A 45,164-nucleotide genomic window follows, 5' to 3' on the forward strand; every position below is an offset into this window, starting at 1 on the left:
ACGACGGCGAGGATGGCCGCAAACAGGAACAGGATCGGCATGCCGATCCGCGCCAGCCGCTCGATGCCACCGGAAATCCCCCTGGATATGACCCAGATGTTGATGCCGAGCGTGACCAGGAAGAAACCGTACGGCGTGTACCAGGCATGCTCACGCGTGGCCGCATCCCCGACACCCTGGAACGACTGCAGGTAGCCGGTCATCTGCTCCTGCGAGGTGTGGCCGAAGTAGTCACCCGAGAGGGAGAACCACGTGAATGCGAGCGTCCAGCTCTCGATGTACGTGTAGTAGATCATCACGACGAGCGGGATGACCATGCCGACCACACCGATGTACTTCGCGGCGGGATGGTGCCAGACCGCCGCGAACATCCCGGGGATGTGACCCTTGCGGTAGCGCCCTCCGTTCCGCCCGATGCCCCACTCGATCCACATCAGCGGGATGCCGAGCAGCAGCAGCGCGATGAAGTACGTGACCATGAACGAGCCGCCGCCGTTGCTCGCCGCCTGCACCGGGAAGCGCAGGAAGTTGCCGAGCCCGACGGCGTTGCCCGCCATGGCGAGAATGAGCCCGATGCGGGTGCCCCAGGCTTCGTTGGAGGTGCTGCCGGTTGTCACGATCGAGCCTCCCGTGGCAGAACGGCGCCGAGTACCTCGACGCCGGCCCCGCGCGCGGCGTCGAGTGCTCCGATGACTGTCTGGTAGGGAACATCAGGGTCGGCCTTCACGAACAGCACGCGGTCCGGCCGGTCGCGGTAGATCTCGTCCAGCGTCGCCGCAAGCTGGCCCGGTGTGACCGCGCGTGTGTTGATCGTCATCGCGCCCGCCGCGTCAATCTCGAGCACGATGCGGGCATTCGAAGCAGCCGATGTCGCCTTGTCGATCGGCAGCTGGACGTCGATGCTCTTCTGCAGCAGCGGCTGCGCGATCATGAAGATCACGAGCAGCACCAGCAGCACGTCGATCATCGGCGTCATGTTGATGTCCGCCATGGACGATCGTCCCGTGCTGCCCATCTGGATCGCCATACCGCCTCCTATTCCACAACGCGAACGTTGGATTCCGTGCCCGGGGACTGCTCCGTCACGGCGGCGATCACGCGGGCGCCCGCCTCGCGGCCGAGCTCCATGGCCTTCATCATCTCGCCATAGCGCAGCGAGCGATCAGCCTTGATGAACAGCACCCGGTCCTCCGGGTGACGCTCGAACTCTGCCCTCAGCAGCGCCGCCGCGTCACCGGCGGCGATCGGGCGCTTGTTCAGGTAGTATGCGCCGTTCATGTCGATGCCCAGGACGGTCCGATCCTCTTCTTCCGGTCTCGACAGCAGGTTCACCCCGTCCGGGAGCTGCGCCTTGAAACCGGCTACGATGGCGGGTGTGACGATCATGAAGATCACCAGCAGCACCAGCATGACGTCGACCATCGGCGTGACATTGATGTCCGCCATCACGTTGGTGTCCTTGATGTCGTGCGACTGCATGCCCATGCTGCCTCACACGCTGTGGCTGAGCGCAGAACCGTGCGCGCTCAGCGCGGTGGTCCCGCCGAGCCGGGCCTCGAAGCGCAGCAGGAAGTCCATGAACTCCTTCGTCGCGTACGTGATCTCCATCGAGGTGAAGTCGATACGATTGATGAAGTAGTTGTACATCCACACGCCGGGCAGTGCGACGAGCAGGCCGATAGCCGTTGTGATCAGAGCTTCGGCGATACCCGCAGAAATGGCTGCCAGGCCGCCGCTGCCGGCACTGGCCATGCCCGTGAATGCATTCACCACGCCCATCGTCGTGCCGAGCAGACCGACGAACGGCGCCGTCGCGCCGATGGTCGCCAGCACACCGAGCCCGCGGCGGAACCGCGAGAGCTGTTCGAGCGTGTTCAGCTCGATCATCCGCTGCACGGACGCGACCTCCACCGGTGTGAGCGTGTGATCCTCGGAGTGCGCCTGCAGCGACGGAAATACGCGCCGGAACGCGTTCGCGAGGTGGCTGTTCGGGTACTGCTCCACCAGGCTCGCCGCGGCATTGAAATCCTCGCGCGCGAGCGCATCCGAGAAGCCGGGGGCGAAGCGCACCGTCTCCCGCTTCGAGCGCGCAAGCATGATCAGCTTGCGGATCGACACGGTCGCGACCGCCAGCGACATACCCAGTAGCACGAATACGATGCCCTTGGCGAACCACCCCATGTGGCCCCAGAGCTCGATCAGCGACATGTTCATTTTCGATATCCCTTGTTCGTCAGCGCGTCTGGAACTGGATCGGCAGTGCGACCCAGACCGGCACGTGATTATCCCTGTTCAGTGCGGGTGAGAACTCCATGATCCGGGCGACGTGCGTCGCCGCTTCATCGAGTGCCTCGTAACCGCTCGATTCCTTGACCTGCGTTCGCAGCACTGCACCCTGCTCGTCGATGAAGATCCAGACGAGTACGCTGCCGCCGATGCCGGCATCGCGCAGGAGTGGCGGATACTGCCGCTCCAGGGCGCGTGCGACCTCCGTCCGGTTCTTCAGCTCCGGCGCGACTGTGTAGGGCGTGAAGCGCGGCGCCGCCGCGATGTCCTCGGCCGTGATGGTGATCGTCGAATCGCCGTCGGCGCGACCACCTTCCACGCCGACACCGCTGAAATCCCGCACGTCAATGCGCAGCTGCGGCTGCGGGGGCGGAATGTCCGGCATCACCACGTCCGGCATCTCCAGGGTCTGGAATCCGCGCGCGACGGGCTCGCTCGGCGGCGGCGGCGCAATGTCTTCCGGAGGCGGCGGCGGCGGCGGTGGCGGCGGTGGCGGTTCTTCCGCCACCGGAATGAGCACCGTCACCACTTCCTTCACTTCCTGGCCGGCACTCATCGTGGCCCACGCGACGGCCACGATGACCAGCCCGTGTGCGACAAGGGACGCCAGGCCCGCTGCTATGCGTCCGCCGCCCTCGCTCCTCGGCCGGCTCGCCAGCAGCGTTCCTGACATCGGCGCACGCTCAGTCTCCGGTTTCATCGCGCGCCTCGTCGATCGCCGGCGGCTTCCGGCTGCCGTACCAGATGAAGCCGATGAAGGCAAGCATCAGCACGTAAACGACGATCGCGCCGGCGTCGTGCGGCAGGTTGCGGATCACGGCCTCGAACGTGAGGCCACCATCGGTCGTGTCCTGAATCAGCAGCATGGATTCGCTCCGTTTCCTGGTTGTGTTTCGGCGTTGTGGATTGGTCCGGCACGCGGCAAGGCGCGGATCAGCGGATCAGCGGATCCACGGATCGCGTACGTGCACGACGTGCTGGCGCCCTGTGTCAGGCGCGTGCGACGTCGCACCGGTGCGGCACAGCGTCCCGGGGACGCGCGCCGGCCGGGCCGGATCTGTCAGGAACGCGGAGCGGGCGGAGGCGTGCTGAAGCTGTGGAGGGTGCCGTTACTGGCGAACGCGCAGGTGATGTCGGTCGCCGCGTGCTGCCACAATGCGAGACGGACCCGCAACTGGCTCAGGGCGGCGGGACGAGCGTCCGAACCGTCGTCGATGCTCTGATCGGGTCGGCCCGTTGCGCGCAGGTTGACGCGCGGGTTGATCTCGAGAAGTGTCTCGAGCGCGCCCTGCCCGGCGAGGAACGGGAGCGGGCGCTCGAAGCTGCGGTCGATGTGGTCCTGCGGCCGGGCGTCGGCGCCGACGTGCGATGCGGTGGCGTCGTGGCCGTCGGGCGTTGCCTGTGCCTGCGCATGCGAGGCCGTGCCCGGCGCGCAGAGCGCGACGAGTGCGAGGAGCAGTCCACGCAGGCCGGCAGTGATTCGACGCATCGTCCGTTTGACTGGGAGCAGCAGCAGCTACTCTGCTCCTCAATCTGGGGCACTCCGACCCGGGTGGGAAGTGGGGAAGGCGCAGCGGGTTGCGGGGGGTGGGATGCGAGGGCAGATTGCCCCGGCTCCGCGCCCTGTGTTCGTCTTGCGGACGGGTTGAACCGCCACTATGCTGGCCGCCCGCCGGAACCCGACGACGATTGCGCGGCTGCTTTGCGCGTGGTCGAGTCCGCGTTGCGGCGACTCACGGTATTACGAACAGTCAGGTGCGCGATGTCGAAAGCCAGGTGGGCGATCTTCGGAGTGGCGGGTGCGCTGGCACTGGCAGGCTCCGGTCTGATCGCAGCCTCAGCTGTCGGGCCGTTTGGTAAGAATGCGCCCGAGCAGCCGATAGCAAATTTCTCCCACGCATTGCACGCGGGCACCCGCCAGATGCCCTGCATGTACTGCCACTCGTCGGCGGACAAGTCCGTCGACGCGGGCATTCCGGCGGTGCAGGTGTGTGCGGGCTGTCATATTCCGGGCGGTCAGCCGCTCGTGCGCGCGGATCGTCCCGGTGTGCAGCAGCTCGTGCAGTACTGGCGCGAGCAGCGCCCGATCCCGTGGGTGCGAGTTTACGACCTGCCTGACCACGCGCACTTCCCGCACATGCGTCACGTGAACGCCGGTCTCCAGTGCCAGGAGTGTCATGGCCCGGTCGAGACGATGGATGTGGTCGAGCAGGTGCCTCCACTGACGATGGGCTGGTGTGTCCAGTGCCACGAGCAGCGGCAGGCGCGCACGGATTGTACGGTCTGTCACTATTGAGTGTGAGCCGACATGGCTAATGGTTTGGAAAGACGCGAGTTCCTCAAGGTCATCGGCGCGACCGGCGCGGGCGCGGCGCTGACCGGTTGCGGCACGGCCGGCACGGAGCGGCTGATCCCGTATGTCGTGGGGCCGGAGGAGATCGTACCCGGCATCTCGACCTGGTATCGCACGACGTGCCGGGAGTGTCCGGCTGGCTGTGGCATGAACGTCCGCACGCGTGAGGGGCGCGCGATCAAGGCGGAGGGCAATCCGCTCTCACCCGTTTCGCACGGTCACCTGTGCTCGCGCGGACAGGCTTCGCTGCACGGCCTCTACAACCCTGACCGGGTGCCGCAGGCACTGGCGCGCGTGGGGACCGGCTGGGACAAGCTGTCGTGGGACGATGCCGAGAACCGGCTCGCACGCCAGCTCATGCAGCCGCAGGGTGAAACGGTCTTCCTGACGCACAGCTTTACGGGCAGTCTGGACCGGCTGATCGACGACTTCTGCGCCGCCTTCAACATCCGGCGCGTCCGCTACGAGCCGTTCGCCTACGAGCCGGTCCGTGCCGCGATGCGGATGATGTACGGCCGCGACGCGGTGCCGGTTCACTCGTTCGAGAACGCCGAGGTCGTGCTGACCTTCGGCGCCGACATCTTCGAGACATGGGTCTCGCCCGTCGACTACCAGCACGGGTGGGGTCAGGGCGTCAGCTACCGCAACGGCCAGCGCGGTCGCCTGATCTCCGTCACGCCGCACCAGTCGCTCACGGACATGAATGCCGACGAGTGGCTGCCGGTCAAGCCGGGCACCGAGCACCTCGTCGCGCTCGCGATCGCGCGGATCATTGCCGACAACGGCGGTGATGCGGGACAGGGCGCGGCGATGCTCGCGAACGTCGACGTGGCGCAGGCCGCGGCGGCCGCGGGCGTCTCGCCCGAGCGCATCCGCCAGGTCGCAGCCGTGTTCGCGAACAACGGCCGCTCGCTCGCGGTCGGCCCGGGCGTGGCCTCCACGCACGCGGCCGCGACCGCGGTCGCGAGCGCCGTGATGCTCCTGAACCAGGTTGCCGGCAACATCGGCAGCACGGTGCACATCGATCGCGCCGAGGCGGCCGGCAACAATGCCGGCACCTACCAGGAGATGCAGCAGCTCGTCCAGCGCATGGCCGGTGGGCAGGTTGGCGGGCTGCTCGTCTACGGGCCCAACCCGCTGTACGAGCTGCCGAATCGCGCCGAGGTGGAGAGCGCGATCGGACAGGTGCCCTTCGTCGCCTCCTTCTCGAGCTACCTCGACGAGACGAGCGCGCACGCGCACCTGCTGCTGCCGGATCACCACTTCCTGGAGAGCTGGGGCGACTATCAGCCGCGTACCGGGCTCACGGGCATCGTCCAGCCGGTCATGATGCCGGTGTTCGACACCAAGCAGACGGGCGACGTGCTGCTGTCCGTTGCGGTCCGCGCCGGTACGAACCTGCCGGACGCGCAGCCGACGTTCTACGACTACGTGCGCGCCCAGTGGCAGCGTGGCCCGTACGCGAGCGCCGGCGGCGGCGCGGCCTTCGAGGACTGGTGGCGCGACGTGCTCCAGACGGGCTTCGTCGTGCAGGCGACGGCTGCCGCCGCGCCTGCAGCGGCCGCGACAGCCGGTGCCTCGCTGGCGCAGGTTCCCTTCGGTGAGCCGGAGATCAGCGGGCCGCAGGACGGCTACTACCTCGTCGTCTATCCGTCCAGCCGCTTCTTCGACGGCCGCAACGCGAACCGGCCGTGGCTCCAGGAGCTGCCCGACCCGGTCTCGAAGTTCTCGTGGTCGTCGTGGGTCGAGATCAGCCCGGTGGTGGCCGAGCAGCTCGACCTGGACACCGGTCACATCGTCGAAGTCGCGACCGACTTCGGCTCTGTCGAGGCGCCGGTCTGGATCCATCCGGGCACGCGCCAGGACACGATCGCGATCCAGCTGGGGCAGGGGCACACGCAGTTCGGCCGCTATGCGATGAACCGCGGCGTCAACCCGCTCGACCTGCTGGCGCCGCTCGCGGACCCGGTGTCCGGCGCATTCCTGTACATGCAGCAGCGCGCCACGCTGCGGCCCACCGGCCGCTGGGAGCGGCCGATCCAGTCCGGGCTGAACGCGGACCAGGAGAACCGCGACGTCGCGCAGAGCATCTCGCTGGCCGAGGCGCGCGCCAGGGACACGGAGCGTGGCCTGCTCGTGGCCATGGCCATGACCGGCGCCGGCGGCGAGCATCTCTCGGAAATGCAGGAGGGACACCAGCCCGAGGCCGGCGCTCACGGCCACGACGTGCATCCGTTCGAGGCACGCGTGCACGAGCTGCAGGCGAGCGGTGGCTTCGCGCCCGCCGAGATCAACGCGTCACCGCAGGCGTGGCCGCCCGAGGGCACGCACTACGGCGAGTACTCCGAGGAACACCCGCGCTGGGGCATGTCGATCGACATGGAGCGCTGCACCGGCTGCAGCGCCTGCATCACGGCATGCTACGCGGAGAACAACATCGGCATCGTCGGCCCCGAGCAGGTGGCCAAGGGGCGTATCCTCCACTGGCTGCGCATCGAGCGCTACTTCGAGGGTGAGGCGGAGGATCTCCACACGACGTTCCTGCCGATGCTCTGTCAGCAGTGCGGCAACGCGCCGTGCGAGCCGGTCTGCCCGGTCTACGCGGCGTATCACACGCCGGACGGGCTGAACGGCCAGGTCTACAACCGCTGCGTGGGCACGCGCTACTGCGCGAACAACTGCCCGTACAAGGTCCGTACGTTCAACTGGTTCAGCTGGGAGTGGCCGGAGCCGCTCAACTGGCAGCTGAATCCGGACGTCACGGTGCGCGAGAAGGGCGTGATGGAGAAGTGCACCTTCTGCGTGCAGCGGATCCGCGAGCAGCAGCACGTCGCGCGACTCGAGAACCGCGGTGTGCGCGATGGCGAGATCGTGCCGGCGTGCGCGCAGACGTGTCCGTCGGACGCGATCGTGTTCGGCAACCTGAAGGATCCGAACGCCCGGGTCACGCGCGTCGCCGCATCGGGTCGCGGCTACCGCGTGCTCGAGCAAATCAACACACAGTCCGCGATCACGTACCTGAAGCGGGTGCGGCCGGAAGGCGCGGAGGCATAACGAAGCATGGCTACGGTCATTCGCTCCGAGACGCACCCGGACGTCGGCAGCTACGGCCAGGTCAACAAGGACCTGCTGAAGCTGCTCGGCAAACCGGGTCGCGCCTACTTCATACTGCTCGCGGTGTCGATCGCCCTGGTCGGGCTGCTCGGCTTTGCCTGGGCGGGGCAGGTCATCCTCGGCATCGGCATGTCCGGCCTGACCAACCCGGTCGGCTGGGGCGCATACATCACGACCTTCGTCTTCTGGGTCGGTATCGCGCACTCGGGCACGCTGATCTCCGCGGTGCTCTACCTGTTCCGCGCACGCTGGCGGCAGTCGATCTACCGCGCGGCCGAGGCCATGACCGTCTTCGCGGTCATGACCGCGGGCCTCTTCCCGATCATCCACCTCGGGCGGCCCTGGCTGTTCTACTACCTGCTGCCGTACCCGAACCAGCGCGGCATCTGGCCGAACTTCCGCAGCCCGCTGGTGTGGGACGTCTTTGCGGTCAGCACCTACTTCACGGTGTCGGCGACGTTCTTCCTGATCGGCATGATCCCCGACATCGCGGCCGCACGCGACGCGACCACGGTGCCGTGGCGGAAGAAGCTGTACACGATCCTCTCGTTCGGATGGCGCGGTACCGACAACGAGTGGAAGCACTTCACGCGCGCGTACCTGTACCTGGCCGCGCTCGCGACACCCCTGGTGCTGTCCGTGCACTCGGTCGTGTCCTGGGACTTCGCCATGTCGATCGTGCCGGGCTGGCACACGACGATCTTTGCACCCTACTTCGTCGCCGGCGCGATCTTCTCCGGTCTCGCGATGGTGCTCACGCTGGTCATCCCGATCCGCAAGATCTTCGGGCTCGAGGCGTACTTCACCCCGCGCCACATGGACGCGATGGGGAAGATGATCCTCGTCACCAGCATGGTCGTCTTCTACGCGTACCTGAGCGAGTACTTCATCGCCTGGTACAGCGTCGAGGTGCCGGAGCGCGGCCAGTTCTGGTGGCGCGCATTCGGTGACTACTGGTGGGCCACGTGGATCATGCTCACGTGCAACGGCATCATCCCGATGCTGCTGTGGTCGCGGAAGGTGCGTACCTCGTACGCCGCCATGTTCGTGATCACCATCTTCATCAACATCGGGATGTGGTTCGAGCGCTTCGTGATCATCGTCGTGTCGCTCGCCCACGAGTACGAGCCCTGGCAGTGGCGCAACTACATGCCGAGCTGGACCGAGATGGCGATCCTCGCCGGCAGCTTCGGCTGGTTCTTCATGTGGTTCCTGCTGTTCATGCGGATCCTGCCCGCGGTCTCCATCGCGGAGCTGAAGGAAGTTCTGCCCGCACCGCTGCGTCGTTCGCGCGCGGGCGCGGGAGCGCAGGCGCAGGGCCGCGTCGGCTCTGCAGAGGAGCACTGATCCGATGAGCGCGACAAGGAGCCCGGGTGTCCTGGGCATCTTCGATTCCGTCGATGCGACGGTCAAAGCGATCCATGAGCTGCGCGACCTGGGCGTGAAGCGACCGACCGTGTTCACACCGGCGCCGAACCACGACATCGAGCACGCGCTCGATACCGAGGAGAGCCCGGTCCGGCTGTTCACGCTCGTGGGCGGCCTGACCGGCGCGGCCAGCGGTTTCGCGCTGGCCACCTGGACTTCGATGGACTGGCCACTGGTGACCGGCGGCAAGCCGATCATCTCGCTGCCCGCGTGGGTGATCATCGCGTTCGAGCTGACGATCCTGTTCGGTGCGCTCTCGACGATCCTGGGCCTGTTCGTCAATGCACGGCTGCCGCAGCGCAGCCCCACGCTCGTCTACGATCGCAGCTTCTCGGTCGACCAGTTCGGGGTCTACGTGGTCCCCTCGGCCGACCGCGCGGAGGAGGTTCGCAGGGTGCTCGCGGAGAGCGGTGCCGTCGAGGTCCGCCACGGCACACGGGAGGTGACCAGTGAAGTTTGAGCGCGCGTTCCGGCTGACTGCGCTGGCCATCACCCTGGCAGGCACCACCGCCTGCACGCAGATCGACAACGCGCTCGCGAGCGTGCCGGTCTTTGCATTCCTGCGCGAGGCGCCGTTCTTCGATCCCTACGAGATGCCGCGCATGGCGCCGCCCGGATCAGTCCCCTTCGAGAGCCCGCTCGGCCGCGCACTGCCGCCGATGGAGGCGACGGAGGCGGGGCTCAACGAGTTCGCCGCCAGCGAGTACGGCCGCAACCCGTACACCGGCGTTGCGAACGACTCCGCCTGGATCGCCTACGGCCAGGAGATGTACACGCGGCACTGCTTCGTCTGCCACGGAACGGAGGGCGCCGGTGACGGACCGGTCATCGGGCCCGACGTGTTTCCGATGGGCATGTCGCTCATCACCGGCAACGCGCCCGGCCGCTCCGACGGCTACATCTACGGGATCATCCGCGTCGGTCGCGGACTGATGCCGGCGTACGGCGGCCGCACCACGGACGCCGAGCGCTGGGCCATCGTGAACTACGTCCGGCACCTGCAGCAGGCCGGCGGCGCCGCGGCACCCGCGGCGGCCCAGCCCGCTGCGACACAGCCGGCAACGACGGATACCGCGGTGCAGGACACCGCAGGCCTGGAATAAAGCATGGCGCACTCGTCTCATTCACACGAGATCCCGCTCCGCCGCCTGGATCCGCTGCCGAACGGGCTGCGGCTCGCAGGGCCGGTGCTCACCATCATCGGGCTGCTCGTGTTCATTGCAGCGCTGCTGGTCGACCCGGCACGCGCGTGGCACTCGTACCTGTTCAACTGGATCTGGGCCTTCGGCATCGCCCAGGGCGCCGTGATCCTGGCCGCCGTGACGACGATCGCCAAGGGGCTCTGGGCCCGGCCGATCCGCCGTTTCGCCGTGTCATGGGCCGCCTTCCTGCCGATCGCGTTCGTGCTGATGCTGCCGATCCTCATCTTCGGCGCCGATCACATCTTCCCGTGGATCGAGCATCCGGTGCCCGGCAAGGAAGCGTACCTGAACATGCCGTTCCTCGCGGTGCGCAACGTCCTGGCACTCGCAGCACTGATCGGCGTGTCACTGTACTTCGCGTACGTCACGCTGCGCCCTGACCTCGGCATGATGCGCGACGGGGTCGATGCGCGGCTGCACCCGCTGTACATGCGCCTCACGCGCGGCTGGCGCGGCCAGGAGCCCGAGGAGTTCCGCGCGTACAAGAAGCTGACCGTGCTCGCGCCCGTGCTGGTGCTGCTGTACGCACTCGGGATGACGTTCGTCGGCTGGGACTTCTTCATGTCCCTCGAGCCGCACTGGTTCAGCACGCTGTTCAGCCCGTTCCTGTTCATGGGCGCCTTCCTCGGCGGCATCACCCTCACGATCGTCGTCGCGGTGCTGTACTCGCGACAGCACGGCTTCGTGGGGATCGTACCGCCGAGCGGCTTCCACGACCTGGGCAAGATGTTCCTCGGGCTTACGATCTTCTGGGCGTACCTGTTCTTCTCGCACTACATCGTGATCTGGTACGGCAAGCTGCCGCTCGAGCAGGAGTACCTGATTCACCGGCTGGTGATGCCGTTCCGGGTCACGTCGTCGATCGTGTTCTTCATGATCTTCGTGATCCCGTTCTTCGGCATGCTGAGCGTGTCCGCCAAGCGGCACACCCGCATCCTGATGACGTTCGCGATCATCAGCCTGCTCGGACTCTGGCTCGAGCGCTGGACGCTCGTGTACCCTTCGCTCTACATCGGCACGGACACGCTGCCGCTCGGCTGGCGCGAGATCGGGATGCTGCCCCTCTTCCTCGGGCTCATGCTCATGGCGCACAGCTGGTTCGCGAGCCGCTTCCCGATGTTCCAGTCGTGGCAGCCGTTCAGCGAGGTCGAGCTGCAGGGCGTCGAATTCGATGCCGGCGTGCCACACGGGACCAGCGATCCCGTCGCCTGATCCCGCGCTGCTGCTGAACGACGAGCGCCCGGCGGTCTGACAACCGCCGGGCGCTCGTCGCTTTGCGCGACTGCCATTCGCTGCCGTGAACGCTACGTGTTCCGCTCGATGTACTTTCGCACCTCGATGGCCATCGCGCGCAGCAGCTTCGCTTCACGCGACGTCAGCTCGGCGCGACGCGTGACCGCACGCAGCGTCCGCATGATCGCCTCCGGATCGCGCGCCTTGTAGAACTCGATCAGCTCCAGCGTCCGGCCCGCGTCGCCGAACCAGTCGTCCAGCTCAGCAGGAGTGGCCGGAGCCGCGTCGCGCTTGGGTCGCGGCAGCGCCGGCTGATCGGAAAGCGCGGCCAGGCGCAGCTCGTAGCTGACCAGCAGCACCGCCTGCGCCAGGTTGAGCGACGAGTGCCGCTCGCTCGTGGGGATCACCAGCAGCTCGTTGCAACGGTCGAGGTCCTCGTTGCTGAGCCCCTTGTCCTCCCGGCCGAACAGTACGCAGACCGGTCCGGGCAGCCCGCTGGCATGGGCGATCAGACGCGGCGCCGCTTCGCGCGGATGCGCCCACACGTACGCAGCCGTCCGCCGCCGTGCCGTGGTCCCGACGATGTGGCCCGCGTCCGCGACCGCCTCATCCAGCGTATCGAAGAACTCGACCCGCTCCAGCAGCCACTCCGATCCGTGGGCGATGCCCGCGATGCGATATGCGTCGAAGAGGTCCGGTGCGACCAGCCGCAGCCGGGAAAGTCCCATGTTCATCATCGCGCGCACCGTGCCCGCGATGTTGACGAGGTCCTGCGTCCGATGGAGCACGACCACAACGTTGTCCAGCGCGTTCTCTGCCATGCGCAGGAGTCTGCCGGTACGGGTGCGACCCGTCAACGCGTGAGCCGGGCCCCGGCCGTGACGGATTCTGCCGCCTTTTCACCCGCAGGGACCCATTCTTGCTCTCTGGCGGGGCAGGGAGGGCGCGGATGACCGCCTGCGGGCGGCCGAAGCAGAAGGGGGTAGCATGACGACGATGGCACTGGTGTTCGCCACCGCGCTGCATGCGTTCCCCGGCGCGCCGGTGGAGTCGGAGAGCCCGGCGTGCCGCGGCGAACTGCAGGGCAACGAGCTGCGCACGACGATTGAGTTCGAGGACGGATCCAGTTTGATCGGCCCGTGGCGCGTCGCGCACGTTGCCGGTACGGCGGATCATCGGGTGACTGGGATTCTGGATCGAGTGATCGAGGTAGACAGTCGCGGCATGACCGCGACGACGCCGTTCCCCCATGGTGTCGCGGTGCTGTTCGAGGGGCGGAGCGAGCGGGACATGATCGAAAATGCGGCGCAGGTCTGGTGCTCGACCGTGAAGCGGGCCCGGAGCGCCCGTTCCGTGGAATGGAGCATGCAACAGCCGGTGCGCGTTACAACCGGACCCGGCAGCACAGCAGACCGTCTGTTGTCGTAGCACGCGGCGGACACGTCGCAGGACACCGTCGCCCGGGCTCCGCCCTCACGGGGCACGCGAGGGAATGGAGCAGACGCCTGGAGTCCCGGGCACGGTTGCCCCCTCACTCGACGCTGGCGCTGCACTCGCCTACCTTGCCGGTGAACCCGCACCGCCGGCACTGATTGATGACAGCAGCATCCAACGCACTGCTCGACCGCTATCCTGCACTGAACGACCGACTGCCGTGGGTCTCGCTGGGCGTGGAGCGAACACCGCTCACCACGCACGGGCTGGGGGGTCGGGAGGTGATGCTCAAGCGTGATGACCTGGCCGCCCGGCCGTATGGCGGCAACAAGGTGCGGAAGCTGGAGTTTCTCCTGGCGCGGGCGCGCGCCGAAGGTGCGACCCGCATTGTCACGGCGGGTGCCACCGGCTCGCACCACGCGCTTGCCACGACCATCTACGGCCGCCGCCTCGGCTTCGACGTCACGACGCTTCTGTTCCCGCAGCACCGCACCGATCACGTTCGCGACGTCCTGCTGTGCATTGCGGACACCGGCGCCGACCTGCGGTTTCTGTCGCGGATGGAGATGGTGCCGTACGGGATGTGGCGTGCGCGGCGCGCGCTGGGCGACCAGACCTACCTGGTCCCGCCCGGCGGCTCCGACGCGACGGGCACACTGGGCTACGTTGCCGCCGCCCTGGAGCTGGACGAGCAGATCGGCGCGGGCCCCGAACCCGACGCGATCTATGTTGCAGCAGGGACACTGGGCACGGTCGCCGGTATCGCTTTGGGGCTCGCGCTCGCCGGCCGCACGATCCCGGTGCGCGGTGTGCGCATCACGTCGCGGCTGGTCACCAACCGGCGGATGCTGCGCCGGCTGCTGCAGGGAGCGGCCGCGCTGCTGGAGCGCGCCGGCGTCGACGTGGGCGACGCGCCGATGCGCGCCGAGGCGGCCGTGCGCATCCTGGACGACCAGGTCGGCGCCGGCTACGGTCACGAAACCGAGGCGGGCGTTGCAGCAACCAGACGCTTTGCCGACCTGGGAATCACGCTCGACCCGACGTACACGGCCAAGGCCGCCGCGGCCGTGCTTTCGGCATCGGACTCGCGTCCCCTGTTCTGGCACACACTCAGTGCGACGATGCCGCCGGTCGGCGCGATGCCGGCCCTGCCCGCCGCATTCGCGCAGTACCTGAGCAGCTAGCTGGCAGTGCAATTCAACCGCATGGAACCTGTCATGAAAGCCAAGCCATTCTTCCCGATCCTGCTCCTCGCCGCAGTGGCCGGGCTGAGCGCGTGCGCCTCCGCCGCCCCGGCAACAACGACCCCGACACCCTCCACTCCGGCCACCGGCACCCCGACGGCGCAGCCACCGGCAGCGACGGGCGCGCTCGTTCCGTCGGAAGCGGCGCTGCGCGCCTCGGAGACGATCGAGCTCACCGGCCGGGAGCTGGGCACGATGTGGACGTTCGAGAACGCGCCGCTCGAGTACTGGCGAACCACGTACGGCTTCTCGGCCGACCAGCAGTGGCTCGACCAGGTGCGCCTCGCGTCGGTGCGGGTGGGCACGTTCTGCTCCGGCTCCTTCGTCTCGCCCGAGGGACTGGTGATGACCAACCATCACTGCGCGCGCGAGTGCGTCGAGGCGCAGTCGACGGGCGATACCGACTACGTGGAGCAGGGCTTCTACGCGGGTAGCCGCGAGGACGAGGCGCTCTGCCCCGGACTGTACCTGGACCAGCTCGTCGGGATCGATGACGTGACCGCACGCGTTCAGGGAGCAGCACCCGCGGGTGCCAGCGCGACGGCGGTCACGGAGGCGATGGACGCGGAGATCGAGCGAATAGAAAGCGAGTGTGAGAGTGCGGGTGACAACGAGTGCCAGGTCGTTTCGCTCTTCCATGGCGGGCAGTACCAGCTCTACCAGTACCACCGCTTCCAGCCGGTGAAGCTCGTCTGGGCGCCCGAGCTGCAGGCCGGTTTCTTTGGCGGCGACCCGGACAACTTCACCTATCCGCGCTACGCTCTCGACGCGGCGTTCCTGCGCGCATACGACGGGGACGAGACGACGCCGGCGCAGACGCCGTACTTCCCCTGGCGCCGGGCCCCGATCGCCGACGGTGAGCTGGTGTTCGTCACCGGCAATCCGGGCTCGACCAGCCGCATGATCACGGTGTCGGAGCTGATGTACGAGCAGCGCTTCCGGCATCCGTTCCTGGTGCAGCTGCTGCGTGGCCAGCGCGATTTCCTGCAGTCGCTCGCGGAGGCGAATCCGCAGATGGAGCAGCAGGTGCGCCAGCAGCTCTTCTCCGTCGAGAACAGCCTCAAGGCATACAGCGGCCAGCTCGCCGGACTGCGCGACACCACTCTGGTCGCACGCAAGATCCGCTGGGAGCGTGAATTCCGCGATGCGGTGAACCGCGATGCCGCACTGCGCGCCGAGTACGGTGACGTGTGGGATCGCCTCGCGGCGATTCACCAGCGCAAGCTCGCTGTCGCGCCGCGCGTGAACATCACGAACCCGGAGTTCGTCGGCGCCCCGCACATCATGTACGCGCGCAACCTGGTGGACTACGTACAGCAGGCGGCCCTGCCGGAGGCGCAGCAGTCCGAGGCGTTCCGGGAGAACCGGGCGCAGATCGAGCAGATGCTGAACGCGCCTTCGCAGGTGGACCCGCGCATCGCGAGTGCCCTGCTCGAGCTGTACCTGGAGCTCGCCTGGGAGTGGCTGCCCGCCGGTGATCCGCTGCGTGCCGCACTGTTCGATGCAGGCGAGGATCCGACGGCCGCAGCACGCAGGATCACGGCTGCGTCGCGCGTGCTCGATCAGGCGTACCGCCGACAGGTCATGGACGGCGGCGCGGCGGCGCTCGCGAATACGACCGATCCGCTGCTCCGGTTTGCCGCAGCCGCGGGTCCGCTCTTCCCGGAGCTGACCGCCGAGCTCGAGCAGCTCAACGCCGACGAGGCAGTACAGGAGGAGCGTCTCGCCAAGGCACTCTTCGCCGTCTACGGCGCGGACCTGCCGCCGGACGCAACGTTCACGCTGCGCATCACCGACGGCGTCGTGAGCGGCTATCCGTACAACGGCACGCAGGCGCCACCGTTCACGACCTTCTATGGCATGTACAACCTGGCCGCGGGATTCGATAACGAGTTCCCCTGGGAGCTGCCGGCCTCGTTCGCGCAGCGCGCGCAGCAGCTCGACAAGTCCGTGCCCCTCGACTTCGTCTCGACCAACGACATCACCGGAGGCAACAGCGGCAGCCCCCTGATCGACCGGGAGATGCGCGTCGTCGGACTCGCGTTCGACAGCAACATCGAGGGCCTGCCGAACGAGTTCCTGTTCCGGCCGGACTCGGGCGGTCGCACGGTCAGTGTCGCGGCCGCCGGCATTCTGGAAGCACTCCGCAGCGTCTACCAGGCGACCGCGCTGGTGAACGAGATCCTCGCAACCGCACGCTGACGATGGCAGGCACGAGAGAGTACATCGAAACGAACAGGGAGCGGTTCCGCGACGAGCTGTTCGAGTTCCTGCGTATCCCGAGCGTCTCCGCACGACGGGAGCACCGGGCCGACACACGCGAAGCTGCCGAGTGGCTGAAGCACAAGCTCGACGAGCTCGGCATGAAGACGTCGCTGCACGAAACGCCGGGACATCCGATCCTGCTCGCGGAGTACCGCGAGGCAGGACCGGATGCGCCCACAGTTCTCGTCTACGGCCACTACGACGTGCAGCCCGCCGAGCCGCTCGAGCTGTGGACGACGCCGCCCTTCGAGCCCGCGGTGCGCGACGGCCGCATCTACGCCCGCGGCTCCGTCGACGACAAGGGACAGCTCTACCTGCACGTCAAGGCCGTCGAGGCACATCTGAAGACCAGCGGCCGGCTGCCCGTCAATCTCGTCCTGCTGTTCGAAGGGGAGGAGGAAGTCGGCAGCGAGAACCTGATGCCGTTCGTCGAGCAGAATGCCGAACGGCTGCACTGCGACGCGATCGTCATCTCGGATACGACGATGATCGGGCCCGGGCTCCCCACCATCGGCGCATCGCTGCGCGGCCTCGCCTACTTCGAGATCAACGTGCAGGGGCCCGGTCAGGACCTGCACTCCGGCAGCTACGGCGGCACCGTGATCAACCCGGCCACTGCGCTCGCGCGGATCATTGCCTCGTTCCATGACGGGGACTGGCGCGTCGCGATCGACGGCTTCTACGACGATGTGCTGCAGGCGGAGGACTTCCGGGCGGCGATGAAGAAGCTGCCCTTCGAGGAGAAGACCTTTCTCGCAGAGACCGGCGCGCCCGCGCTCGCTGGCGAGACGGGGCAGACCACGCTCGAGCGCATCTGGGTGCGCCCGACCTGCGAGGTCAACGGGCTGCTCTCGGGCTACACGGGCGAGGGCTCCAAGACCGTGCTGCCATCGAAGGCCATGGCCAAGGTGAGCTGCAGACTGGTGCCCGACCAGGACCCGAAGCGCATCGCAGAGCTGTTTCGTGCACACGTCGAGAAGCACGCACCGGACGGCGTGAAGGTCGAAGTCGAATACCTGCACGGCGGCCGACCGTGGCGCGCGAAGCTGGAGGGCAGGCTCGTCGATGCCGCGGCTGCTGCCCTCGAGAGTGCGTACGGCCGCGAGGTCGTGTATGCAGGCGAGGGCGGGTCGATCCCGATCGTGCCGGAGTTCGAGCGCGTGCTCGATGCGCCCGCACTGCTCCTCGGCTTCGGACTGCCGGGCGAGAATGCACACGCCCCCGACGAGTGGATGAGCGTGGAGAACTTCGAGAAGGGCATGATCGCAGCGGCCGAGCTGCTGGACCGTCTCGCAGCGAAGGCGTAGGACCCGGCGGGACGGTTCCGCGACCGGAACGGTTGGCAAAACGACCGGGGCATCCGGACATCCGCTGAGAGTGACCGCTCTCTGTGAGGATGTCGGGATGCCCCGTCTGTTTTCGTATCGTGGATGATGCAGCGTCAGTGCGTCATCCCGCTCGCGTGCTCAGGGTGCTGCCGCGCGTCCCGCAGTCCGGGCGCGTGCCCGCGCATTGCTCAGCTCGCGTTCGATCTGGACGCGCACGCGCTGGATCTTGTCCGGATAGGTGTGGCAGTTCGGCGTGTTCGTGCCGCGCACGCAGCCGTTGTAGCCCAGCAGTGCGCGCCGCTCGTCGCCGCCGAAGCGGTCGTAGTAGTACTCGAGGATGCGCGTGCCGTTGCACAGGTTGGCATTGATGTCGTACAGGTCGGTGCCGCACGCGCGCCAGTGGCCCGACCAGAACGGCATGATCTGCATCAGGCCGCGCGCACCGACCGGACTCGTCGCCCTGGGCCGGCCGCCGCTCTCGATCAGGATCACCGAGATCACGGTCTCGATGGGCAGCCCCTGCGCCGACGCATGCTCGACAAGTGGCCACGCGATCTGCCGCGCGTTCTCCTGGGGAATCCCGCGGTTGCGCAGCACGCGCTCGACAGGCTCTACGTGCTCGCGGTAAGCGGAGATGTAATCCTCCGTCACCGACCCGCTCGAGCGCACGCCCCGCAGCCGGTCGCTGAGTGCACGCAGCTCGATGCGCGTGCCCTCGCTGAGCACGATCTCACCCGACTCCGGCACATCGAGCTTGCTGCCCGTCAGGTTGCCGACACCAAGGCCCGCAAACAGCAGCACCGGCGCGACCAGCGGCAGCGCGCGAACACGCCGCCACAGCCGCTCCAGGTCGTCGACCAGGGTCGTGCGCTGGCTCAGCCCCTCTTCGGACGTTTTCCGTTTCAGCAGCATTGCGTTTCGGTCAGGGTGATCCGGGACGTCGGAAAATGCCAGCGGCGGGGTTCAGGCACAACCTTTTTCTGTGTAAAAGCCGGGGCCGCAAGCATTTACGAGGCATTTCGCACCCTTCTTCCGCCTGCGCTCACGCACGGCGCGTGAACATTGTTCCGGAGCCCGCTACCCTTTTCACGACGTCGCGTCCGGCGACGTGTCACGGAGAAAATGCGTGTGCCGCCGCTGCGAGCGAGGCACGGAGGGTGGCGCCCTGCTTGCAATGCCGCAAGGGTGGCAGGCCGAACCGCGACCGGATCACGCAAAGAGGTACAGCATGAGGTGGAGAGGCGGGCGCCGCAGCACGAACGTGCAGGATCGGCGCGGGATGCGGGTTGGGCTGGCGGGTGGTGGAATCGGCGCCGTCGTTCTCACGATCGTGGCACTGCTGCTCGGCGTCGACCCGAACGACATCGCGATGCCGGAGTCCGGGCCGTCTGCCTCCGCGCCACCGCCCGGCGCCGGTACGCCGGCCGATTCGCTCGCGGAGTTCGTCCAGGTCGTGCTGGGCAGCACGGAGGACGTGTGGGGGGAGTTGTTCCCGGGGGCCTTCAACAGCGCGTATCCGGAGCCGACGCTGGTCCTTTTCAGTGGCGCTACGCAGTCCGGCTGCGGCTTCGCCCAGTCGGCGGTCGGGCCGTTCTACTGCCCGCTCGATCAGACCGTGTACATCGATCTCTCGTTCTATGACGACCTGCACCGGCGACTTGGCGCGCCTGGCGATTTTGCGCAGGCGTATGTCATCGCCCACGAGGTCGGCCACCACGTGCAGAACGTGCTGGGCGTGATGGACCAGGTCGAATCGATGAAGCAGCAGGGCTACGACGCCAACGAGCTGAGCGTCCGGACCGAGCTCATGGCGGACTGCCTGGCAGGCGTGTGGGCCTACCACGGGAACCGGCAGCGCAGCTTCATCGAGCCGGGCGACGTGGAGGAGGCACTCGGCGCGGCTGCCGCGATCGGAGACGACCGGCTGCAGCGTCAGTCACAGGGGTACGTGGTGCCGGACTCCTTCACGCACGGCTCGTCCGAACAGCGAGTCCGCTGGTTCCGACAGGGGCTGGGGAGCGGCGACATCAATCGCTGTGACACGTTCGCGGCCGCGTCGCTGTAGTCTGGCCGCGGATGATGTCACTCCGCCTTGAGCGCCTCCATCGGTCGCACGCGTGCCGCCCGCATGGCGGGCAGCCAGCTTGCGAACGCCGCAACCAGCAGCAGCACGCCCGCGACGACGGCGTACGTCAGGGTATCCCTGCCTGACACGTGGAAGAGCAACGGCTCGATCCGTCCTGCGAGCAGCACGGCGACGAGCAGTCCCGCCGCGATGCCGGCCATGGTCACCCGTATCCCCCGACCGACGATCATGGCGAGGAGCCGGGAATGCTGCGCGCCCAGGGCGGTGCGCAGCCCCAGTTCGCGCGTGCGCTGCGCGACGTCGAATGCGAGCACCGAATACAATCCCACCGCAGCAACGAGCAGCGCCAGCAGCCCGAATGCAGTGAACAGCGTGGCGCCCAGCTGCCAGGAGCGGGTGAGCGGCTCCATCCGCTCGGCGAACGGATGGATGTCGACGAAGCTGATTCGATTGTCCAGTGCGAGGATCTCGCGACGGACGGCCGCCATCACCGCCGCCTCGTTCCCGGCCGCGCGCAGCATGAGCGTGGCGCCTGCGAACTGCTCCGCGACCTCGGCGCCGGCCGGCAGCGTGACGTAGTACTGCATGTAAGGATCCTCGTCGAACTCGGCCGCCGTGGCGTCCTCGACAACGCCGGCGATCTCGATGCACGGCGTCTCCTCACCGCTGACGCTCATGTAGATGCAGCGACCGATCGGGTCGCCGTACGAGCCGATCTCGCGGGCCATCGTCTCGTTCACGACGGCAGCGTACGCGCTCCCGTCGCCGAGACCCCGGCCACGTACCACATCCATCCGCGTGGTCTCCAGGTATCCCGGTGAGACCACGTGCACGTGCGCACCGCCGGTCGGCAGAGACCGCAGCGAGTCCACGCCATCGATCCGGATGCCGTAGACGAGGTACGACCAGAACGGCATCGACGAGGTGAACGCGGCGCTCTCGACGCCCGGCAGCTGCCCGACACGCTCGAGGATCTGTCGCTCCAGGCGAAGCTGCTCCGCCGGTGGGATCGCGTTGCGCGGTGTGCTCATGTTCGCGTACAGCAGCCCTTCCGGCTCGTAGCCGTGGTCGACACCGCCCGCGTTCGCCATGCTGCGCACGAACAGCCCCGCCCCGATCAGCAGCAGCACGGACAGCGCAGCCTGCGCAAAGGAGAGCGCCGTTCGCACACGGAGCGCGCTGCGCGTGATGCCCCCGGCACTCGTCCGCAGCACGTCGACCACGTCGCGCCGGGCCGCCTGCAGCGCAGGCACCACGGCCGACAGGACGCCGGCGAGGAGAGCGAGCGCCCCGGTCGCGAGGAGCACCGTCGTGCTGAGGCCCAGGTCACTCCATGCGACGTCCGGCAGCAGCAGCCTGCGCAGCGCGCCGCCGCCCCACCACGCGACCGCCAGGGCCGCCGCGCCGCCGAGCAGGCCGAGCAGCGCACCCTCGAGCAGGATCCGCCCCACCAGCCGGCCGCGCCCGACGCCGAGCGCCAGCTGGATCCCGATCTCGCGCTGCCGACGCAGCATGCGCGCAAACAGGAGGTTCGCAACGTTGATGCATGCGATCAGCAGCACGACGAGCGCGACACCGGCCAGCCAGCGTGCGACTGCCGGCTCGCTGCCGACACCCGGGCGCTCCGCAACCACCAGCGGATACGCCTCGATGCGTGTGTCCGCACCGTAATTGCCCTCCGCGATCTGCGACTCGCGTCCCGCGACGTGCAGCGCCGTGGCCTCCGCACCGGCCTGCGCGGGCGTCACGCCTTCCGCGCGCCGCACGAGTGTCCGCATCCACCACCAGTTGCGCGAGTCGGCCCAGCCCTCGGGAGCGAGGTCGCCCTGCGCGACCTCGAGCGGGAACCACAGCTCTGCCGGCGTCAGGTCGATCGTCGTCAGACCCTGCGGTGCGACTCCGATGATGGTGTACGGATTGCCGGCGAGCTGCACTGTTCGGCCAAGAACGTCCGATGCACCACCGAGCTGGCGTTGCCAGTAACCGTATCCGACCACGGCTACGCGCTCACCGCCCAGGCGCGACTCCTCGTCCGTGAAGAACCTTCCGACGTGCGGACGGACACCGATCAGGTCGAAATAGTCGCCCGTCGCAAGCACCGTCCGGGCCAGGTGCGCCGATTCGCCATGGCCGATCGTCAGCTCGCGCGGCGCGTACCCTGCAACGGCGGAGAACGACTTCGCCCCATGCAGGTCCCTGTAGTCCGGGTACGTCATGTACTCCGTCTGCGAGCGTTCACCACGCGGTTCGTCGAGCCGGTCGATGACGACCCGGTTCACGTCATCCGCCGCAACGACATGATCCGGCGGACGCAGCATCAGTCGATCGATGATCTGCAGAATCGTCGCATTCGCGCCCACACCGAGGGCGAATACGACGACGATGCCGATCGTCATGCCCGGCGTGCGCGTGAGCCCTCGCACCGCCTCCCGCACCGCCTCGCCTGCAGCTCCCAGTCGCCCGCTCCAACGCATACGCCGCTCCCGGCTACGGTTCAGGTTCAGCAGCTCCCGGCGATAGCGCGTCTCGTCACCAAAGCGGCGGTGTACCTCCGACTCCGCCGCCGGTCGCGTCCAGCCGCGACGCACCAGGTCGTCCACCGCTTCCGCGAAGTGGAACGCCAGCTCCTCGCTGACATCGCGCTCCACACTGCCGAGACGCAGCATTGGCCTCATGCACGTTCCTCGATCTGTCGATGAACCGCCGCATCACTCACGTACTGGCAATCTCCGCCGGCGCGTGCAGCACCTTCGAGACGGCTTCCGCGTACCGCTTCCACGCACTCGCCTTCCGCTCCAGCTGGTCCCGGCCACGTGCCGTCAGCGTGTAGTACTTCGCACGCCGGTTGGACTCGGACAGCCCCCACTCCGCCGCAACCCAGCCGCGTCGCTCGATCCGGTGCAGTGCGGCGTACAGGGCGCCGTCCTCGATCTCCAGCACGCCGTCCGTCGCGTCCCGCACCCAGCGCGCTACGGCATAGCCGTGGCGCGCGCCGAAGATCAGCGCCTTCAGTACGAGCAGGTCAAGTGTGCCCTGGAGCAGGTTCAGATCCTCGTCGCGCATCGCCGTTCCCCTCAAGTGTTGAGGGAAGGATGCCGCCAGGTGCCGGGTGTGGAACAGGGACGTGGGACGAACGACGGGAGAGGCAGGGCGAGAGGTCGGCAGGTTCGGTCGGAGCTGTGCTGGCGGGGCGGCGCCAGCGAGGTCCGCCCTGCAGGCGATCATGCGGGGCAGGGCCTGCGATCACCGCCCCGCCGCCGGTCAGGCGGCGCGGCGCGCGAGCTCCCTCAGCTCTTCGTCGGTGAAGGAGTAGGCCCTGAGGCAGAACTCGCACTTCAGTTCGGCGCCCGTGTCGTCGGGGCGCTCGCGCAGCTCCTCGATCTGGTCGGCGCCGAGCAGCAGCAGGGCGCGCTCGGCGCGTTCGCGGCTGCACGGGCAGTGGAAGCTGACAGGCTTCCGGTCGAGGACGGTGAAGCCGGCGTCGCCGAAGATCCGGTCGAGGATGTTTTCCGGAGTCTCGTGCTGCCTGAGCATGGTGGTGGGGTGCGGCATCGCCCGCACCGCAGTCTCGATCGCGATCGCATCGCGGTCGCTCATGCCGGGCATGAGCTGCACGATGTAGCCGCCCGCGGCCTCGATGGACTCGTCGGGCTGCACGAAGACACCGATGCCGACGGCGGACGGGACCTGCTCGCTGGTCGCCAGGTAATGCGCCAGGTCTTCACCGATCTCGCCGCTCACGATGCCGACGGTCCCGCTGTACGGCTGGCGCATTCCGAGATCCTTGGTGACGGTGAGCCGGCCATCGGTGCCCACGGCGCCGCGCACGTTCAGCTTGCCGTTGCGGACCTGCTCGACGTTGGGGCGCGGTGTAGCGACCAGGCCGCGCACCTCGCCTTTGCCGTTCGCGGATGCGAGCAGGGTCCCCGCGGGCCCGTCGCCCTGCACACGGATGGTTACGAGCTGGTCGTCCTCCTTCAGCATGGCGCCGAAGAGAAGTGCGCCCGTCGAGAGGCGCCCGAGGGCGGCGCTCACCGCGGGCTCCGTCTGATGCCGTGACGTGAGCTCACCCACGACGTCCGTCGCATCGACGGCGAACGCGCGCACGAGCCCGTCATAGGCGGAAGCGCGGACGAGGTAGTTCCGGTTCTGCATGCTGCCCTCATTCAAAACGAACCGGCCCCGATATGCGGGGCCGGCAGATATCACGGCTGTGTGCCGCCTACCAGCGGTCTTCGGGCGGCGGTTCACGTACGAGCCCGAGGATCGCCGCCTGTGGCACGACGAGGAATTTCCTGCCTTCGAACGTGATCTCGACAGCGGCGCGTCGGAAGAAGATCGCGTAGTCGCCGACCTGCGCCTGTACCGGCAGGAACCGCGGTTCGCCGCCGGACATCTTCCACGGCTCGTCGCCGAGGTCGGTCGGAGCGGAGATGGGCGTGCCCGGCCCGACCGCTACCACCGTGCCCGTCTGCACGGCCTGCGCATCCACCGCCGATGGCGGCAGGTACAGGCCCACGCGGCTGCGGTCCTCGCCTTCCTCGGGGGAAATCAGGACGCGATCGCCAACGACGATCAGCCGCTTGGATCCGGAGTCTGAGTTGTTCGCTGTCATGGCCGACTAATAACCCCGTGTGCGTGACAAGTTTCGGCGTCCGCGAACGCGATAATCGCGGATGGCAGCCGGTCGATGCCGCCTCGCGCGACCGGTCACGCGCGCCGCGTCGTCCATCGTGGTTCGCCGTGACGGCCGCTTGGGCCATGGGCGCGCGCGGATCCGCGTCGCAGCTTGCCGTGCGGTCTCAGCCACGAGGAGGCGGGAATGCGGCAGGACGAGGACGACCGGCGCGCCTACACGTTCCTGCTCGACCCGGTGCTGGTCGAGCGCGCGCGACGGGAGGTCGGCGAGAACGACGTCGTTCGCAGCATCGAGGCGGCCTTGGCGGCGGCCATCGACTACCACATGTGGGTGCGCGAGGTCGCGGCCGGAAAGCGGGACGTGCTGTCCTGACGAGGCGCCGCCGTCGGTCCGGCTCGCGGCGCCCCGGAAGGAGCCTGGCGTGTCCTGCTCAGCGCCGCGCCTGCGTCACGACGCGCAACGCGCCCGCCGCGATCTCCGCCGCAAGCTCGCGCGTATCGTCGGCCGGCGCCGGGGGATGGTGCAGCCCCGCCAGGATGACGCCGTCGTGGTGCGCGGCGGCCACGGTGCACAGCTCCTGGGCGCGGCTCTTCAGGCGCGGGTCACCGTGCGCGTCGGCCAGGTTCAGCGTGGCGTTCGCGTGTGCGAGGCCGCGCTCGGCATCGCCGGCCAGCACGCAGGCGCGGCCCAGCTCGAGCAGGAAGCCGGCGCGCTGACCATCGTGCAGCTCCAGAACCTCGCGCATTGCACGATCGTGGCGATCCCGGAACCCGGCGGCGTCGCCGCTCTCGGCGGCGGAGACGGCGGCGCGCGTGAGCGGTGCCGCCCGCTCTGCCGAACCGATGGCGGACTGCGCGAGGGCGCCGTAACACGCGTCGGCGCCGTCGTAGAGGCGGAGCAGGCGCAGCCCATCCGCAATGCTGATCAGCAGTCGCCGGCGACGCTCGATGTCATTGATCCGGTGCAGCGCAAACCACCCCTCGTGCACGGCCACTTCGGTGTGACCCGCCGCCAGTGCGGTTGCAGCGAGCGCTTCGGCTCCGTCGGCCAGCAGCAGCTCGTCCTTCCATTCGGCGACGCGCTTGCGCACGCCGGCCAGGAGTCGTGCCGCCTCGTTCTGATCGCCGCGCACGTGGTACAGTGTGGCCAGCTCGGTCACGGCGTTCGCCCATGCCGCGCGGAAGCTGGGTGGCGCGGCGCGCTCTGTCGCCTGCGTGCTCCACTCCTCGGCCTCGTGCCAGCGGCCGCTCTTGCGGGCGAGTCGTGCGAGCGACGTACACGCCCGCGCCTCCACGCCCGGATTCGCGTGCGCGCCAGCCGCGAGTGCGGTATGCGCGAACTCCGTCGCTGCTTCGTAATGGGAGCGCGCCTCCGCCATTGCCGAAACATCGAGCGCCGCGAGCGCCACGCGCTCGGGGACGCGCGTGCCCACGGCGTTCAGAAACGAGCGCAGGCGCGCCTGCTCGAGCGCACTCGCCGGCATGGTGTCGAGCACCGCACGCACGGCAGCGATCTGTCGGTCGTGCGAGTCGAACGGCACGTCGAAGCCGCGATCGACCAGGCGGCGCACCGGCCGGAGAGCGAGGAAGAAGAGGCGCATCCGGTTCGCGAGCTCGGTGTCGCGCTCGCGACCGTTCAGCTCGCGCAGCACGCACCATCCCGGGATCGCCTGTGTGCGAGGCGGCAGCGGGAGCGCAGCAATCCGATCGTAGCGGGCCATCAGGGACCTCCTCTCGGCCGGGCGTGGCACTCGACTGCAAAGCTCTCGAGGGCCTGATCGAATGCCTCGGGGTTGCGCAGCGGCGTCGGTCGACCGCCGATCGTCGCCTTGATCGCACGACGGAACGCCGCGCCGGACGAGTAGCCGAGCTGTGATGCGACGCTCTCGACGCTGCGTCCCTCCTCGAGCAGCCAGCGCAGGCCGAAGAGAACGCGCAGCCAGAGCAGCAGCCGCCCCGGCGTGGGGAGCTGCATCACCTCGCAGCGCCGCTCCAGCGTCGAGATCGAGTAGCGGAACGACGCGGCGAGCTCGGGGACCTGGATCCCGTCCGGAATCCGCTCGGCCGCGGTCGTGATCAGCTCCAGCCCACTCTCGTCGATCCGCCCCTGCAGCCGATCACGCAGCAGGTGCGGCAGCGTTGCCTGCAGCGACGCATCGATCACTTCGGAAATGAGCGCGGCATCGGTGGCATCCTGCGTCAGCACGATCTCGCGCGCACCCGCCTTGCCGATGCGGAACAGCTCGCGTCCATCCGGATCGCCCCAGCTCACGAGCGGCGTGAGCGGGAACCGCTGGGCGAAGCGGTACACGCGCAGCGCGCCATCCTTGCGCGGCTCGGCGTGCAGGTCGGTCACGACGACGGCAACAGGACGGTCGCGGACCAGCGCGTTCAGGCCGCGCCAGGAATCCGCCCAGAGCAGACGATGCTCACCGGCCGCGTGCATCAGCGCACTGCGATCGGCTTCGTTCGGAAGAAGCGCTGCGATGAACGCCATGCGAATCGTCCGTGCTCACGGGCACACAATGCGCCGCCCCACGGGAGTGTGGAGCGGCGCCCTGCACCGGGAATAATGAGATGACCCGCCCGAGTTGCTCCTGCTGCGCCGGGGCGGACGGCGATGTCGGACCGCAGGCGTCAGTCCGCCACGTCGCTCTCCAGCCAGCGATACCTGCCGTCCAGCACGTCCTGCGCTAGACGGTAGGCGAACCGGTCATGATTGCTGAATGTGTTCCGGAACGACGAGGCGATCCGCTTGCGCGCCTGGCGACAGAACAGGTCAGCGAGCCGAAGCGGTGTGCGGTCCGACGGGTTCCTTTCCACCATGGCGTGCGCGTACACGCACACGGCCGACATCGCGAACAGCTCCGCACCGACATCGACCAGCCGGAACAGCACCGACTGCCGCTTCTCCAGCTTCGGGCCGAACCGCGCCATCGCGTACAACAGCGTGCGCCCGAGCTTGCGCGACGTCCGCTCGACGTAACGCAGGTGCTCCGCGAGCACACCATAGCCGCCGAAGCGCGGCCAGCGCCCCCAGCCGGCAACAAGACCCGGCACCCAGCCGGCAAAGTGCGCGCCCAGGCTGGCCGCGCCCTTCACCTTGTCACCCAGCTCCGCCTTCGGATCGATCATGCCGCCGGCGCGCTGCAGGTGCGGATCCACCGCCTCACGTGCGATGAACAGACGCATGATCTCGCTGGACCCCTCGAAGATCATGTTGATCCGCAGATCGCGCATCACACGCTCCAGCGGAACGCCCTCCTCACCGCGCGACTTCAGCGACGCCGACGTTTCATAGCCGCGGCCGCCACGGATCTGCATCGTCTCGTCGACGACGTGCCACGCAGCCTCGGAGTTGAACATCTTCGCAAGCGCGGCCTCCAGGCGGATGTCGCTCTTGCCGGCATCCGCGAGGCCCGCGGCAAGTGTGTTCACCGCATCCATGGCGAACGAGTACGCCGCAATGTCCGCGAGCTTCTGCGCAACTGCGTCGTGCTTGCCGACCGGCGCGCCCCACTGCACGCGCTCCGCTGCAAACTCGCGCGCGACACGAAGACACCAGCGCCCCGCTGCAGCAGACGTGGCAGGAATCGTCAGACGACCGGTGTTCAGCGTGATCAGCGCGAGCTTGAGACCGCGGCCCTCGCCCCAGAGCACGTTCTCCTTCGGAACACGCACGTCGCGGAACCGGAGCAGCGCGTTCTCGATGCCGCGCAGCCCCATGAACTCCAGCCGGTGCGTGACCTCCACGCCGGGCATGTCACGCTCGACGATGAAGGCGGTGATGCCCGGCCGCTTGCCGTCGCGCGCCGGCGTGCGCGCCATCACGACCATGATCTCCGCGATCGGGCCGTTGGTGCACCACAGCTTCTCGCCGTTCAGGATGTACGCGTCCCCATCCGGCGTGGGCTCGGCCGTCGCTTCCATGCGCGCCGGGTCGGAACCGACGTCCGGCTCCGTCAATGCAAACGCGGAAACGGCACCGGCCGCCAGGCGCGGCAGGTACTTCTGCTTCTGCGCCTCCGTGCCGAACATCTTCAGCGGCTGCGGCACGCCGATCGACTGGTGCGCAGAAAGCAGCACGCCCAGCGCGGAACACGCCGTGCTCAGATACGCGATCGCCGCGTTGTAGCTTGTCTGGGATAGCTCGAGACCGCCGTACTTCTGCGGGATCTTGATGCCGAACGCGCCGATCGCAGCAAGGTCGGAGAGGATCTCGTCGGGAACACGGCCGGTGCGGTCCACCTCGTCCGCGTCGACCTTCGCGGCGACGACCTTCAACTTCTCCATGAAGGCGGCCGCACGCTCCCGCTCCGCAGGATCCGTCGGGCCCGGCAACGGGTGAATCAGATCGAGACGCAGTCGCCCGAGGAACAGCTCACGCACGAAGCTCGGCTTCGACCACTCGGTTTCGCGCGCCGCCTCGGCGACCTGTCGCGCCTCCTGCTCGGAAACACCACGACGCGGCGCTTCCACCGCCTGCCTGGTCGCACTCATCGATCCACCTCCAGTGCGCGGAGCCGCACGCGGCCCGCACACATTGACCCCACCCCCGTATCCGGCCCCTCGTCCAAAATTAGGTCGAAGAGCGTCACGATACAATGAAGGTGAGAGGCGGGCCCGGGGCCCGGGGCCCTGGGCCTGGGCGGGGGAACGAGCTGGACGGGCCGGCGGGGCCGTCTGGGCGAAATTGGTATCCGCCCACATCCCGCCGTTCAGACGCCCCGACGGCCCCAACGGCCCCAACGGCCCGCCTCTCCACCGCGAAACCCGGGCCCTGGGCCCTGGGCCCTGGGCCCTGGGCCCCGGCCCGCCTCTCACCTCAGGATATACTTCGCGATCGTCTGCTTCTGCATGTTCGTGGTACCCTCGTAGATCGTGCCGATCTTGGCGTCGCGGTAGAACTTTTCGACCGGGTACTCACGCGTGAAGCCGTTGCCGCCGAAGAGGTCGATGCAGGTCGAGGCGATCTTCTGCGCGGCTTCGGAGGCGAACAGCTTGGCGATTGCGGCTTCCACGACGAACGGCTGGCCGGCGTCCTTCAGGCGCGCGGCGTTGTAGACCAGCAGGCGGGCGGCCTCGAGCTGCGTCCGCATCTCTGCGAGCTGGAACTGCACCCCCTGGAAGTCACCGATCGGGTGGCCGAACTGCTCGCGCTCCTGGACGTAGCGCAGCGTGTGGTCGAGCGCGCCCTGCGCGAGGCCGACCATCTGGGCACCGATCCCGATGCGCCCCTCGTTGAGGGTCTCGATCGCAATCTTGTAGCCCTTGCCGACCTCGCCGAGCACGTTGCCCTTCGGCACGCGGCAGCCGTCCAGGATCAGCTCGGTCGTGGACGACGCACGGATGCCGAGCTTGTCCTCCTTCTTGCCGACCGCGAAGCCGTCGAAGTCGCGCTCGACCAGGAAGGCGGTGATGCCGCGGTAGCCGGCGTCGGGATCGACGTTGGCGAAGATGATGAAGAGGCCCGCCTCGCCGCCGTTGGTGATCCAGAGCTTGCGGCCGTCGAGCACCCAGTGGTCCCCGTCGTCGCGCGCCCGGGTCTGCAGTGCAAATGCGTCGGAGCCGGAGCCTGCCTCGGACAGTGCGTACGCGCCCACGGTGTCGGAGGCGAGGGCAGGCAGGTACTTCTCCTGCACATCGGCGTTGCCGTACCGGATGACCGCGTTGTTGACCAGTGTGTTCTGCACGTCGACGAACACGCCGACGCTCGGATCGATGCGCGACAGCTCCTCGACGACGAGGACGGCAGTGAAGAACGAGGCACCCGCACCGCCCATTGCATCGGGAATCTCGATACCCATGAGTCCGAGCTCGAAGAGCTGCGGAGCCAGGTCGGCATCGAGGCGCGCCTGCTCGTCCATGTGCATGACGCGGGGGGCGATGGTGTCTTCCGCGAACTGGCGCACGGTTTCGCGGAACATCTGTTCTTCTTCCGTCAGCACGGTGAGCGGCGGACGAGTAAGATCGGGGAGTACGCTCGACATTTCGGATCACTCAGGGTTGACAGGCCAAAGCGGGGCAAATGTAGCGGGGGGAAACGAGGCGGGCGAGCGCCCGCGCATCCCGGAAAGGAATCGGCGCCGCCGGATGACTCCGACGGCGCCGTTCAACTGTTACCGCAAGCCCGACGCGATGCCGCGAAGGCAGCCGTCGTCAGATGCGGACAGAGGTGTTCGCTCGACTCGGCTCAGATGCCGGAGCGGCGATCGCTTGCCCGTGCCGGGTTGCGGAAACTGGTACTGGCCAAGGGATCACCTCCTTCGTTGAGTGGACGCAAGGGCGTGGACGCCGGCGGGCCCGGAGCCAGTGGCTGCTCCCTCCCGCGGTCCGCGCGCCGGCCCGACCTGGCGGCACCGGCTGCGGCCCTGACTCACCGCGGTGAGTCGCATGGAACGTAACCACGCCGGCCGGATGCTTCAAGCCCGTTGCGGCCAAGGAGTTGCTCCATTCGAGCGGCACTGGTTGGCCAACGGCTGGCGGGGCGTGTACAATGGCGTCTTCACTGTCGGAGACGAAGAGGAATGGAAGAGCAGCAGTATCGCGAGGTCGTCGACCTGGTTCGGCGCGTTCGCCATGACGCAAACAACCCGATCACGGCCGCACTGGGCCATGTCCAGTTGCTGCTCGAGGATCCGAGCGTGCCGGCCGGCGATACGCGTGAATCGCTCCGCGTGATCGAGAGCGAGCTGAAGCGACTGATCGATATCCTGCGGCGTCTGCAGAAGGTGCAGTACGATGACGGTGCGTCCGCGGATTGACGGGTCGCGCGCGTGAGATCTATTCTCCCGCGCATGTGACGGCTCGCCCTGCGGCCGTTCCGATCAACCGACCTGGAGGCGTGGCAACATGTCCGAGACACCGAACGATCTGCTCTATTCGGAGGAGCACGAGTACCTGAAGAAGAGCGACGAGGCGGGCGTCTATTTCGTCGGAATCACTGATTACGCGCAGGGTGAGCTGGGCGACGTCGTGTACGTCGAGCTGCCTTCGGTCGGAGAGACCTTCGGCAAGGCGGACGTCTTCGGCACGGTGGAAGCCGTGAAGGCGGTCAGCGATCTCTTCTGTCCGATCTCGGGCGAGATCGTGGCAGTCAACGAGGCGCTGGCGGACGACCCCAGTGTCGTCAACCGCGACCCGTATGGCGCGGGCTGGATGATCAAGCTGCGCGTCGAGGACGAGGGCCAGCTCGACACGCTGCTCGGCGCTGAAGAGTACCAGAAGCACACCGAGGCGTAGCGGCACCCTTGCACGGGGCGCATACGCTCCTTCCTCCGCCCGCCCACAACGCGCCGTGGTCCGGCACCTCTCTTGCGCGCGCGTGCCCGGCGCCCGCGGCCTGAGCGGCTGCTCCTGCCGGGCCGCCGGCGCGCTGATGGTACTGCATTCGGAAAACTCCAGGGAGGAACGGGATGGTTCGCAGCAAGATGACCCTGCGCACTGCGGCGGCCGCGGCCACGCTCGCACTGGTCACGGGGTGTGGCGGGGGCGACGGCGCCGGGGGCACGGGTGGTACCATCGTCGTGGGCATGCGTTCGGACTTCGGCGGGTTCAACCCGATCACGAGCGACGCGCTGTACTCGATGGAGCTGATGAACTATGCCCTTTTCACGCCGCTGATCCAGTACGACGAGAACCTGCAGCCGCGGCCCTGGCTCGCGGAATCCTGGCAGGAAGAGGGGGACACGGCGGTCGTGTTCCGGCTGCGCCGCGACGTCACCTGGCATGATGGTCAGAGGGTGACCGCCGAGGACGTCAAGTTCACGTTCGACCGGGCCAAGCTGCCCGAGTCCGCATCGCTCGTGGGCTCCGCGTTCCTCTCGAACGTGGAAAGCGCGACAGTGGTCGACAGCTTCACGATCCGGTTCGACTATGCCATGCCGCACGCGCAGGCGCTCGAGGATTTCTGGTGGGCCCCGGCGCCGAAGCATCTGCTCGAGGGCATCGCGCCGGCGGATATGCGCAATGCACCGTACAATCGTGCCCCGGTCGGCAGCGGGCCCTACCGGTTGACGGCGTGGGAGGCCAACCGGCAGCTCGTCATCGAGCCGTACGAGCAGTTCCCCCAGTCGCTGGGCGGCCCGCCGTCCGCGCGGCGTATCGTGTTCCGGATCATCCCCGAAGCGTCCACGCTGCTGACGGAGCTGATGACGGGCGGCGTGCACGTCGACATCCCGGTGATGCCCGACCAGGTGAACCAGGTCCAGGAAGGTGCGAGCACGAACCTGCTCTCCTTCCCGGGTCGCACCGTCTACTTCATCGGCTGGAACAACCAGCGTGCGCCGTTCGACGACGCCCGCGTTCGTCGCGGGCTGGCGCTGGCACTCGACCGCCAGGAGATCATCGACGCGCTGCTGTACGGGCAGGGCCAGGTCGCGACCAGCACCGTGCCGCCCTGGCATCCGCTGTATCCCGAGAACACGGAACCGCTGGCGCATGATCCGGCCGCGGCAGCGGCACTGCTCGAGGAGGCGGGCTGGACGGATGCGAATGGCGACGGCATCCGTGACAAGGACGGCCAGCCGCTCGAGTTCGAGCTGCTGGTGAGCGACGATGCGCTGCGGCGCGCGGTCGCGGAGGTCGTACAGGCGCAGCTGCGCGAGGTGGGCGCACGGGCGAACATCCGTGTCACGGAGTTCCAGACGATGCTGGCGGCGCATCGCGGGCGCGACTTCGATGCCGTCTTCACGAACTGGGTGCTCGACAACTTCCAGGTCGCCTCGGCGCCCAACGCGCTGCTGCACTCCTCGCAGGCGGATATCGAGAACTCGGCCAACCGCAGCAGTGTGCGCATCCCGGAGCTGGACGCTCTCATGGAGCGTGCGTCCGTCGCCAGCGATCCGGAGGCCGCCCGCCAGGCCTGGGGCGAGTTCACGCGCGTCGTGCAGCAGGAGCAGCCGATGACGTTCATGTTCTGGCTGAACGAGCTGGCCGGCGTGCGTGACGACGTGGGCGGCGTCGAGATGGACCCGCGCGGCGAGTTCCAGACCATTCGCGACTGGTCACTGGGCCGCTAGACCCTCATGGGTACGTTCATCCTGCGGCGCGTGCTCGGTGCGATCCCGCTCCTGCTCGGGATCGCAACGCTCGTGTTTTTCGTGCTGAACCTCGCGCCCGGCGATCCCGCTGCGGCGTACATGAACCCGAACATGCCGCCGGAGATCATCGAGCAGCTCCGCGTCAACCTCGGGCTGGATCAGCCGGTGCACGTGCGGTACGTGAAGTGGATGATGTCGTTCTTCACCGGCGACTGGGGCTACTCGTTCGCACAGAGCCGCCCGGTCGCCGCGATCCTGCTCGATGCGCTTCCGAACACGCTGATCCTGGCCGCGATCTCGCTCGTGCTCGTGTTCCTGATCGGTGTGGTGGTCGGCGTGTTCCAGGCGGTGCGGCAGAATTCGCTGACCGACAGCTCGCTCAGCGTCGTCGGCCTGTTCTTCTATTCCATGCCGTCCTTCTGGCTCGGCCTCATGCTGATGCTCGTCTTCTCGCTCAAGGCGAGCGAGTGGGGCTGGCCCTTCTCGCTGCCGCCGACCGGCGTAACGAGCGTCGACTACGATTTCATGACCGCGGGCGAGCAGATCCGCGACCGCATCGCGCACCTCGTGCTGCCGGTCGCGACACTGACGCTCGCACTCGCCGCTGGCGTCGCGCGCTACACGCGCGGGCAGATGCTCGAGGTCGTCCGCCAGGACTACATCCGCACGGCGCGCGCGAAAGGGCTGCCGGAGCGCACCGTCATCTTCAAGCATGCGCTCCGCAACTCGATGATCCCCGTGATCACGCTGCTCGGGCTGAACCTGCCGTACCTGTTCAGTGGCGCGGTGTTCATCGAGTACATCTTCGCATGGCCCGGCATGGGCCGGGTGATCGTCGACGCGATCTACCAGCGCGACTACCCGCTGGTCATGGCGACCAGCTTCCTGTTCGCCACCATCGTCGTGATCGGCAACCTGGTGGCGGACGTGCTGTACGCCGTCGCCGACCCGCGCATCCGCTATGACTGAGCGAGATCGCAACCTCGACCCGAGTGACCGCAGGGACGCGCCGCCCGATCCCGAATCCGGCGCGCCGCTCGACGTGCCTGTCGCGTTCGGCGTCGACGAAGCCGTGCAGGCGCCGCCGCCGGGTGCAGCCGTGGCTGCGCCGCCATCCAGGCCGGGGCCTCTGTCGTACCTGCTCGCGATCGTGCTGCCGGGCGTGCCGCAGCTCAGGACCGGGCGCACCGGGCTCGGCGTGGTGCTGCTGCTCACCTGGCTGGTCGTGATCGGGGTCGTCGTGCTCGCATGGGAGCGGATCGTGGCCGTGACCGGCACCGGCTCGCTCGACGACCAGGTCGCGGTCGCGACGCTCGCAGTGCTGGTGCTGGTGGCGTGGTTCGTCGGTATTCGTGACCTGCGACGCCCGGCGGAAACAGGTGCGGGGGACTCGCAGTGGAGCATCGCCGCCCGCCATTTCCGGAAGAATCGCGTTGCCGTGGTCGGCCTGGGCGTGATCGCGCTGTTCTACCTGATCGCAATGATTGCGCCGCTGATCGCGCCGTACGACCCGATCGCGCAGCAGGACATCGCGCGCACCTCGTTCCTGCCGCCCTCATCGGAGCACTGGCTGGGCACGGACCGCTTCGGCCGCGACGTGCTCAGCCGGATCCTGTACGGCGCGCGTATCTCGCTCTCGATCGCGTTTGTCGCCACCGCGATCTCCATCACACTGGGGACGCTGATCGGCGCGATCGCGGGTTACGCAGGCGGCAAGGTCGACACGATGCTGATGCGCTTCACGGACATGGTGCTCGCGTTTCCACGCCTCGTGCTGCTCATCATGATCGTCGCGCTGTTCAGTCCTTCGATCGCGGTGATCATCACGGTGCTCGGCCTCACGCAGTGGCCCAGCACCACGCGCATCGTGCGTGGTGACGTGCTCAGCCTGCGTGAGCGCGAGTTCGTGCAGGCGGCTCGCGCACTCGGCTTCTCGTCGCGTCGCATCCTGCTGCGCCACCTGATCCCGAACGTGCTCGCTCCCGTCATCGTTGCCGCGACGCTCGGCATCGGCAACACGATCGTGCTCGAGGCCGGTCTCTCCTTCCTCGGCCTGGGCGTCTCCGCACCGACGCCGACCTGGGGCAACATGGTCAACGAGGGACGCGACAACCTGCTCGGCGCATGGTGGCTCGCGACGTTCCCCGGCCTCACGATCGTTTTCGTCGTGCTCGCGTTCAACCTGGTCGGCGACGGCCTGCGCGACGCGCTCGACCCGCGCCTGAGGTCCTGATGCCGCTGCTCGAGGTCACAGACCTGCGCACGTACTTCCACACCGACCAGGGCATGGCGCGCGCCGTCGATGGTGTCAGCTTCACCGTCGAGAAAGGCGAGGTGCTCGGCATCGTGGGAGAAAGCGGCAGCGGCAAGTCCGTCACGGCACTGTCACTGCTGCGGCTCGTCGCGACGCCGCCCGGCGAGATCATGGAGGGCAGCAGTGTGCGCTTCGACGGACGCGAGCTGCTGGATCTCCCGGCGCGCGAGATGCGCGCGGTGCGCGGCAACGACATCGCGATGATCTTTCAGGAGCCGATGACGTCGCTCAACCCGGTCTACACGGTGGGCGACCAGATTGCCGAGGCGGTGCGGCTGCATCGCGACGTCTCGCGCAGGGAAGCACGTGAGCAGGCCGTCAGGATGCTGCGGCTGGTCGGGATCCCGTCACCGGAAGAGCGCGTCGACGTCTACCCGCACCAGCTCTCGGGCGGACAGCGTCAGCGCGTGATGATCGCGATCGCGCTGTCGTGCGAGCCCGACCTGCTCATTGCAGACGAGCCGACGACCGCGCTCGATGTCACGATCCAGGCACAGATCCTCGAGCTGATCGCGGGCCTGCGCGAACGGCTCGGTATGGCCGTGGTCCTGATCACCCACGACCTCGGTGTCGTCGCGGAAGTCTGCGACCGCGTCATCGTGATGTACGGCGGGCAGGTCGTCGAGCAGGGCACCGTGCAGCAGATCTTCACCGACGCAAGGCATCCGTACACGCAGGGGCTGCTGCGTGCGATTCCCAGGCTGGGTACGCGTACCGAGGAGCTCGCCGTGATCCCCGGGCGCGTCCCGCCACCCACCGCGTGGCCGCAGGGCTGTCGCTTCCGCGGACGCTGCCCCTTCGAGTTCGAGAAGTGCCCCGAGCACCCGCCGCTCTTTCAGACTGGGGCCGGTCACCTTTCACGCTGCTGGCTCGAGGAGGAGGACGCACGATGAGCGATCCTCGCGGGCCGCGACCGCCGCGGGCGACGTCGTATGACGACACTCCCGTGAACGGTGCAGGCGTGCCCTCGGAAGGGTTGACTGCGCCGGCCGACGCCGAGCCCGACTCGGTGCTTCCGCCCGCAAAGGGCGACTCGGATACCGGCTGCCGCGTGCTCGAGGACGTGGAGCCGCCGCCGGATGCGCTGCTCCACGTGCGCGGCCTCAAGGTGCACTTCCCGCTGCGCCGCGGACTGTTCCCGCGCCTCGTCGGCCACGTCAAGGCAGTCGATGGCGTGACCTTCTGGGTACGTCGCGGAGAGACACTCGGGCTGGTCGGCGAGTCCGGCTCCGGGAAGACGACGACCGGGCGTGCAGTGCTCCGCCTGATCGAGCCGACCGACGGCAGTGTCCGCTTCGCCGGTGTGGATGTGCGCGCGATGGACGACGACGCGCTGCGTCGCCTGCGGCGCCGCGCACAGATCGTGTTCCAGGACCCGTACGGCTCGCTCAACCCGCGGCTCACGGTCGGTGACACGCTGCGCGAGGTGCTGCGCGTGCATGGCATCGCCCGCGGCGCAGACGCGAAGCGGCGGATCGACGAGCTGCTCGAGACGGTCGGGCTGCGGTCCTTCCATGCAGCGCGCTACCCGCACGAGTTCAGCGGCGGGCAGCGCCAGCGGATCGGCATCGCGCGCGCGCTCGCTGTCGAACCGGATTTCATCATCTGCGACGAGCCGGTCTCCGCGCTGGACGTCTCGGTCCAGGCGCAGGTGCTCAACCTCCTGGCAGCATTGCAGGAGCGCCTTGGTCCCGCGTACCTCTTCATCGCGCACGACCTGAGCGTGGTCGAGCACATGAGCGACAGGGTGGCCGTGATGTACCTGGGACGCATCGTGGAGACAGGACCCACTGCGCAGATCATCGAGCGCCCGCGCCATCCCTACACGCAGGCCCTGCTCTCGGCGGTGCCGGTGCCGGACCCGGCGGCACAGCGCGAACGGATCGTGCTGCCGGGCGATGTGCCGAGTCCCTCGAATCCGCCCTCGGGCTGCCCGTTTCATCCCCGCTGTCAGCACCCGCTGAAGGATGCCGATTGCGCGCAGATCGTTCCTCCCCTTGCCGAGAAGGCGCCGGGGCAGTTTGCAGCATGCATCAAGGAACCATCACTCGGGAACGGGTCCGGGACCCGGCAGAACCGCTCTTGACACCCCCGGAGGCGCCCGGTAGAATCGGGCGTTCATTCGCCGACAATTCAATTCCCCTGTTCCCGCGCAAGCTGGGCCGCATAGCGCCATACGACGGAGGTTACTTTGGCTGGTCTGAGCGCAATCTCTCTGTTCATGCTCCAGATTCCTGGTATGGAGGCCCCCGACCTCTCGTTCGGCGAGCAGATGGCTCAGCTGTGGCGCGACGGCGGCTGGATGATGTGGCCGCTGGGGCTGTGCGCCCTCATTGGTCTCATCGTCATCGTCTGGAAGTTGATCGACCTCACATCCAAGTCGGCACGTACGAAGAAGTTCCTGAACGAGGCCGACGAGCTGATCGCACAGCGCAAGATCGACTCGGCGCTCACGCTCGCGCGTGATTCCAATGCGCCGGCCGCCCGCGTCCTCGCCGCCGGCCTCGAGCGCCGCAACGAGGGCACCGAGCGTGTCATGAAGGCGATCGAGAACGTCGGCGTCATCGAGATGGCGAGCCTCGAGAGCGGTCTCGTCTGGCTCGCGACGGTGTCCAACGTCGCACCGCTGCTCGGCTTCCTCGGAACGGTCATCGGCATGATCGAGGCGTTCCAGGCGATCGAGCTGGCCGGTGAGGTGGAGGCGACGCTGGTCGCCGGAGGCATCAAGGTCGCGCTGATCACGACCGCCGCCGGTCTCGCGATCGCGATCCCGGTCAACATCGCGCACAACTACTTCGTCAGCCGCATCGACCGCCTGGTCCTCGACATGGAGGAGTCGGCGCAGAAGATGGTCGACGCGCTGCACGCGTCGGAGGTCCGCTCGGCCTGATCGCCGGCCGGTCCGCAGTTTGCGCTCGGAGGGCCGCCCAAAAGGCGGCCCTCTTTGCTTGACCCGAATGCATCCATGATGAGCTTCGCACTGCCTCTCGTATCAGCACGGCCCGCAGCACTCGCGGTCCGGTCGCTCACCGCTCTGCCGGGCCTCACGCGCGGTGCCGCACCGCGGGTACACGGACCGGTTCATGCACGGGCGTGTAGTTCGAGCATGCGCTATCTGATTCTGCTGTTCGCGGCTGCGGTGCTCGGCATCGTGTTCTATCTCGTGCAGCCTTCGCGCGAGATCGTGAGCGTGTCCAGCAATGGCGGACCCGCTGATGCCGCGCTGTTGCTGGCCGCTGATACACTGGACGCCGTGCAGCTCGCCAGTGCACCGCAGGATACGACCCGTCGTGGCCGTGGCCTCGCGCTTCTCGCGCGCGCCGATGCCCACGCCAGGGCCGGCCGCGGCAGCGCCGCGATCGCCGCCTACGACAGTGCCGCGGCGCTGCTCCCCTCGATCGAACGATGGATCGCGCTGCGCGCGGCAGACGCCGCTGCAGCGGCAGGCGATACGACCGCGGTGAACCGGCGGCTCGGTGCGGCGGGCAGCGTGCTCGTCAACCGGTACGGCCGCTTCACCCGCGTACGCGCCCTCGAGGAGGCAGGTGCGCTGGTGGATGCCATCGAGGAGGCCAAGGCGATCGCGGCTGCATCCAGTGGATCGACAAAGGCCACGGCGCTCACCACCGTGGGTCGCCTGCGCCTGCTGCGCGGCGACACGGCCCGCGCGATGAGCGCATTCCGTGAGGCGATCGAGGCGTCCAGTTCAGCTTACGACGCCGCGCGCCTGCTGAGTGAGCTGCCGGGCATCACGCTCGACGACCAGCTCGCGATCGGGCAGGTGTACCTGCGCGGTGGCAACATGGCCCGCGCGAGCCGCGGCATCCGTGCGTGGCTCGATGCGGGACGGGGCACCGCCGCAGAGCGTCGTAACCTGCATCTCGCGCTCGGTCGCGGGTTCTTCCGCGCGGGCGATTACGCCGACGCGGAGCGCGAGCTGCGCGGGGGCGCGGAGGGAGCATCGGCCGGCGTCGCTGCACCTGCCCTCTATGACGCTGCACGCGCACGCTACCGGCGTGGGCAGGTCAGCGAAGCACGCAGCGCGCTGCGATCACTCGCGCAGCAGTATCCGGGCAGCGCAACCGCCGCGCGCGCATGGTACCTGCTCGGCGACCTCGACCAGGACGAGAAGCGGTTCGACGACGCCCGCGCCAATTTCCGCCGCGCGATCGACACCGGTGCGGACTCCGAAGAGGTCGGCCTCGCGTACATGCGCATCGCCGGAATCGACTTCGCCGCGGGCGACTACGCGGCGGCGCGTGAGCGGTTCGACGCATACCGCACACGCTACCCGACCGGCCGGCGTACCCAGCAGGCCACGTACTGGTCCGGCGTCGCAAGCCTGCATCTCGGCGATTCCGCCGCCGCACGCGCCCGCTTCCAGGAAGCGATGCGCATGGATCCGATGGACTACTACGGGGTCCGCGCCGCCGAACGACTCGACACCACGCCAGGCGACGTGATTGCGCTCGGAGCGGCGCCCGCCAGGGTGCCGCTCTCGGCCGCAACGGCGGCAGCGCTCGACGTCGTCGACCTCCTGCGAGATGCCGGCTGGAGCGACGCGGCCTCCTTCGAGATGGACCGCGCGCGCGACTCCTTCGGCAGCGACGTGGCATCACTGTACGCTCTCGCCGAAGCGCTCAACGAGCGCGGATATACGTCGCAGGGCATTCGCATCGGCCTGGACCTGCGACGCCGTGCGGGAGAATGGAACGGCCGCCTGCTCCGCATCGTCTATCCGATGCCGTACCGCGACGCAATCGCGGCCGAGGCCGCGCGCCATGGCATCGATCCGTACCTCGCCGCCGGCCTGATCCGTCAGGAGTCGCTGTTCAACGCGCGGGCTGTCAGTCCAGCCGGCGCGATGGGGCTCATGCAGGTCATGCCCGCAACCGGCGAGCGACTGGCCCGACGACTCGGCATCAGCGGCTTCGAGCCAGCCATGCTCCACGACCCGCTGATCAACATCCGGCTCGGCATGCAGTTCCTGGCCGACATGATCGCCGAGTACGACGGCCGCGTGGATGCGGTCCTCGCCGCGTACAACGCCGGCCCGAGCCGCGTGGATCGCTGGATGGAGTTCCCCGAATGGGCGGATCCGGAGCTGTTCAGCGAGCGAATCCCGTTTGCAGAGACACGCGAGTACGTGAAGATCGTCCAGCAGAACGCACGGTTGTACGATGCCCTCTACGGCACATCGGCAGCGGTGGACTGAGCACCCCGTGGCGCCGTAACCCGGTACTATTCTGTCAGCTAGCGGAAAGCCCTACTGCCACAACAAGATTTTTCTTGACACTGCGGAACACTGTGGTGTAGCTTCGTTCGCGCAGGGGTGGTGGTACTGCTGCCGGGACCAACCTTCGTAGGAGGCAGTTCGATGGCCAGAGGTAAGGTGAAGTGGTTCAATGACGCCAAGGGCTATGGCTTCATTGAGCAGAGCGACGGCGAGGACGTGTTCGTGCACTTCTCCGCGATCACCATGGAGGGATTCAAGACGCTCGCCGAGGGGGAGGATGTGGAGTTCGAGATTCGCCAGACGGACAAGGGGCTTCAGGCCGCCAACGTTGCGCGGCCCTCGACCTGACCTCCCGGCCACGAATTCCGCAGGACAACGAGCGCCCCGCCTTGACAGGCGGGGCGTTTTCGTTGACAGTCCCGCGCACCTCCCGGTGTCGCCGTGGTTCCGGGCGGATGCGCCACCGGAAGAGAATCAATGGTCGACAAGCCATCCAAGACACACCCCCGCCTGTTCCTGATCGACGGGTACGCGCTGATCTACCGGGCGTACTTCGCCATGATCAACCGGCCGCTCGTCACGACGAAGGGCGAGAACAGCTCCGCCGCGTTCGGCATTGCGCGGTTCCTCATGAAGATCCTGGCGGAGCATGAGCCGGATTACATCGGCGTCGTGCTGGATGCGGGCTCGAGCCAGCGCGAGGAACTGTACCCGGCGTACAAGGCAACGCGCGAGAAGATGCCGGACGACCTCGCCACGTCGCTCTGGCGGATCCGCCAGATCATCGAGGCGTTCCGCATCCCGGTGATCGAGCTTCCCGACCATGAGGCTGACGACGTGATCGGTACGCTCGCGCTGGCAGCGGTGGAGCAGGGACTCGAGGCGGTGATCGTGTCCGGGGACAAGGACTTCTACCAGCTGATCCGGGACCGGGTGTGCCTGCTGAACCCGGGACGCGGCGGCGCCGCGGGCGTGGAGGAGGAGTGGGTCGACACGAAGAATGCGCGTGAGCGGCTCGGCGTCGAGCCGACACACGTCATCGACTACCTCGCACTCATCGGCGACTCGTCGGACAACGTCCCCGGCGCGCGTGGCATCGGCCCCAAGACGGCGATCCAGCTCATCGAGCAGTACGGCGACGTGGAGTCCATCCTGGCTGCCGCTCCGGAGATCAAGGCAAAGCGCGCGCGCGAGTCGTTGCTGAGCGGAGCGGACGACGTCCGGCTCTCGAAGCGACTCGTCACGATCATCACCGACCTGCCCGTCGAGCTCGACCTCGAGGCGCTGCGCGTCTGCGAGCCCGATGCCCGCGCGCTGCGCGATGTCTTCCTCGACCTCGAATTCCATTCGCTGCTGCGCGAGGTCGAGGATGCGACGGGCGCGGCAGAGGTGGAGCTGAAGCAGACGTACAGCGTCGTTTCGAGGGCTGCCGAGCTCGCGCCGATCATCGAGGCAGCGCGTGCGGCGGGCCGTGTGGCCATTGCCGTGATCGGTGAGGGCGACGGCGCCATGCGGGCCCACATGGTGGGTATTGCACTGTCCGTGGAGCCGGGCACTGCCTGGTACCTGCCGCTCGGTCATCGCCGGCCGGGCGAGCTGGACCTCGGCGACGCGAGCGGCATTGCGAACCTGCCTCCACTCTCGGATCCCTCCCTCCGGCCGCTGGTCGAGCTGCTCGAGGACGCTTCGATCCTGAAGATCGGTCAGGACCTCAAGTTCGATCTTCTCATGCTGCGCCGTGCAGGGGTGGCGATGCGGGGCATCGATTACGACGTCACCATCGCGTCCTACGTGATCGATCCAGGGCGCCGCGATCACAGCGTGAGCGGCCTCGCAATCGAGTACATGAAGTACCGCACGCGCACGCTGGAAGACGTCGCAGGGAAGGGACGCGACTCACGGCCGCTGTCGGAGGTCACGCCCGCGCAGGCCATGGACTTCGCCTGCGAAAAGGCCGACCTGTCGCTCCGGTTGCAGCAGCGCACGGCCGAGGAGCTGGAGAGCTACGATCTGATGCGGCTGTTCCGCGAGATCGAGATGCCGCTGCTGCCCGTGCTCGCCGAGATGGAATGGCACGGCATCCTGATCGATCGTGACTTCTTCGCTTCCATGAGCCGGGAGCTGTCGCATGCCCTGCAGCTCACGACCGAGGAGATCTTCAAGATCGCCGGCGAGGAGTTCAACATCAGCTCGACACCGCAGCTGCGTACCATTCTGTTCGAGAAGCTCGAGCTGCCCATCATTCGCAAGACCAAGACGGGGCCCTCGACGGACGCGAGCGTGCTCGAAGAGCTCGCCACTCAGGGACACGCCATCCCGCGGCTCATCCTCGAATACCGCGAGCTCGACAAGCTCAAGGGCACGTACGTGGATGCACTGCCGCAGGCGGTCAACCCGCTGACCGGGCGCATTCACACCACTTTCCAGCAGACCGTCGCCGCGACCGGCCGCCTTTCATCCGCGGATCCCAACCTGCAGAACATCCCGATCCGCACCGACCAGGGACGCCGCATCCGCAAGGGCTTTATTCCGGATGCCGGTAATGTATTCGTCACGGCGGACTACTCGCAGATCGAGCTGCGCATCCTGGCACACATGAGCGGTGATCCGGCCTTCGTCGAGGCGTTCCGCAGCGGCGCGGATATCCACCGACAGACGGCCGCAATCATGTTCGGCATGGACCTCGACAACGTGACCGCCGACATGCGTGCCGCAGCGAAGACGGTCAACTTCGCCACGATCTACGGCATCGGCGCATTCGCGCTCTCGCATCAGCTCGGCACGAGCGTCGCCGAGGCAAAGGAGTTCATCGAGAACTACTTCCAGCGCTTCCCGGACGTGCGCCGCTACCTCGATACGCAGGTCGAGAAGGCGCGCGACTGCGGCTACGTCGAGACGCTGTCGGGCCGGCGCCGCTACATCCCGGAAATCCGCAGCAGCAACTACAACATCCGCCAGTTCGGCGAGCGAGCCGCGACCAATGCGCCCGTGCAGGGAAGTGCGGCAGACATCATCAAGATCGCCATGATCCGCATCCACGACGCACTCGCGGACTCCGGTGCCCGCATGCTGCTGCAGGTGCACGACGAGCTCGTGTTCGAGGCGCCACGCAATTCCGCCGACGAGGTGCGTGCCATGATCGAGCGCGAGATGACCGGCGCGTTTCCGCTGGACGTGCCGCTGGAGGTCGTGACCGGGGTGGGCGAGAACTGGTACGAGTGCAAATAGGGGCGGAGGCCGGGCGTCGGGCTGCGGGGCGGGCGGGCTCGGGAACGGGGTATCTACCACAGAGAACGCAGTGGACATGGAGTGCGCCCCGGCCGCTGGATAATCACAGGCAACGTTGCTTTGTTCGCCGTCGTGGGCGATGCGCGCAACGTTGGCTTGAATAATCACAGACAACGTTGCTCTGGTCGCGGGCGTGGCCAATGCGAGCTACATTGCCTTGGATAATCACAGGCAATGTTGCTCTGGTCGCGGGCGTGGCCGATGCGAGCAACGTTGGCATAGTCAACGTGGCTGACGATGCCGGCCGTGTCAGCCGAAAGCCGGCCGCCTCTCCCGAGAGCCCGTCCCCCCACGGGCGAAGCCCCCTCGCCGTCCAGTCGCCCATCAGTCAGCCAGCGGGAGTAGATTCATCTCCGTCTGCCAGCATCGAGTTCACCTTCACGGCAAGTCACTCCCATCTCCGCCCCGAACCAGCCTCTGTTCTCCCGGTGCTCCGTGGTAGACCCCAAAGACCCATCCAGCCTCTGTGCTCCCGGTGCTCTCCGTGGTAGACCGAACAAACCCATCCAGCCTCCGTGCTCCCGGTGCTCTCCGCGGTAGACCGAACAAACCCATCCAGCCTCCGTGCTCCCGGTGCTCTCCGTGGTAGACAAAAAAGACCCACCGAGCTATTCGGATGCGCGAAACACTCATGTATCTCTCGCTATCAAACTCACACCAGCGGAGGCATTCAT

40 protein-coding genes are annotated in these 45,164 nt (G+C 67.8%); 23 read left to right on the forward strand and 17 right to left on the reverse strand.

Going from position 1 to position 45,164, the window contains the following annotated elements:
* From VFU06_16235 to VFU06_16265, 7 genes are all read right to left on the reverse strand, one after another.
* On the reverse strand, nucleotides 1-617 hold a 617-nt coding region (locus tag VFU06_16235), incomplete at its 3' end, for a hypothetical protein (GenBank protein HEU5210945.1).
* A complete protein-coding gene (locus VFU06_16240; GenBank protein HEU5210946.1) occupies nucleotides 614-1,027 on the reverse strand; it encodes a biopolymer transporter ExbD in 414 nt (137 codons plus the stop codon). The genes VFU06_16240 and VFU06_16235, both read right to left, overlap by 4 nt.
* Before the next feature lie 8 nt (nucleotides 1,028-1,035).
* Nucleotides 1,036-1,485, reverse strand: coding sequence for a biopolymer transporter ExbD (locus tag VFU06_16245; GenBank protein HEU5210947.1), 450 nt, complete (start codon nucleotides 1,483-1,485; stop codon nucleotides 1,036-1,038).
* 6 nt (nucleotides 1,486-1,491) lie between these two features.
* Nucleotides 1,492-2,214, reverse strand: a complete 723-nt coding sequence (locus VFU06_16250) for a MotA/TolQ/ExbB proton channel family protein (protein HEU5210948.1) — start codon at nucleotides 2,212-2,214, stop codon at nucleotides 1,492-1,494.
* 19 nt (nucleotides 2,215-2,233) lie between these two features.
* Nucleotides 2,234-2,986 carry an energy transducer TonB gene (locus VFU06_16255; protein ID HEU5210949.1) on the reverse strand — a complete coding sequence of 251 codons (753 nt, stop codon included), beginning with the start codon at nucleotides 2,984-2,986 and terminating at the stop codon, nucleotides 2,234-2,236.
* Nucleotides 2,970-3,152, reverse strand: a complete 183-nt coding sequence (locus VFU06_16260; protein ID HEU5210950.1) for a hypothetical protein — start codon at nucleotides 3,150-3,152, stop codon at nucleotides 2,970-2,972. The genes VFU06_16255 and VFU06_16260 overlap by 17 nt, the downstream gene beginning before the upstream one ends.
* 194 nt (nucleotides 3,153-3,346) lie before the next feature.
* Nucleotides 3,347-3,775: a hypothetical protein gene (locus VFU06_16265; protein HEU5210951.1), complete on the reverse strand. Its 429-nt coding sequence runs from the start codon at nucleotides 3,773-3,775 to the stop codon at nucleotides 3,347-3,349.
* Nucleotides 3,776-4,048: 273 nt separating this feature from the next.
* Between VFU06_16265 and VFU06_16270 the strand changes: the two genes are divergently transcribed.
* The 6 genes from VFU06_16270 to nrfD (VFU06_16295) are packed head-to-tail and all read left to right on the forward strand — an operon-like array spanning nucleotide 4,049 to nucleotide 11,595.
* The gene (locus VFU06_16270) at nucleotides 4,049-4,582 is read left to right on the forward strand and encodes a cytochrome c3 family protein (GenBank protein HEU5210952.1); all 534 of its coding nucleotides are present in this window, start codon (nucleotides 4,049-4,051) and stop codon (nucleotides 4,580-4,582) included.
* A gap of 12 nt (nucleotides 4,583-4,594) precedes the next feature.
* Nucleotides 4,595-7,693, forward strand: coding sequence for a molybdopterin-dependent oxidoreductase (locus tag VFU06_16275; GenBank protein HEU5210953.1), 3,099 nt, complete (start codon nucleotides 4,595-4,597; stop codon nucleotides 7,691-7,693).
* 6 nt (nucleotides 7,694-7,699) lie between these two features.
* Nucleotides 7,700-9,100 (forward strand): NrfD/PsrC family molybdoenzyme membrane anchor subunit, encoded by a 1,401-nt coding sequence (nrfD, locus tag VFU06_16280; GenBank protein HEU5210954.1) that lies wholly within the window; start codon nucleotides 7,700-7,702, stop codon nucleotides 9,098-9,100.
* Nucleotides 9,101-9,104: 4 nt separating this feature from the next.
* Nucleotides 9,105-9,641 carry a DUF3341 domain-containing protein gene (locus VFU06_16285; GenBank protein HEU5210955.1) on the forward strand — a complete coding sequence of 179 codons (537 nt, stop codon included), beginning with the start codon at nucleotides 9,105-9,107 and terminating at the stop codon, nucleotides 9,639-9,641.
* A complete protein-coding gene (locus tag VFU06_16290; GenBank protein ID HEU5210956.1) occupies nucleotides 9,631-10,284 on the forward strand; it encodes a cytochrome c in 654 nt (217 codons plus the stop codon). The genes VFU06_16285 and VFU06_16290 overlap by 11 nt, the downstream gene beginning before the upstream one ends.
* A 3-nt stretch (nucleotides 10,285-10,287) precedes the next feature.
* Nucleotides 10,288-11,595, forward strand: a complete 1,308-nt coding sequence (nrfD, locus tag VFU06_16295; GenBank protein HEU5210957.1) for an NrfD/PsrC family molybdoenzyme membrane anchor subunit — start codon at nucleotides 10,288-10,290, stop codon at nucleotides 11,593-11,595.
* Between the two features lie 92 nt (nucleotides 11,596-11,687).
* Here nrfD (VFU06_16295) and VFU06_16300 read toward each other — a convergent pair whose 3' ends face one another.
* Nucleotides 11,688-12,437 (reverse strand): RNA methyltransferase, encoded by a 750-nt coding sequence (locus VFU06_16300; GenBank protein HEU5210958.1) that lies wholly within the window; start codon nucleotides 12,435-12,437, stop codon nucleotides 11,688-11,690.
* Nucleotides 12,438-12,603: 166 nt separating this feature from the next.
* Between VFU06_16300 and VFU06_16305 the strand changes: the two genes are divergently transcribed.
* From VFU06_16305 to VFU06_16320, 4 genes are all read left to right on the forward strand, one after another.
* Complete coding sequence (locus VFU06_16305) at nucleotides 12,604-13,044, forward strand: hypothetical protein (protein HEU5210959.1); 441 nt, start codon at nucleotides 12,604-12,606, stop codon at nucleotides 13,042-13,044.
* 167 nt (nucleotides 13,045-13,211) lie between these two features.
* A complete protein-coding gene (locus VFU06_16310; GenBank protein ID HEU5210960.1) occupies nucleotides 13,212-14,234 on the forward strand; it encodes a pyridoxal-phosphate dependent enzyme in 1,023 nt (340 codons plus the stop codon).
* A 33-nt stretch (nucleotides 14,235-14,267) separates the two neighbouring features.
* Nucleotides 14,268-16,496, forward strand: a complete 2,229-nt coding sequence (locus VFU06_16315; protein HEU5210961.1) for a S46 family peptidase — start codon at nucleotides 14,268-14,270, stop codon at nucleotides 16,494-16,496.
* A gap of 2 nt (nucleotides 16,497-16,498) precedes the next feature.
* Nucleotides 16,499-17,866: a dipeptidase gene (locus tag VFU06_16320; GenBank protein ID HEU5210962.1), complete on the forward strand. Its 1,368-nt coding sequence runs from the start codon at nucleotides 16,499-16,501 to the stop codon at nucleotides 17,864-17,866.
* A 159-nt stretch (nucleotides 17,867-18,025) separates the two neighbouring features.
* On the opposite strand, the gene VFU06_16325 is transcribed toward VFU06_16320, so the two are convergent.
* Nucleotides 18,026-18,799: a lytic transglycosylase domain-containing protein gene (locus tag VFU06_16325; GenBank protein ID HEU5210963.1), complete on the reverse strand. Its 774-nt coding sequence runs from the start codon at nucleotides 18,797-18,799 to the stop codon at nucleotides 18,026-18,028.
* 316 nt (nucleotides 18,800-19,115) lie between these two features.
* Here VFU06_16325 and VFU06_16330 point away from each other — a divergent pair, with 316 nt between their 5' ends.
* The gene (locus tag VFU06_16330) at nucleotides 19,116-19,952 is read left to right on the forward strand and encodes a neutral zinc metallopeptidase (protein HEU5210964.1); all 837 of its coding nucleotides are present in this window, start codon (nucleotides 19,116-19,118) and stop codon (nucleotides 19,950-19,952) included.
* 17 nt (nucleotides 19,953-19,969) lie between these two features.
* Here VFU06_16330 and VFU06_16335 read toward each other — a convergent pair whose 3' ends face one another.
* The 4 genes from VFU06_16335 to VFU06_16350 form a co-directional block, all read right to left on the reverse strand.
* Nucleotides 19,970-22,648, reverse strand: a complete 2,679-nt coding sequence (locus VFU06_16335; protein ID HEU5210965.1) for an ADOP family duplicated permease — start codon at nucleotides 22,646-22,648, stop codon at nucleotides 19,970-19,972.
* A 37-nt stretch (nucleotides 22,649-22,685) separates the two neighbouring features.
* Entirely contained in the window at nucleotides 22,686-23,036 is a 351-nt protein-coding gene (locus VFU06_16340) for a PadR family transcriptional regulator (GenBank protein HEU5210966.1), read from the reverse strand.
* Nucleotides 23,037-23,234: 198 nt separating this feature from the next.
* Complete coding sequence (gene hslO, locus VFU06_16345; GenBank protein HEU5210967.1) at nucleotides 23,235-24,128, reverse strand: Hsp33 family molecular chaperone HslO; 894 nt, start codon at nucleotides 24,126-24,128, stop codon at nucleotides 23,235-23,237.
* 67 nt (nucleotides 24,129-24,195) lie between these two features.
* The gene (locus VFU06_16350; GenBank protein ID HEU5210968.1) at nucleotides 24,196-24,588 is read right to left on the reverse strand and encodes a co-chaperone GroES family protein; all 393 of its coding nucleotides are present in this window, start codon (nucleotides 24,586-24,588) and stop codon (nucleotides 24,196-24,198) included.
* A gap of 207 nt (nucleotides 24,589-24,795) precedes the next feature.
* Here VFU06_16350 and VFU06_16355 point away from each other — a divergent pair, with 207 nt between their 5' ends.
* Nucleotides 24,796-24,984: a hypothetical protein gene (locus VFU06_16355; protein HEU5210969.1), complete on the forward strand. Its 189-nt coding sequence runs from the start codon at nucleotides 24,796-24,798 to the stop codon at nucleotides 24,982-24,984.
* Between the two features lie 58 nt (nucleotides 24,985-25,042).
* Here the strand turns inward: VFU06_16355 and VFU06_16360 are convergent, their stop codons facing one another.
* From VFU06_16360 to VFU06_16375, 4 genes are all read right to left on the reverse strand, one after another.
* Nucleotides 25,043-26,332: a hypothetical protein gene (locus VFU06_16360; protein ID HEU5210970.1), complete on the reverse strand. Its 1,290-nt coding sequence runs from the start codon at nucleotides 26,330-26,332 to the stop codon at nucleotides 25,043-25,045.
* Nucleotides 26,332-27,108, reverse strand: coding sequence for an AraC family transcriptional regulator (locus VFU06_16365; GenBank protein HEU5210971.1), 777 nt, complete (start codon nucleotides 27,106-27,108; stop codon nucleotides 26,332-26,334). The genes VFU06_16360 and VFU06_16365 overlap by 1 nt, the downstream gene beginning before the upstream one ends.
* Before the next feature lie 140 nt (nucleotides 27,109-27,248).
* Nucleotides 27,249-29,111 (reverse strand): acyl-CoA dehydrogenase family protein, encoded by a 1,863-nt coding sequence (locus tag VFU06_16370; GenBank protein ID HEU5210972.1) that lies wholly within the window; start codon nucleotides 29,109-29,111, stop codon nucleotides 27,249-27,251.
* A 320-nt stretch (nucleotides 29,112-29,431) separates the two neighbouring features.
* Nucleotides 29,432-30,601 carry an acyl-CoA dehydrogenase gene (locus VFU06_16375; GenBank protein ID HEU5210973.1) on the reverse strand — a complete coding sequence of 390 codons (1,170 nt, stop codon included), beginning with the start codon at nucleotides 30,599-30,601 and terminating at the stop codon, nucleotides 29,432-29,434.
* A gap of 537 nt (nucleotides 30,602-31,138) precedes the next feature.
* On the opposite strand from VFU06_16375, the gene VFU06_16380 reads away from it, so the two are divergent.
* The 11 genes from VFU06_16380 to polA all read left to right on the forward strand — a co-directional run bounded on the left by VFU06_16380 (nucleotide 31,139) and on the right by polA (nucleotide 44,430).
* Nucleotides 31,139-31,375 carry a histidine kinase dimerization/phospho-acceptor domain-containing protein gene (locus tag VFU06_16380; protein HEU5210974.1) on the forward strand — a complete coding sequence of 79 codons (237 nt, stop codon included), beginning with the start codon at nucleotides 31,139-31,141 and terminating at the stop codon, nucleotides 31,373-31,375.
* Nucleotides 31,376-31,463: 88 nt separating this feature from the next.
* Nucleotides 31,464-31,853 carry a glycine cleavage system protein GcvH gene (gcvH, locus tag VFU06_16385; GenBank protein ID HEU5210975.1) on the forward strand — a complete coding sequence of 130 codons (390 nt, stop codon included), beginning with the start codon at nucleotides 31,464-31,466 and terminating at the stop codon, nucleotides 31,851-31,853.
* 173 nt (nucleotides 31,854-32,026) lie between these two features.
* Nucleotides 32,027-33,631, forward strand: a complete 1,605-nt coding sequence (locus VFU06_16390; protein ID HEU5210976.1) for an ABC transporter substrate-binding protein — start codon at nucleotides 32,027-32,029, stop codon at nucleotides 33,629-33,631.
* 6 nt (nucleotides 33,632-33,637) lie between these two features.
* On the forward strand, nucleotides 33,638-34,621 hold the full coding sequence (locus VFU06_16395; GenBank protein HEU5210977.1) for an ABC transporter permease: 984 nt from the start codon (nucleotides 33,638-33,640) through the stop codon (nucleotides 34,619-34,621).
* A complete protein-coding gene (opp4C, locus tag VFU06_16400) occupies nucleotides 34,614-35,885 on the forward strand; it encodes an oligopeptide ABC transporter permease (GenBank protein HEU5210978.1) in 1,272 nt (423 codons plus the stop codon). The genes VFU06_16395 and opp4C overlap by 8 nt, the downstream gene beginning before the upstream one ends.
* On the forward strand, nucleotides 35,885-36,859 hold the full coding sequence (locus VFU06_16405; protein HEU5210979.1) for an ABC transporter ATP-binding protein: 975 nt from the start codon (nucleotides 35,885-35,887) through the stop codon (nucleotides 36,857-36,859). Before opp4C ends, VFU06_16405 begins: the two co-directional genes overlap by 1 nt.
* Nucleotides 36,856-38,052 carry an ABC transporter ATP-binding protein gene (locus VFU06_16410; GenBank protein ID HEU5210980.1) on the forward strand — a complete coding sequence of 399 codons (1,197 nt, stop codon included), beginning with the start codon at nucleotides 36,856-36,858 and terminating at the stop codon, nucleotides 38,050-38,052. Before VFU06_16405 ends, VFU06_16410 begins: the two co-directional genes overlap by 4 nt.
* Nucleotides 38,053-38,187: 135 nt before the next feature.
* Entirely contained in the window at nucleotides 38,188-38,856 is a 669-nt protein-coding gene (locus tag VFU06_16415) for a MotA/TolQ/ExbB proton channel family protein (protein ID HEU5210981.1), read from the forward strand.
* Between the two features lie 216 nt (nucleotides 38,857-39,072).
* Complete coding sequence (locus tag VFU06_16420) at nucleotides 39,073-41,181, forward strand: transglycosylase SLT domain-containing protein (protein ID HEU5210982.1); 2,109 nt, start codon at nucleotides 39,073-39,075, stop codon at nucleotides 41,179-41,181.
* Nucleotides 41,182-41,343: 162 nt separating this feature from the next.
* Nucleotides 41,344-41,550 (forward strand): cold shock domain-containing protein, encoded by a 207-nt coding sequence (locus VFU06_16425; GenBank protein HEU5210983.1) that lies wholly within the window; start codon nucleotides 41,344-41,346, stop codon nucleotides 41,548-41,550.
* Between the two features lie 129 nt (nucleotides 41,551-41,679).
* Complete coding sequence (polA, locus tag VFU06_16430) at nucleotides 41,680-44,430, forward strand: DNA polymerase I (GenBank protein ID HEU5210984.1); 2,751 nt, start codon at nucleotides 41,680-41,682, stop codon at nucleotides 44,428-44,430.
* Nucleotides 44,431-45,164 lie beyond the last annotated feature (734 nt).

This window comes from Longimicrobiales bacterium, from assembly GCA_035764935.1.
Classification (GTDB): domain Bacteria; phylum Gemmatimonadota; class Gemmatimonadetes; order Longimicrobiales; family RSA9; genus DASTYK01.

Excerpts from the sequence above, each read along its gene's own strand:
- VFU06_16240 (HEU5210946.1), bottom strand. The coding sequence starts at position 1,027 with ATGGCGATCCAGATGGGCAGCACGGGACGATCGTCCATGGCGGACATC.
- VFU06_16245 (HEU5210947.1), bottom strand. The coding sequence starts at position 1,485 with ATGGGCATGCAGTCGCACGACATCAAGGACACCAACGTGATGGCGGAC.
- VFU06_16250 (HEU5210948.1), bottom strand. The coding sequence starts at position 2,214 with ATGAACATGTCGCTGATCGAGCTCTGGGGCCACATGGGGTGGTTCGCC.
- VFU06_16255 (HEU5210949.1), bottom strand. The coding sequence starts at position 2,986 with ATGAAACCGGAGACTGAGCGTGCGCCGATGTCAGGAACGCTGCTGGCG.
- VFU06_16260 (HEU5210950.1), bottom strand. The coding sequence starts at position 3,152 with ATGCTGCTGATTCAGGACACGACCGATGGTGGCCTCACGTTCGAGGCC.
- VFU06_16265 (HEU5210951.1), bottom strand. The coding sequence starts at position 3,775 with ATGCGTCGAATCACTGCCGGCCTGCGTGGACTGCTCCTCGCACTCGTC.
- VFU06_16270 (HEU5210952.1), top strand. The coding sequence starts at position 4,049 with ATGTCGAAAGCCAGGTGGGCGATCTTCGGAGTGGCGGGTGCGCTGGCA.
- VFU06_16275 (HEU5210953.1), top strand. The coding sequence starts at position 4,595 with ATGGCTAATGGTTTGGAAAGACGCGAGTTCCTCAAGGTCATCGGCGCG.
- nrfD (HEU5210954.1), top strand. The coding sequence starts at position 7,700 with ATGGCTACGGTCATTCGCTCCGAGACGCACCCGGACGTCGGCAGCTAC.
- VFU06_16285 (HEU5210955.1), top strand. The coding sequence starts at position 9,105 with ATGAGCGCGACAAGGAGCCCGGGTGTCCTGGGCATCTTCGATTCCGTC.
- nrfD (HEU5210957.1), top strand. The coding sequence starts at position 10,288 with ATGGCGCACTCGTCTCATTCACACGAGATCCCGCTCCGCCGCCTGGAT.
- VFU06_16300 (HEU5210958.1), bottom strand. The coding sequence starts at position 12,437 with ATGGCAGAGAACGCGCTGGACAACGTTGTGGTCGTGCTCCATCGGACG.
- VFU06_16305 (HEU5210959.1), top strand. The coding sequence starts at position 12,604 with ATGACGACGATGGCACTGGTGTTCGCCACCGCGCTGCATGCGTTCCCC.
- VFU06_16310 (HEU5210960.1), top strand. The coding sequence starts at position 13,212 with ATGACAGCAGCATCCAACGCACTGCTCGACCGCTATCCTGCACTGAAC.
- VFU06_16315 (HEU5210961.1), top strand. The coding sequence starts at position 14,268 with ATGAAAGCCAAGCCATTCTTCCCGATCCTGCTCCTCGCCGCAGTGGCC.
- VFU06_16320 (HEU5210962.1), top strand. The coding sequence starts at position 16,499 with ATGGCAGGCACGAGAGAGTACATCGAAACGAACAGGGAGCGGTTCCGC.
- VFU06_16325 (HEU5210963.1), bottom strand. The coding sequence starts at position 18,799 with ATGCTGCTGAAACGGAAAACGTCCGAAGAGGGGCTGAGCCAGCGCACG.
- VFU06_16330 (HEU5210964.1), top strand. The coding sequence starts at position 19,116 with ATGAGGTGGAGAGGCGGGCGCCGCAGCACGAACGTGCAGGATCGGCGC.
- VFU06_16335 (HEU5210965.1), bottom strand. The coding sequence starts at position 22,648 with ATGAGGCCAATGCTGCGTCTCGGCAGTGTGGAGCGCGATGTCAGCGAG.
- VFU06_16340 (HEU5210966.1), bottom strand. The coding sequence starts at position 23,036 with ATGCGCGACGAGGATCTGAACCTGCTCCAGGGCACACTTGACCTGCTC.
- hslO (HEU5210967.1), bottom strand. The coding sequence starts at position 24,128 with ATGCAGAACCGGAACTACCTCGTCCGCGCTTCCGCCTATGACGGGCTC.
- VFU06_16350 (HEU5210968.1), bottom strand. The coding sequence starts at position 24,588 with ATGACAGCGAACAACTCAGACTCCGGATCCAAGCGGCTGATCGTCGTT.
- VFU06_16355 (HEU5210969.1), top strand. The coding sequence starts at position 24,796 with ATGCGGCAGGACGAGGACGACCGGCGCGCCTACACGTTCCTGCTCGAC.
- VFU06_16360 (HEU5210970.1), bottom strand. The coding sequence starts at position 26,332 with ATGGCCCGCTACGATCGGATTGCTGCGCTCCCGCTGCCGCCTCGCACA.
- VFU06_16365 (HEU5210971.1), bottom strand. The coding sequence starts at position 27,108 with ATGGCGTTCATCGCAGCGCTTCTTCCGAACGAAGCCGATCGCAGTGCG.
- VFU06_16370 (HEU5210972.1), bottom strand. The coding sequence starts at position 29,111 with ATGAGTGCGACCAGGCAGGCGGTGGAAGCGCCGCGTCGTGGTGTTTCC.
- VFU06_16375 (HEU5210973.1), bottom strand. The coding sequence starts at position 30,601 with ATGTCGAGCGTACTCCCCGATCTTACTCGTCCGCCGCTCACCGTGCTG.
- VFU06_16380 (HEU5210974.1), top strand. The coding sequence starts at position 31,139 with ATGGAAGAGCAGCAGTATCGCGAGGTCGTCGACCTGGTTCGGCGCGTT.
- gcvH (HEU5210975.1), top strand. The coding sequence starts at position 31,464 with ATGTCCGAGACACCGAACGATCTGCTCTATTCGGAGGAGCACGAGTAC.
- VFU06_16390 (HEU5210976.1), top strand. The coding sequence starts at position 32,027 with ATGGTTCGCAGCAAGATGACCCTGCGCACTGCGGCGGCCGCGGCCACG.
- VFU06_16395 (HEU5210977.1), top strand. The coding sequence starts at position 33,638 with ATGGGTACGTTCATCCTGCGGCGCGTGCTCGGTGCGATCCCGCTCCTG.
- opp4C (HEU5210978.1), top strand. The coding sequence starts at position 34,614 with ATGACTGAGCGAGATCGCAACCTCGACCCGAGTGACCGCAGGGACGCG.
- VFU06_16405 (HEU5210979.1), top strand. The coding sequence starts at position 35,885 with ATGCCGCTGCTCGAGGTCACAGACCTGCGCACGTACTTCCACACCGAC.
- VFU06_16410 (HEU5210980.1), top strand. The coding sequence starts at position 36,856 with ATGAGCGATCCTCGCGGGCCGCGACCGCCGCGGGCGACGTCGTATGAC.
- VFU06_16415 (HEU5210981.1), top strand. The coding sequence starts at position 38,188 with ATGCTCCAGATTCCTGGTATGGAGGCCCCCGACCTCTCGTTCGGCGAG.
- VFU06_16420 (HEU5210982.1), top strand. The coding sequence starts at position 39,073 with ATGCGCTATCTGATTCTGCTGTTCGCGGCTGCGGTGCTCGGCATCGTG.
- VFU06_16425 (HEU5210983.1), top strand. The coding sequence starts at position 41,344 with ATGGCCAGAGGTAAGGTGAAGTGGTTCAATGACGCCAAGGGCTATGGC.
- polA (HEU5210984.1), top strand. The coding sequence starts at position 41,680 with ATGGTCGACAAGCCATCCAAGACACACCCCCGCCTGTTCCTGATCGAC.